At 48.6% G+C, this 55,783-nt stretch carries 51 protein-coding genes, 1 pseudogene and 1 riboswitch; of the genes and pseudogenes, 34 read left to right on the top strand and 18 right to left on the bottom strand.

The window, feature by feature from the left end; genetic code table 11:
* Positions 1 to 879: 879 nt before the first annotated feature.
* Positions 880 to 2,886 (bottom strand): sensor domain-containing protein, encoded by a 2,007-nt coding sequence (locus tag J7E21_RS09945; RefSeq protein ID WP_215107148.1) that lies wholly within the window; start codon positions 2,884 to 2,886, stop codon positions 880 to 882.
* A 268-nt stretch (positions 2,887 to 3,154) separates the two neighbouring features.
* Here J7E21_RS09945 and J7E21_RS09940 point away from each other — a divergent pair, with 268 nt between their 5' ends.
* From J7E21_RS09940 to J7E21_RS09910, 7 genes and pseudogenes are all read left to right on the top strand, one after another.
* Positions 3,155 to 4,069, top strand: coding sequence for a DMT family transporter (locus tag J7E21_RS09940; protein WP_215107146.1), 915 nt, complete (start codon positions 3,155 to 3,157; stop codon positions 4,067 to 4,069).
* 177 nt (positions 4,070 to 4,246) lie between these two features.
* Positions 4,247 to 5,974, top strand: a complete 1,728-nt coding sequence (locus J7E21_RS09935; RefSeq protein ID WP_215107145.1) for an ABC transporter ATP-binding protein — start codon at positions 4,247 to 4,249, stop codon at positions 5,972 to 5,974.
* Complete coding sequence (locus tag J7E21_RS09930) at positions 5,967 to 7,790, top strand: ABC transporter ATP-binding protein (RefSeq protein WP_215107156.1); 1,824 nt, start codon at positions 5,967 to 5,969, stop codon at positions 7,788 to 7,790. The genes J7E21_RS09935 and J7E21_RS09930 overlap by 8 nt, the downstream gene beginning before the upstream one ends.
* A gap of 135 nt (positions 7,791 to 7,925) precedes the next feature.
* Positions 7,926 to 8,774, top strand: a complete 849-nt coding sequence (locus J7E21_RS09925; protein ID WP_215107143.1) for a GNAT family N-acetyltransferase — start codon at positions 7,926 to 7,928, stop codon at positions 8,772 to 8,774.
* Positions 8,775 to 8,977: 203 nt separating this feature from the next.
* A pseudogene (locus J7E21_RS09920) lies at positions 8,978 to 9,088 on the top strand (tryptophan 2,3-dioxygenase family protein); the annotation flags it as partial.
* Positions 9,089 to 9,104: 16 nt separating this feature from the next.
* On the top strand, positions 9,105 to 9,815 hold the full coding sequence (locus J7E21_RS09915) for a glycerophosphodiester phosphodiesterase family protein (protein ID WP_215107140.1): 711 nt from the start codon (positions 9,105 to 9,107) through the stop codon (positions 9,813 to 9,815).
* Positions 9,812 to 9,982 carry a hypothetical protein gene (locus J7E21_RS09910; protein ID WP_215107138.1) on the top strand — a complete coding sequence of 57 codons (171 nt, stop codon included), beginning with the start codon at positions 9,812 to 9,814 and terminating at the stop codon, positions 9,980 to 9,982. The genes J7E21_RS09915 and J7E21_RS09910 overlap by 4 nt, the downstream gene beginning before the upstream one ends.
* A 66-nt stretch (positions 9,983 to 10,048) precedes the next feature.
* On the opposite strand, the gene J7E21_RS09905 is transcribed toward J7E21_RS09910, so the two are convergent.
* From J7E21_RS09905 to J7E21_RS09890, 4 genes are all read right to left on the bottom strand, one after another.
* Positions 10,049 to 11,068: a DUF2804 domain-containing protein gene (locus tag J7E21_RS09905; protein ID WP_215107136.1), complete on the bottom strand. Its 1,020-nt coding sequence runs from the start codon at positions 11,066 to 11,068 to the stop codon at positions 10,049 to 10,051.
* 96 nt (positions 11,069 to 11,164) lie between these two features.
* On the bottom strand, positions 11,165 to 12,028 hold the full coding sequence (locus tag J7E21_RS09900; protein WP_215107134.1) for a DegV family protein: 864 nt from the start codon (positions 12,026 to 12,028) through the stop codon (positions 11,165 to 11,167).
* A gap of 103 nt (positions 12,029 to 12,131) precedes the next feature.
* Positions 12,132 to 12,707: a glycerol-3-phosphate acyltransferase gene (locus tag J7E21_RS09895; protein WP_215107132.1), complete on the bottom strand. Its 576-nt coding sequence runs from the start codon at positions 12,705 to 12,707 to the stop codon at positions 12,132 to 12,134.
* A gap of 75 nt (positions 12,708 to 12,782) precedes the next feature.
* Positions 12,783 to 14,159, bottom strand: coding sequence for a dipeptidase (locus J7E21_RS09890; protein WP_215107130.1), 1,377 nt, complete (start codon positions 14,157 to 14,159; stop codon positions 12,783 to 12,785).
* A gap of 150 nt (positions 14,160 to 14,309) precedes the next feature.
* On the opposite strand from J7E21_RS09890, the gene J7E21_RS09885 reads away from it, so the two are divergent.
* The 3 genes from J7E21_RS09885 to J7E21_RS09875 all read left to right on the top strand — a co-directional run bounded on the left by J7E21_RS09885 (position 14,310) and on the right by J7E21_RS09875 (position 17,813).
* Positions 14,310 to 15,563, top strand: coding sequence for a hemolysin family protein (locus tag J7E21_RS09885; protein ID WP_215107128.1), 1,254 nt, complete (start codon positions 14,310 to 14,312; stop codon positions 15,561 to 15,563).
* A gap of 156 nt (positions 15,564 to 15,719) precedes the next feature.
* On the top strand, positions 15,720 to 16,256 hold the full coding sequence (locus tag J7E21_RS09880; protein WP_215107126.1) for an RNA polymerase sigma factor: 537 nt from the start codon (positions 15,720 to 15,722) through the stop codon (positions 16,254 to 16,256).
* A 108-nt stretch (positions 16,257 to 16,364) separates the two neighbouring features.
* A complete protein-coding gene (locus J7E21_RS09875) occupies positions 16,365 to 17,813 on the top strand; it encodes a phospholipase D family protein (RefSeq protein ID WP_251047938.1) in 1,449 nt (482 codons plus the stop codon).
* A 1,208-nt stretch (positions 17,814 to 19,021) separates the two neighbouring features.
* On the opposite strand, the gene abc-f is transcribed toward J7E21_RS09875, so the two are convergent.
* Both abc-f and J7E21_RS09865 read right to left on the bottom strand, forming a co-directional pair.
* Complete coding sequence (abc-f, locus tag J7E21_RS09870) at positions 19,022 to 20,587, bottom strand: ribosomal protection-like ABC-F family protein (RefSeq protein ID WP_215107125.1); 1,566 nt, start codon at positions 20,585 to 20,587, stop codon at positions 19,022 to 19,024.
* Positions 20,588 to 20,624: 37 nt separating this feature from the next.
* The gene (locus J7E21_RS09865; protein WP_215107123.1) at positions 20,625 to 20,807 is read right to left on the bottom strand and encodes an SE1832 family protein; all 183 of its coding nucleotides are present in this window, start codon (positions 20,805 to 20,807) and stop codon (positions 20,625 to 20,627) included.
* A gap of 155 nt (positions 20,808 to 20,962) precedes the next feature.
* On the opposite strand from J7E21_RS09865, the gene J7E21_RS09860 reads away from it, so the two are divergent.
* From J7E21_RS09860 to J7E21_RS09815, 10 genes are all read left to right on the top strand, one after another.
* Positions 20,963 to 22,786, top strand: a complete 1,824-nt coding sequence (locus J7E21_RS09860) for a cation:proton antiporter (RefSeq protein ID WP_215107121.1) — start codon at positions 20,963 to 20,965, stop codon at positions 22,784 to 22,786.
* 156 nt (positions 22,787 to 22,942) lie between these two features.
* Positions 22,943 to 23,506 (top strand): NADPH-dependent FMN reductase, encoded by a 564-nt coding sequence (locus J7E21_RS09855; RefSeq protein ID WP_215107152.1) that lies wholly within the window; start codon positions 22,943 to 22,945, stop codon positions 23,504 to 23,506.
* A 143-nt stretch (positions 23,507 to 23,649) separates the two neighbouring features.
* A complete protein-coding gene (locus J7E21_RS09850; RefSeq protein ID WP_215107119.1) occupies positions 23,650 to 25,809 on the top strand; it encodes a DNA topoisomerase III in 2,160 nt (719 codons plus the stop codon).
* A gap of 14 nt (positions 25,810 to 25,823) precedes the next feature.
* Positions 25,824 to 26,312, top strand: coding sequence for a Cys-tRNA(Pro) deacylase (gene ybaK / locus J7E21_RS09845; protein WP_215107117.1), 489 nt, complete (start codon positions 25,824 to 25,826; stop codon positions 26,310 to 26,312).
* Between the two features lie 56 nt (positions 26,313 to 26,368).
* Complete coding sequence (locus J7E21_RS09840) at positions 26,369 to 27,013, top strand: YczE/YyaS/YitT family protein (RefSeq protein WP_215107115.1); 645 nt, start codon at positions 26,369 to 26,371, stop codon at positions 27,011 to 27,013.
* A 162-nt stretch (positions 27,014 to 27,175) separates the two neighbouring features.
* Positions 27,176 to 27,811, top strand: coding sequence for a class I SAM-dependent methyltransferase (locus J7E21_RS09835; RefSeq protein ID WP_215107113.1), 636 nt, complete (start codon positions 27,176 to 27,178; stop codon positions 27,809 to 27,811).
* 13 nt (positions 27,812 to 27,824) lie between these two features.
* Positions 27,825 to 28,298, top strand: coding sequence for an S-ribosylhomocysteine lyase (locus J7E21_RS09830; protein ID WP_215107111.1), 474 nt, complete (start codon positions 27,825 to 27,827; stop codon positions 28,296 to 28,298).
* 11 nt (positions 28,299 to 28,309) lie between these two features.
* A complete protein-coding gene (locus J7E21_RS09825; RefSeq protein ID WP_215107109.1) occupies positions 28,310 to 29,248 on the top strand; it encodes a PLP-dependent cysteine synthase family protein in 939 nt (312 codons plus the stop codon).
* Positions 29,245 to 30,378: a bifunctional cystathionine gamma-lyase/homocysteine desulfhydrase gene (locus J7E21_RS09820; protein ID WP_215107107.1), complete on the top strand. Its 1,134-nt coding sequence runs from the start codon at positions 29,245 to 29,247 to the stop codon at positions 30,376 to 30,378. The genes J7E21_RS09825 and J7E21_RS09820 overlap by 4 nt, the downstream gene beginning before the upstream one ends.
* A 97-nt stretch (positions 30,379 to 30,475) precedes the next feature.
* On the top strand, positions 30,476 to 31,666 hold the full coding sequence (locus tag J7E21_RS09815; protein ID WP_215107104.1) for a glycine C-acetyltransferase: 1,191 nt from the start codon (positions 30,476 to 30,478) through the stop codon (positions 31,664 to 31,666).
* An 877-nt stretch (positions 31,667 to 32,543) separates the two neighbouring features.
* On the opposite strand, the gene J7E21_RS09810 is transcribed toward J7E21_RS09815, so the two are convergent.
* Complete coding sequence (locus tag J7E21_RS09810; protein WP_215107102.1) at positions 32,544 to 33,743, bottom strand: M20 metallopeptidase family protein; 1,200 nt, start codon at positions 33,741 to 33,743, stop codon at positions 32,544 to 32,546.
* Positions 33,744 to 33,892: 149 nt separating this feature from the next.
* On the opposite strand from J7E21_RS09810, the gene J7E21_RS09805 reads away from it, so the two are divergent.
* On the top strand, positions 33,893 to 35,017 hold the full coding sequence (locus tag J7E21_RS09805) for a mandelate racemase/muconate lactonizing enzyme family protein (protein WP_215107100.1): 1,125 nt from the start codon (positions 33,893 to 33,895) through the stop codon (positions 35,015 to 35,017).
* Between the two features lie 3 nt (positions 35,018 to 35,020).
* Positions 35,021 to 36,421, top strand: coding sequence for a YfcC family protein (locus J7E21_RS09800; protein WP_215107150.1), 1,401 nt, complete (start codon positions 35,021 to 35,023; stop codon positions 36,419 to 36,421).
* Between the two features lie 44 nt (positions 36,422 to 36,465).
* Here J7E21_RS09800 and J7E21_RS09795 read toward each other — a convergent pair whose 3' ends face one another.
* From J7E21_RS09795 to J7E21_RS09785, 3 genes are read right to left on the bottom strand one after another with little or no spacing between them, the layout of a single operon-like run.
* Positions 36,466 to 37,215 (bottom strand): amino acid ABC transporter ATP-binding protein, encoded by a 750-nt coding sequence (locus tag J7E21_RS09795; RefSeq protein ID WP_215107098.1) that lies wholly within the window; start codon positions 37,213 to 37,215, stop codon positions 36,466 to 36,468.
* 32 nt (positions 37,216 to 37,247) lie between these two features.
* Positions 37,248 to 37,949: an amino acid ABC transporter permease gene (locus J7E21_RS09790; RefSeq protein ID WP_215107096.1), complete on the bottom strand. Its 702-nt coding sequence runs from the start codon at positions 37,947 to 37,949 to the stop codon at positions 37,248 to 37,250.
* Complete coding sequence (locus J7E21_RS09785; protein ID WP_215107094.1) at positions 37,936 to 38,754, bottom strand: amino acid ABC transporter substrate-binding protein; 819 nt, start codon at positions 38,752 to 38,754, stop codon at positions 37,936 to 37,938. The genes J7E21_RS09790 and J7E21_RS09785 overlap by 14 nt, the downstream gene beginning before the upstream one ends.
* Before the next feature lie 239 nt (positions 38,755 to 38,993).
* Here J7E21_RS09785 and J7E21_RS09780 point away from each other — a divergent pair, with 239 nt between their 5' ends.
* Positions 38,994 to 39,938, top strand: coding sequence for an L-threonine 3-dehydrogenase (locus J7E21_RS09780; protein ID WP_215107092.1), 945 nt, complete (start codon positions 38,994 to 38,996; stop codon positions 39,936 to 39,938).
* Positions 39,939 to 40,034: 96 nt separating this feature from the next.
* Here the strand turns inward: J7E21_RS09780 and J7E21_RS09775 are convergent, their stop codons facing one another.
* The 5 genes from J7E21_RS09775 to J7E21_RS09755 form a co-directional block, all read right to left on the bottom strand.
* A complete protein-coding gene (locus tag J7E21_RS09775; protein WP_215107090.1) occupies positions 40,035 to 41,387 on the bottom strand; it encodes a YjiH family protein in 1,353 nt (450 codons plus the stop codon).
* 397 nt (positions 41,388 to 41,784) lie between these two features.
* Positions 41,785 to 42,474, bottom strand: coding sequence for a bacillithiol biosynthesis deacetylase BshB2 (gene bshB2, locus J7E21_RS09770; RefSeq protein WP_215107088.1), 690 nt, complete (start codon positions 42,472 to 42,474; stop codon positions 41,785 to 41,787).
* Between the two features lie 12 nt (positions 42,475 to 42,486).
* Positions 42,487 to 42,837 (bottom strand): YojF family protein, encoded by a 351-nt coding sequence (locus J7E21_RS09765; RefSeq protein ID WP_215107086.1) that lies wholly within the window; start codon positions 42,835 to 42,837, stop codon positions 42,487 to 42,489.
* A 159-nt stretch (positions 42,838 to 42,996) separates the two neighbouring features.
* Complete coding sequence (gene pdxK, locus J7E21_RS09760; protein ID WP_215107084.1) at positions 42,997 to 43,830, bottom strand: pyridoxine/pyridoxal/pyridoxamine kinase; 834 nt, start codon at positions 43,828 to 43,830, stop codon at positions 42,997 to 42,999.
* A gap of 60 nt (positions 43,831 to 43,890) precedes the next feature.
* Positions 43,891 to 44,145: a hypothetical protein gene (locus J7E21_RS09755; protein ID WP_215107082.1), complete on the bottom strand. Its 255-nt coding sequence runs from the start codon at positions 44,143 to 44,145 to the stop codon at positions 43,891 to 43,893.
* Positions 44,146 to 44,346: 201 nt separating this feature from the next.
* On the opposite strand from J7E21_RS09755, the gene J7E21_RS09750 reads away from it, so the two are divergent.
* From J7E21_RS09750 to J7E21_RS09740, 3 genes are all read left to right on the top strand, one after another.
* Positions 44,347 to 45,021, top strand: coding sequence for a uracil-DNA glycosylase (locus J7E21_RS09750; RefSeq protein WP_215107080.1), 675 nt, complete (start codon positions 44,347 to 44,349; stop codon positions 45,019 to 45,021).
* Positions 45,022 to 45,082: 61 nt separating this feature from the next.
* Positions 45,083 to 45,346, top strand: coding sequence for a YwdI family protein (locus J7E21_RS09745; protein ID WP_215107078.1), 264 nt, complete (start codon positions 45,083 to 45,085; stop codon positions 45,344 to 45,346).
* Positions 45,347 to 45,366: 20 nt separating this feature from the next.
* Positions 45,367 to 45,744, top strand: a complete 378-nt coding sequence (locus J7E21_RS09740; RefSeq protein WP_215107076.1) for a DUF423 domain-containing protein — start codon at positions 45,367 to 45,369, stop codon at positions 45,742 to 45,744.
* A gap of 61 nt (positions 45,745 to 45,805) precedes the next feature.
* On the opposite strand, the gene hemQ is transcribed toward J7E21_RS09740, so the two are convergent.
* Complete coding sequence (gene hemQ, locus J7E21_RS09735) at positions 45,806 to 46,555, bottom strand: hydrogen peroxide-dependent heme synthase (protein WP_215107074.1); 750 nt, start codon at positions 46,553 to 46,555, stop codon at positions 45,806 to 45,808.
* A 173-nt stretch (positions 46,556 to 46,728) separates the two neighbouring features.
* Here hemQ and lipL point away from each other — a divergent pair, with 173 nt between their 5' ends.
* From lipL to J7E21_RS09720, 3 genes are read left to right on the top strand one after another with little or no spacing between them, the layout of a single operon-like run.
* On the top strand, positions 46,729 to 47,550 hold the full coding sequence (lipL, locus tag J7E21_RS09730; protein WP_215107073.1) for an octanoyl-[GcvH]:protein N-octanoyltransferase: 822 nt from the start codon (positions 46,729 to 46,731) through the stop codon (positions 47,548 to 47,550).
* A gap of 49 nt (positions 47,551 to 47,599) precedes the next feature.
* Entirely contained in the window at positions 47,600 to 48,904 is a 1,305-nt protein-coding gene (locus tag J7E21_RS09725) for an HD domain-containing protein (RefSeq protein WP_215107071.1), read from the top strand.
* Positions 48,905 to 49,411, top strand: coding sequence for a YwgA family protein (locus J7E21_RS09720; RefSeq protein WP_215107069.1), 507 nt, complete (start codon positions 48,905 to 48,907; stop codon positions 49,409 to 49,411). It abuts the gene before it with no gap.
* 741 nt (positions 49,412 to 50,152) lie between these two features.
* On the opposite strand, the gene J7E21_RS09715 is transcribed toward J7E21_RS09720, so the two are convergent.
* Complete coding sequence (locus J7E21_RS09715; RefSeq protein WP_058382915.1) at positions 50,153 to 50,338, bottom strand: 2-hydroxymuconate tautomerase; 186 nt, start codon at positions 50,336 to 50,338, stop codon at positions 50,153 to 50,155.
* A gap of 64 nt (positions 50,339 to 50,402) precedes the next feature.
* On the opposite strand from J7E21_RS09715, the gene J7E21_RS09710 reads away from it, so the two are divergent.
* From J7E21_RS09710 to argS, 5 genes are all read left to right on the top strand, one after another.
* Complete coding sequence (locus J7E21_RS09710; RefSeq protein ID WP_215107067.1) at positions 50,403 to 50,918, top strand: YwhD family protein; 516 nt, start codon at positions 50,403 to 50,405, stop codon at positions 50,916 to 50,918.
* A 415-nt stretch (positions 50,919 to 51,333) separates the two neighbouring features.
* Positions 51,334 to 52,167, top strand: coding sequence for a spermidine synthase (gene speE, locus J7E21_RS09705; RefSeq protein WP_215107065.1), 834 nt, complete (start codon positions 51,334 to 51,336; stop codon positions 52,165 to 52,167).
* A 1-nt stretch (position 52,168) separates the two neighbouring features.
* Complete coding sequence (gene speB, locus J7E21_RS09700) at positions 52,169 to 53,041, top strand: agmatinase (protein WP_215107063.1); 873 nt, start codon at positions 52,169 to 52,171, stop codon at positions 53,039 to 53,041.
* Between the two features lie 203 nt (positions 53,042 to 53,244).
* Positions 53,245 to 53,655 (top strand): YwiB family protein, encoded by a 411-nt coding sequence (locus J7E21_RS09695; protein WP_215107061.1) that lies wholly within the window; start codon positions 53,245 to 53,247, stop codon positions 53,653 to 53,655.
* Entirely contained in the window at positions 53,652 to 55,313 is a 1,662-nt protein-coding gene (argS, locus tag J7E21_RS09690; RefSeq protein WP_215107059.1) for an arginine--tRNA ligase, read from the top strand. Before J7E21_RS09695 ends, argS begins: the two co-directional genes overlap by 4 nt.
* Positions 55,314 to 55,357: 44 nt before the next feature.
* Positions 55,358 to 55,542: riboswitch (cobalamin riboswitch) on the top strand.
* The last annotated feature ends 241 nt before the right edge of the window (positions 55,543 to 55,783 follow it).

Genomic DNA, 55,783 nt, shown 5'->3' with positions numbered 1-55,783 from the left:
CCTGATTTGGTTTGTTGTGGTGACTACCATTATACAGGATTTGGGGAGGTGCTCTATTTTCTTGGCGTTACACACTTAGAGCCGCAAGGGCTCGGAATTATGAAATTAACTCAGTCAGCAATAGAAGACCTCTCACGGTTGCCAAAATCGATGCTGCACAATTCTTCCTGATAACTAGTGAGGGGAAAAGTTATTTTCACCGCTCACTGAACCAACTAAGTCAGTTTTCTGTTCACCTCGATCCCACTAAGGAAGCGATTTCCCCATCAGTGGACGAAACTTATAAAAGTAACTCAACTTTCACAGACTAGAGTCAGTGGAAAGGAAAAGCCGACTCGCGCAAACGGGTGAAGCGAAGTATTGAGACAGGTGGTCTTCCTGGCTCAATACGGGAGCTCAACCCAAAGCGAGGCGGCGGTTTTATTTGTGATGCTGGAACCAACAGCAACAAATCTCCGCATAGAAATCCCAGCTCATTTCTTTCCGATTCTGCTGTAAGGAAGCGATTTCCCCATCAGTGGACGAAACTTATAAAAGTAACTCAACTTTCACAGACTAGAGTCAGTGGAAAAGAAAAGCCGACTCGCGCAAACGGGTGAAGCGAAGTATTGAGACAGGTGGTCTTCCTGGCTCAATACGGGAGCTCAACCTAAAGCGAGGCAGCGAATCCATTCGTGATGCTAAAACAAGTAACGGTATATTTCTGCATACCAATTCCAAATCATTTCCACCGCCCTGCTAAGGAAGTGATTTCCCCACAAGTAGATGATCCCTGCAGAAGAACACACAAGTTCCAGCTATAATCTCATTTAATAAATTTGCTATCCACACAAGAAAACCCCCAGACCGCGGAACTTCCGCAATCTGAGGGTTTTGTTATTATTTCAGCCATTTCTCTAGTTCTTCGGAGTTCATCGGGCGGCTGATGATATAGCCTTGGATGCTGTCGCAATCCATCGCCCGCAGCAATTCAAGCTGTTCGTTCGTTTCGACGCCTTCAGCGGTGACTTGGAAGTCGAGCGATTGGCCGAATTGGATCATGCCTTTAATCATTTTTTGCATTTTCTCCTGCTTCGTGATCGATTGGATGATGGTTCTGTCGATTTTCAAAGAAGAGATCGGCAGAAGCAACATATAACGGAAAGAAGCATAGCCGGTACCGAAGTCATCAAGTGCAAACTGGACGCCTTGTTGGTGGAGGCGGTTCATCTGTTGCATGATCGGGCGTTCCGCTTCCGCTTCGAGTGCGAATTTTTCGGTGATTTCGATCACCAATGAATGCGGTTCGCAATTGTTCGCCTTCATTTGTTCGATCAAGGTGCTTGCCATATCCTTGTCGCGGAATTCACGGATCGACGAGTTGATACTGATGCGTAAATTGATGCCTTTCGCTTTCCAGTCTTTCAGCTGCGCACAAGCAGTCTCCAGGACAAAGCTCCCGATTTCATGGATCATGCCGTTTTCTTCAGCAATCGGAATGAGTTCGTCGGGTGTGACGACGCCGATTTCATCATCGTTCCAGCGGACGAGCGCTTCGACGCTTTCGACATTGCCGTTAGACAAATTGATTTGCGGCTGGTAAAGCAATTGCAAGTTTTTCCGGTCCAGTGCGTGGACGAGGCGTTTTTCAATGAGCGCTTTCCGGTTGAGGCGCTCGTGGTCGTCTGCCGTCAATGTGGAAATGGCGCTGCCGCCGCGGTCTTTGATTTTCTTGATCGTTGCGTAGGACGCTTTGATCAAATGAACGAAGCTTTGCTGGTCTTCCGGATATTTGGTGATGGCGCCGCTGACTGTCAGTGGAACCGCTGTGCCGCCGATATAAATCGGGTGCTGCTGCAAATACGGCAGGAAGCCTTCGATAAACCAGTTCGGCAGTGGCGTGACGAGAGCGAACTCATGAAGCCCTGCCCGCGTAATCAGCGAATCCGAGAAGTACATGCGCAAACGTTTTGTGAATTCGATGAGCAGCCCGTTTTCGGTGTCGGTATCCGAAACGTCGCGCAAAGTGTAGAAGCGGTCGATATCCAGGAACAAGAAAGAGAAATGCCGGCCTTCACGGATGTGTTCGTTGACGGCCTGCTCAAGGCGGTGGCGGTTTTCAAGTCCTGTGATTGGGTCAATAAAAGCGATTTCTTCGAGATGCTTCTGGGCGTGTTTCGTATCCGTGATGTCTTTTTCCAGAAAGATATAATATATATCCTCCTCAGATAATTGCATCGGAATCGCAGTCAAGTCCACCCAGTAGGTTTCGCCGTCTTTTGTTACTTTTTTGGCTTCGCCGTTCCAGATTTTCCCTTCTTTCAAGCTTTCCAAAATCGAATCGACGAATTCCACGTCTTCTTCACCGTCATGGAACATTTGCCAGACGGGTTTGCCCAGCACCCGTTTTGGCGTCCATTTGCTGAGTTTCAAAAAAAGCGGATTTGCATAGGTGACGAGAAACTCTTTGTCGAAATAAAGCATCATGAACGAATCATCGAGCCCATTGCGCAGATGGTTCAACTCTCTAGAAGCCGATTCGGCGTGTATGCTGTTATCCGTTTCATAGATGGTCATGAGGAAGCGTTCATCATGAGATGTGAACGCTTTCGTAACGATCGTCGAATGGGTTTGGCCTCCGCTGCCAAGACCGATTTCCATGTTTTCAAACCGGATCGGATTATTGCTTTCTAGAAGTGTTTCCCATGGCTGCTTATGCAATGCGGCTTGTTCGGGATTCATATAAGTAAAGGGCTGGCCTTTAGCGGTTTCTGTATTTAGTTGAAAGATGCGTTCTGCATGCCCATTGAACCAAGTGATGAGACCTTCCTGATCAAAGATGATAATAGGGAAGGGAATATGGTTGTATGCAAGGGTTTGTGCCAAAAAATCCTGCTTTTCACTCATGAACTGACACTCCTTAACCGTTTTGTACTTTCATTATAAAGAATAAAAGGTCTTTCGTCACCACTTTACAAAAATATAATACGGGAAATTTATCATAGAAATGACACTACCCATTTTTTGCTACTCATGAGAGAATAGGCATGATTCAATTGAAAATAGAGGAAAACGTCCGATATGTCCCGGTTTTATGGGGGCTGGACTAAAAATAAAGCCGAAACAGGCCAATTCGTCATGGATTGGTTTTTTCAAATAGAAGGGAGTGCAGGGGATGGAGCGGTTAAAAGGAATTGCCATGATACTTGTAGGTGCGATGCTGTGGGGAGCGACGGGTCCGCTCATGGAGTGGACGCTTGACGTCTATCCGATTTCGGTGTCGTTTCTTCTGACCATTCGGCTCATTGTCGCCGGCATTGTACTGCTGTTGTTTTTAAAAATGAAGAAAGTTCGAGTGACGGCCATCTTCCGGCAAAAAATCTGGACGAAGCCTTTGCTGATTTTCTCGGTACTCGGAATGCTCGGTGTGCAATACAGTTTTGTCGCGGCCATCGACGCGAGCAATGCGGTATTCGCCACCTTGATGCAGTTTTTGGCGCCGATTTACGTAATCGCGTTCATTTCGCTGCGCATGCGCAAATGGCCGCCAGCATATCAGGTGCTCGGCATGCTCGGAACACTTGCCGGCTTGTTTTTATTATTGACGAATGGGCGGCTGGACTCACTCGTCATCAGCGGAGAAGCCTTGTTCTGGGGAGTTTTGGTCGGGTTAGCCTTTACGTTTTATACGCTGTATCCAGCAAGGCTGATGCAGGAATGGGGCGTGTTACTGGTTGTCGGCTGGTCGATGCTGTTTGGCGGAATCTTCTTGGGGCTAGTGAATCCGATTTTTCTGTCGGATGAATGGGGGCTTTTGAAAGATCCGACAGTTCTCCTCGCGATCCTGGCGATTATCCTAGTCGGGACGATGGCGTTTGTATTGTTTTTGAGTAGCATGCGTTTTATTTCACCTGTGGAAACGAGCATTCTTTCGGCAATGGAACCATTGACGGCGATGGTGATCTCCCTCATTTGGTTCGGGCATTTTTTGACGCCATTGCAACTTGGGGGAGCCTTTTTAATGCTGGTGTTCGTCACTTGGCTGTCGTTTGCCGGCAATGGAAAACCTGCAAACGAAGTATCTGGATAAGAGTATATGGTAGGTGCATGCGGCTTTTGGCTGCATGCTTTTCTTTGGTTAAGGCGCTTGAAAAACTTGCTTTTAATCCTGACAAACACGGAGAAAATTCTACCTGATATCTGAAAATTATGGCATACTAAATTTACCAAAAGATTCGAGTTTCGAAATGTTCAGGAGGCTATCCCTGTGAAAACTGTATTTTCCTACACGAAACCATATACGTTCCTTATTGTTATCGCCTTGTTTTTGATGCTGTTGGAACTGGCCGTCGAGCTGTTGCAGCCGCTCGTGATCGCCAGCATTATCGATGACGGCATTGTAGCAGGCGACCAAGATACCATTATTCGTTTAGGCGTTATTTTGTTGGGCTTGTCGTTCATCGCCTTTCTCTCGGGCGTCGCCAATTCGTATTTCGCCTCTCATATTTCGCATAGCTTTTCGTTTGATGTCCGGCGCGAGGTGTATAGACGCGTCCAGTCGTTTTCGCTGGCGATGTTCAATAAATTTCCGGCATCCGGGCTCATTACACGGCTGACGAGTGATGTCCAGCTGATCCAGCAAGTGCTTTATATGAGTTTGCGCATCATGCTTCGTGCGCCGCTGCTAGTCATCGGCAGCTTGATCATGGCATTTGTCGTCAACGCGCAGCTCGCTCTTTACCTGATCATCGTGTTTCCGTTGCTGTTGGCGTTTTTGTATTTTATGGTGCGAAAAGGCGTCGTTTATTTCAGTTTCGTCCAGCAAAGGCTTGACCGCGTCAACCGTATGGTCCAGGAAAACCTTCAAGCGGTTCGGCTGATCAAGGCGTATTTGCGCGGCAAATACGAAGCGAACCGCTTTTCGGAAGTCGCAGGGGCTTTGAAGACCGATACGGTGAAAGCATTCCGTATTATGGAAATCATTCTGCCGATTCTCCTGTTCGGCATGAACGTGTCGCTGCTCGCGGTCGTCTGGTTCGGCGCTTTTGAGATCCAAAGCGGAGATGCGCAGATCGGGGAACTAGTCGCCATCATCAACTATGCGATGCGCATGACCGGGGCGTTCTCAATGTTCTCCTTTATTATCATGGTGTTTGCGCGTGCCAAAGCATCATCAGAACGCATCGAAGAAGTTCTGCTCGCGGACGATGGCAATGCAGAAGCCGCGCATGGTGCAATTACACCACTAGAAGAAGGGGTTGTAAGTTTTGCCGATGTCTCCTTCACATACCCAGGAACTTCACAGCAAGTACTAGACAACATCAGCTTCAGCTTGGCGCCGCATGAGAAGCTGGCCATCATGGGTGCGACGGGCTCCGGCAAGACCTCTTTATTACAGTTGATCCCGCGGTTTTATGAAGCATCAAGTGGCAGCGTGTCGGTCCATGGGCGCGATGTGCGCGACTGGGATTTGCAGGAGCTGCGCAAGACGATCGGCCTCGTGCCTCAGCAATCGATGCTCTTTACTGGAAGCATTTCCGATAATTTGTCGTGGGGCAAAGAGCAGGCAGAACTTCCGGAACTTCAGGGAGCGGCGGAAAAAGCCCAAATCGATGAGACGGTGAGACGTTTCCCGAAAGGCTATGAAACACGCGTTGGCCAAAAAGGCGTCAATTTATCCGGCGGCCAAAAGCAACGTTTGTCGATAGCTCGCGCGTTAGTCCGTAAGCCGTCGATACTGATTCTTGATGACAGTACGAGCGCGCTTGATGTGAAAACCGAAGGCGCCCTGTGGGAAGAACTGGACAAAGAACAGGCAACGACGCTTATAGTGACGCAAAAAGTCCGTACGGCAATGCGCGCGGACCGTATTCTGCTACTGGAGGACGGAATGATTTCGGCTTACGGCACACATAAACAATTGCTCGAGAAATCCTCGCTGTACCGCGAGATTGCGCTGTCCCAGCAAGAAGAGGAGATGGATGAATATGTTTAATGCGATTCGCCGCCCATTCGGCTATGAGCCGGTATTGACGAAGGAGGATTTGAAAAAATCTCCTGAAAAGAAGAATGAACGCGCAAAAAACTGGAAGTCCACCTTGCTGCGCATCTGGAAACTGGTGGACGAGCAGCGCATGCTGTTGCTCATCGTCTTAGCTCTCGTCTTCGTCAGTTCGGCGATGGCGCTATTGGGACCGTTTTTGATCGGCTATATCATCGATACGTATATCGTCCCTCAGTCATTTAATGGAATGGGGTTGATCATCGGCTGGCTGGTCATGGTCTATGTGCTTCACTCGATATCCTTGTATTTGCAGAATTATTGGATGGTCGGCATAGCCCAGCAAGTCATTTACCAAATGCGCGCCGGCCTGTTCGGCCATCTGCAGCGCTTGCCGGTGTCATTTTTCGACAAACGCCAGCACGGCGAATTGATGAGTCGCGTGACCAATGATATCGAAAACGTTTCTTCGACATTGAACACCTCGTTCATTCAAGTGTTTTCCAGTATCCTGACGCTGGTCGGTACGGCGGTGGTCATGCTGATGTTGAGCCCGATCCTGACAGTGCTAACCTTCATCATCATTCCGCTCATGTATTGGTCGATTCGCTGGATTACCAAGCGCACCGGACGTCTTTATAAAGAACAGCAAAAAGCGGTCGGTGAATTGAACGGTATGATCGAAGAAACGATTTCAGGCCAAAAAATCGTCAAAGCCTTTTCCCAGGAAGAGCGCGTCATGAATGAATTTCTTGTGAAAAGCGAACGACTTCGCCGGACCGGCTTTTGGGCGTGGACCTATGCCGGATTTATTCCGAAAGTGATGAACTTCCTGAATAATGGCAGTTTCGCGCTTGTAGCGGGCGTCGGCGGTTTGCTCGCCTTGAACGGCTCGGTGACAATCGGCGTCATCGTCATCTTTACAGAGTATTCCCGCCAGTTTACGCGCCCATTGAACGACCTGGCCAACCAGTTCAATACAGTGTTATCTGCTATTGCAGGGGCTGAGCGTGTGTTTGCAATCATGGACGAGGCTGAAGAAGCGGACGATACGAAAAAGAACGCCGACAAAAGGCTCGACGGCAAAGTGGAGTTCGACCGGGTTTCCTTCAAGTATGAAGGAGCTGAAGAAGAATGGACAATCCGCGATTTGAGCTTCACAGTCAAAACGGGTGAGACCGCGGCATTCGTCGGTGCAACCGGTGCCGGAAAGACGACCGTCATGCAACTGTTGGCCCGTTTCTACGACGTTAATGAAGGCCAGATCCGCATTGATGGCACACCGATTGGAGACATGCCGCGTGAAACTTTACGCAAACAAATCGCTTTCGTCCTGCAGGATCCGTTCCTCTTTGAAGCATCGGTCAGCGACAATATCCGCTACGGCAAACTCGATGCGACGGATGCGCAAGTGGTGGAAGCGGCGAAAAAAGCGAACGCACACGACTTTATTATGAAATTGCCGGAAGGCTACCATACGATTCTGTCCGGCGATGGTTCGATGATCAGCCAAGGGCAAAAACAATTGCTGTCGATTGCCCGGGCGCTGATCGCCGATCCGGTCATCTTATTGCTTGATGAAGCGACCAGTTCGATCGATACGGTGACAGAACTGAAAATCCAGGAAGCGCTCGAGCGCCTGATGGAGGGCCGCACCAGCTTTGTCATCGCCCACCGGTTGAATACAGTGCGAAAAGCCGACTCGGTGTATGTCATGGAACTCGGCAAGTTGGTCGAATCGGGGAGCCAGGAAGCACTGCTCCAAAAAGGCGGTTTATACGCCAATATGCTGGCAGATGCCAAACTATAATGAAGCAGAAGACGAGGTTTTTCCTCGCCTTCTGTTTTTTTGGACTTTAAAAAGCTTGACTTAAATTTTCGGATTCAGGTAGCGGCACTTGCATCGGGCGGTTATGATAAGAAGAAAAAGGAAGGCGGGATGAATATGGAATTATCCCTGTCGATTGCTTCGTTTCCGTTGGATGCGGAGACTGCAAGGGAAATGGAACGGCTCATTAGCGGCGAGCCGGAACAATGCCGCGGGCTCTTGCACGATGAGCTTTGGCAAAAAGCTTATGCTAGTGGATTCGCGGTTCTCGCTTATACGGAACTCGGCGAATTGGTGGCGTGTGCGGCCGCAGCCGATTTAGTCGGCTTGCATCATTATGAATGGTCGGCGTTTGTCTCCCTAGACTATCGGCGGCTTGGGCTTGCGACCGCACTGGCTGACGGCATCCAGCATTCACTCGCACAGCGCGGGATGGAGAGTGAGTTGGCCGCATTTTTAGAAAATGTCGAGTCGGATGCCTGGCTGTCAAGTCTTGGCTACGGCTGTGCATTCCAGGAGCTGCAGTTCGAAGCAGAACCTCTTGAATCCTATGAACTTGCTGGTCCAATTGAGATCATTCGCTTTGCCGAGGAGCATTTGGACGTGTTGTCGCAGCTGATGCGTCAAACGTTCGACGAATCGGTTTTGCCGGTGCTCGAGCATAATTTAGAAGATCCGGAGCGGCATGTCTATTTAATGCGAACAGAAGGTAAACTCGTTGCCACCGCGACTTTAAGTACGGAAGACCAGGAGCTTTGGCTGACGGCGCTGGCGGTCGCCCCGGACGCTCAGCGATCGGGCTATGGCCAAGCGTTTCTGCTCTGGGCGCGGCATTTGGCTCATCAGAAAAAGTTGGAACGTGTGCTAATCGAAGTGGAAACTGAAAATGAGGCATGGCCAGTCTACGAAAAAGCCGGATTTAAAAACCGGGCAACGATTTCGTATTGGCAGCGGCAGGAAATATAAAAACTGTCCATGTGCACGATGCACAATGGACAGTCCAGATTACAATATTATTCGTTAGTATGTTCGTAATCTTTATCGGTGCCATCCGGATAAGTCACTTCGACTTCAATTTTCTGATATCCGGCATCGATACCGAACGCTTCGACGACTTGGCTAATGACTTCATCATCCCCGGAAAGGTCGACGCCATCAATTTTGTTTTCATACTCGGCTTCAAACAGGGGGCCGGCGGATCGTCTGGCGTCAATTATTTAAAAAAAGTGCTGGATCAGTATTTCTTCCCAGAACTTTGGCAGATCCGCACAGACGTCTAAAGGCAGGAGGCATACAATGAAGATTTTTGCGCACCGCGGAAGCTCCGGCACGCATCCGGAAAACACCTTGCCTGCTTTTCAAAAAGCGGCGGCACTGCCGATTTTTGGCGTGGAGCTTGACGTGCATTTATCGAAAGACGGGGAACTGGTCGTCATCCACGATGAAAAAGTGAACCGGACCACGGATGGACAAGGCTATGTGAAAGATTTGGCACTTGCAGAAGTGAAAGAGCTGGATGCCGGCAGCTGGAAAGATGAAAAATGGTCTGGTGTAAACATCCCGACATTAGAAGAAGTGTTTGGAGTTTTTGAGGAGACAGGCCATGTTCTGAATATTGAGCTGAAAACGGATGTCTTTCCATATGATGGGGCAGTCAAAAAAGTAGTAGATCTAGCAGCAGCATGGGATATGAAAAGCCGGATTGTCATTTCATCGTTCAATCATCCCGATGTCCAACAAGCTCTCCATACGTGCCATGTCCCGGGCGCGATTTTAGCTTCCAATATCCTTGTCGGCATGGCGGAATATGCAAAGACCGTTGGAACGAATAGGCTTCACCTTTCGCTTCCTTATGCGCTTCGCCACGGAGCTGAATTGATTGGAAAAGGTTGTGAAGTCTACGTGTATACGGTCAATCGCCTGGACTATGCCGAGCAATTGCAAGCAATCGGCGTTCACGGTATTTTCACCGACTTTCCGGAAAAAATGTACGGGGAATTGATATGAAGCCATTTGCTTTAATTCTTTGGTTTGTAGGAGTTTTGATTCTCGGCTTTAGTGGTTTGAGTCACTGGCAGTTTATTGTCGGGTTGTTTTTGTTTCCAATATTTTTTATCGGAAAGCCCTGGCATTCGCATTTGAAGAAACCAGCGAAACACATCGAGCAAAAATAGAAAACCGCCTCATCCCTGTCTACACGACATGGGTGAGGCGGTTTTTGGATGGAGTGATCAGTTGATTCACCATTTTGCATAATGTTCTTCGATCGATCCGAGCAATTGGTGGATCTTTAATTTCTTGCCGTCAGCGTAGCGGACGTATCCATTGTAATAGCCGAATAGTTGATGGACTTCGGATTTCACGAGCCGCGCACCCGATATGGAGACGCGCTCATAAAAAGGTGAAAATGTCAGTTTGACGTCATCAGTAAGCTTCGTATGAATCAACCACGGTTTTTTGAAGTCTTTCGAATCGTAGCGGAAAAGCACATCTTCACTGATTTTGGTCATGCGTCCATTGACGAAAAAGGCGTTTTCCGTCATGCCGGTGCCGTCGGTCCACTTGCCGCCGAAATTCAAGCCGATCACTTTTCCGAGCGAACGTTGAGACGCCATTGCCCAGTTCCAGACCGCTTCACGTGGCCACACACCGCGTCCGTAATCGAGCACAGTAAAGCTATCGAGTTCATCAAAATTATAGCGTTGCGATCCGATTTTCACCATGCCTGAAGTCGGCAGTGCATGGTGTTTGGCCGTGAACTGGAAAGTCTGGCGGTTCCAAGGAATCACGACATTGAGGGAGTCCATATCGCTCGGGTGGTTGATGACAATAGAAGCCTGCAAGTTTTCGCCGTCGAACTCTGGAATGTCAACGGACATACGGGTTGTGCCATCTTCGTAAATGGATTGGATCGTCAGCGCCTCACTGCGGAATAAGGATGTATCCAATACGCTTTCGGACAAGCGCAAATGCCGGGAATAAGGCACCATGATAGTTTTTTCGAAAAAGCGCTGCGTTTCGTAATTGAGGAAATAGACAAAACAGACAGCGGCATAATCCAAATGGCAAATGGTAGCGGAAAAAACGATTTCATCACCGAAGACGCACCAATAATTCCATTTTTTCTTACGCATGAAATTGCCTTTCAAGTTGCATTCAATTAAAGGTTTCTTGGCGTAACCGATTGCGTTTGGATTCAAGTGGCCCTTGGCATCACATAATTTAACGTGGTCTGTAAGTTCCCGCTCAATATGTTGCATAGAATCCACCTCACTGTCTTCATATGCTCTTATTGTATCAGAAATCCCCAGATTTTCCCTTAAAAAAGCCGGAAGATGGGCCGAAAGACTTTTTTCTTATGCGTGCTGCGGCGGTTTTCTCCACATGAATGCTAGTGTTCCTTCTCCCGCGTGGACTGCCAGGGATGAACTGAGGTTGCCGATCAGCACCTGAGCTTCAGGCGCGAACTTTAAAATTTCCGTTTTCAATTCTTCCGCCTGTTCAGGAATATGGCCGTGCATCACCTGGAAATGGCTGATGCCGTATTCCTCATGATCTTTTTTGGCGCGTTCGAGTAAATAAGAAAGCGCTTTCTTGTGGGAACGGACTTTGTCGATTGGTTCGAGCTCGCCTTTCCCGGTAAGTTGGACAATTGGCTTGATTTTCAAGACACTGCCGATATAATATTGCGCACCGCTCATCCGGCCGCCTTTATACAATTGACTCAAATTGCCGATTAGGATGAAATTGCGGAAATCGGCTGTTTCCTGCTCGAGGCGCTCTGCGATTTCTGCTGCTGCCAGATCTTGCCCCTGCAACGCAAGACCTCGTTCCACCAGACCAGAAAGGCCGTAAGACAGCGCTAAAGAATCGACCGTATACACTTTAAAGTCTGTCATTTCAGCTCCTGTCATAGAGGAAGCGATCGTACCGCTCAGTTTAGCTGAAGCATGGACTGCGATAGCGCATTCGTACTCTTCTTTCAGCTTTTCATAGAGCTCTGCAAATTTTCCGGCAGAGGGCTGGGAAGTTTTCGGGAAATCTTTTGAGCTTTTCATGCGTGCATACAACTCATCGTTGGTGAGATCGACCCCATCATCTACAAATTCCTCTGATCCGAAATGGATATTCAGCGGCACAATATAAACATCGGGATGTGCTTTAAACTCTTCTGTAACGTATCCTGTCGTGTCCATAATCCATGCTATTGGCTTTTTCATGTAAAAACTCCTATCTATTAAGTATTTTGAATAATAAAACTATAACATGGATAATATTTACGTCATAGCATTATTGGGCGGCAATGAATAATAAAGAGCCTAATCAAGGCTTATTTGAAGGGAAACGGTTTTCAAAAGACACTCGAATATCGCTTTTATGGCGAATCACAATAATAATAATAGCGAGAAACAATGGCCAAACGACCGATTGCACCTGTAACGCAAACGACACGGCAAAGAACACGCTAAATCCAGCCAACATCGATAACGTGGTGCTTTTCAGCCAAGGATAAAAAGCGAAAGACATCACAAGCATCGCCAAAAACAAATCCGGCGTCAGCCAAAATGCCACCCCGGCAAAAGTCGAGATGCCTTTTCCACCCCGGCCTTTTTGCCAGACCGGGAACATATGGCCGACCACTGCAAGGAGACCTGCGGTAGCAATCGAGAGCAGGGAGAAATCTAGCCAAAGCCCCGCCCATACGACGAGTGAGCCTTTCAGGAAGTCGCCCAAAAAGACCAGCAAAAAAGCCCGCTTTCCGATAACGGAAAAAGCGTTCCGCGCTCCTGGATTGCCGCTGCCCGAAGTAGTCAAGTCGACGCCTGTCCACTTGCCTACCAAAAGAGCCGTCAACACGGTGCCGAGCAAATAAGAACATATCCAATACAAAATAACCATCGTATCCCTCCAACAAGTAAATGCTTCCGCTAGAAAAGTAATGGCCTCCCCGATGCGGGAAGGCCATGATCCATTTTAGGCAAGCGTTGATGCTTCAAATAAGTAATCGCTGATGACGCGGAGTCCTTTATCGAAATTCTCCAAATGAAAATGCTCATTCGGTGCATGGAAATTCTCGGAAGCGAGGCCAAAGCCCATCAGAACAACCGGGAATCCAAGAATTTCATCGAAGGCCGCGACAATCGGGATGGAACCGCCCATGCGTGTAAATGCTGTCGGCACTTGGTAAATCTTTTCATACGAACGGCCGGCTGCCTGGATGGCCGGATGGTCGTAAGGGGTCAGGAATGGCTTGCCTTTGTCGAATTCGGTGATGTCGACCGTGACACCCACGGGTTTATGCGCTTCGACGTGGGTTTTTAGCTTAGCGATGATGTCGTCCGGGTCCTGGTCCGGCACAAGACGGCACGTAATTTTGGAACTGGCTTCAGCCGGCAGTACGGTTTTGATGCCTTCTCCGGAAAAGCCGCCGGTGATGCCGTTGATTTCGAGTGTCGGGCGGATCCAAGTGCGTTCGACGAAAGAGTAACCTTTTTCCCCAAAGTCTTCTGTAATGCCGAGCGCAGCTTTTTCCTTTTCCAAATCAAAGGCGAGTGCGGCAAATTCTGCACGCTCTTCGTCCGATACAGCGCGCACATCGTCATAAAAACCGTCGACTTGAATGACGCCTTCTTTGTCGCGGAACGACTCGAGGATTTCCACGATGGCATGAAGCGGATTCTGGACCGCGCCGCCATAAAGGCCAGAGTGCAGATCGCCTTTTGGCCCTTTAACATCGATTTGGACGCCGGCAAGCCCGCGCAGTCCGTAACATACAGCAGGGAGACCGGGTCCTTGCATGCCGGTGTCGGAAATGACGATGATATCCGCAGCAAGCTTGTCTTTATTGTCTTCGACGTATTTCGGCAAGCTCGGGCTGCCGATTTCCTCTTCGCCTTCTAAAATGAACTTCATATTGACCGGCAGTTCACCGTTCAACTGGAGCAAAGCTTCGACTGCTTTCATGTGCATGAACACTTGGCCTTTGTCGTCGCTCGCGCCGCGTGCATACAGTTTATTGTCGCGCACGTGCGGGTCGAATGGCGGTGTTTCCCATAAGTGGAGCGGGTCGACCGGCTGGACATCGTAATGTCCGTAGACGAGGATTGTCGGTTTGCCCTCGGCATGGAGCCAGTCGGCATAAACGACCGGATGGCCTTCCGTTTCATCGATGCTGACATTTTCAAGGCCTGTTTTGGTCAATGACTTAATAAGCCATTCTGCGCCTTTTTGCATATCGGCTTTATGCTCGGAAAGGGAGCTGACAGAAGGAATGCGTAAAAAGTTTTTCAATTCTTCTAGATGATCCTGGCGGTGATCTTTGAAGTACTTATCGATTTGAGTGGCGTTCATAAAATCCCTGCTTTCCAGTATTTTTAGTATGTGGAAATTATAGCATAGCCAAGTTGTCCTTTTCGACAAGAGGAAAAATGCTGTGGTATTATTGATGGTACGGAAACAGTTCGGAAAAATTTTTTAAGTATATCACTGGAGGAAGTAAATTTGTTTATCGCATTGGCATTATTTCTGATCATGTCGTTTTTCCTGTCGGGAAGCGAAACGGCTCTTACGGCAGTAAATAGGATGAAGGTCCATCTTCGCGCGGAGCAGGGGGATATCAAAGCCCAAAAGCTCGAAAAATTAATCGCGAAGCCGGACCGGATGATCACGACTATTTTGATCGGTAATAATATATCCAATATCATGCTGCCGACACTCGTAACCACCATCGCTATCACAGAAGGATGGGAAGTCGGATTGGCAACGGCCATTTTAACAATTATCCTCATTATCTTCGGGGAAGTGTTGCCGAAGACCATCGCTGCGACTTTCGCTGACAAAGTTGCTTATATCGTTGCGCCGATTATCGCGGTGCTCGTTGTTTTGTTCAAGCCACTCACATGGCTGCTCGCGCAATTCACGAACATCTTCATCCGCATCATTTCAAAAGGCAGCGTGAAAGAAGCGACCATGACGAAAGAAGAGCTGCGGACAATGGTTGATATCGCGTCCACTGAAGGAACTTTCGAAGCGGACGAATCAGAGCGCATCAAAGGAGTGCTCGATTTTCCACATAAAGACGTTTCGGATGTCATGTCGACTCACCGGACAGATACGGTCGGGATTTCCATCGAGTGGACTTATGAAGAAGTACGCGACTTGATCTTGGACTCCTCCTATACTCGCTATCCGGTTTACGAAGAGAGCATGGACAATGTTGTCGGTTTGTTCTATTCGAAAAAATTGATCGAATGGTCGATGAACCCGAATTTGACGCTGGTGGAATTGATGGATGATAACCCATTGTTTGTCGTGCAGTCGGTCAGCGTCGAGAAAGTATTCAAATTGATGATGGCCAAGAAAAAGCACATGGCCGTCATTTTGGATGAGTATGGCGGAACCCTTGGGATTGTCACGCATGAAGACATTATCGAAGAAATGATCGGCCAGGATATCGAAGACGAAACGGACGCGGAAGATGATGAACTCGTATTTGAAATGACCGAGACACAATTGACTTGCCACGGCCGTCTCGAAATCGAAGATGTCAATGAAATGTTCGAAGTCGAAGTGCCGGAAGATCATGATACGATTGCTGGATTTGTCATGCAGCAGCTCGGCCATGTTCCTGAAGTTGGCGAAGAGTTTACTTACGGTAATTTGCACGTGGCAGTCAACGAAATGGACAGAAACCGGATCGAACGTTTGACGATGTCGAAAATTGCTGAAGCAGAAGAACAGCAAGCAAAGCAGTAAGGTCCCATAAATCCGATAGAAAAACCGGCTCAGCGTCAATGAGCCGGTTTTTCGTTTCTTACAACATTGTAAGGAGACTGAAAGAGGAAACGATAGAGCGTAAGTTAAATCTCAGGCACAATAAGGGCATAAGATCAACGGACGGAGGAAACACCGATGGAAGAGCTGTATGCCGAATACAACCGATATATCTATCATTTATGTTTGAAATTGACTCGCAATAAAGCAGAAGCTGAAGATTTAATGCAGGAAGTATGGCTGAAAGTGGTCCGTTACGAATCATCAATCGCCGAAGTCGACCATGCCAAAGCCTGGTTGACGACCATTTGCATGAACACATTCCGTGACCGCTACCGCAAAAATGTACGCCGCAGCAAACATATCGCCAATCAGCCGGAAGGATTGGATGTCTCGCTTCTCGACTTGATTCCAACAGATGAGACAGGAACTGCCGAGCTTTTGGAAAAGCAAGATGTCTCTATCATGATCCGCCACAAAATTTCTGAGTTGGATGCGATTTACCGCACGACCATTGTTTATTTCTACGTTCATCAATACTCGCTTGTGGAAATTGCAGAAGCGATGAAAGTGTCGATCGGCACCGTTAAATCCCGCTTGCACCGAGGCAAGCAACGATTAAAAGATATGCTCATAGAAGATGTGCGGACACGTGAATATGTCGTCGTTGTATAGAAGTGATTTCCGAAATCAGCCGATCGATGGCTGATTTTTTTGTGGAATAATAACTTATATTTTTCTGCTGCTCTTGTGATTATAATGAAGCAAAGGGGCGAGGATAAAATGAGCGAAATTCGAAAATACAGCAAGCGTCGGCGCGTTATTATGGGAGTTATTGGAGTATTCGCAGCCATGTATATTATTGTTATTGCTTGGCAAACATTCAAACCATTGCCCGAAGGTGTTTCGTATGCCGGGGATTTGCATGCTGCTGAACAAGTAGAAATGATTTATGACCTAAGCTATGCACAAGACAAAGAAGGAACAGAGCTTGAGCATGAACTACAGATTTTTGATGAAATTCACAGTTTGATAGAGGATGCAGACGAGTTTTTAGTACTCGATCTGTTTTTATTTGATAATTATAACGATACAGAGACGTCTTATCCGGCAATTGCTGAACGGTTAACCGATCATTTGATCGAAAAAAAGCAGGAAAACCCTGATTTTCTGATTTATTTTATTACCGATCCTATAAATATCGGCTATGGCTCTTATGAGAGTATGTTTTTGGAAGTATTAGAAGCGGAAGGTGTCGAAGTGATTGTTACGGATCTCGACAAATTGCGCGATTCGATGCCTCTCTATTCGGGGCTGTACCGGGTGATTTTTCAGTGGTTCGATAATGAAGGAGATGGCTGGATTCCAAACGGCATGTCAAGCGATGCACCTGACATGACGCTTGCTTCCTATATGAAGCTGATGAACATCAAAGCAAATCACCGAAAAACCGTGATTTCGGAAAAAGAAGCGATTGTCAGTTCCGCTAATCCGCATAATGCGAGCGGTTTGCATGCCAATATGGCATTCCGCGTCAGCGGTCCGGTGCTCGATGATATGCTTGAAGCCGAAGAAGCGGTTTCGAAACTATCTGGCGGTCCGGATTTGCCGAGAGCTGGCATGCCTGAACAAACCGGCGATTATGAAGTGCAGTATGTGACCGAGAGGCAAGTATTGAAAGAGTTGTTGAAACATATCGAAAGTACCGAAAAAGGCGATCGTGTCCACATGGCAATGTTCTATATATCTGAGACAGATGTAATCAACAGTTTGGTGGAGGCGGCGAATCGTGGTGTCGAAGTGCAGCTCATCCTCGATCCGAACGAAAATGCATTCGGCAATGAAAAGACTGGTTTGCCGAACCGGCCGGTAGTGCATGGAATGATAAATGATGCAGAAGAGTCTTTGGAAGTGCGCTGGTACAACCCAGTAGTCGGGCAGTTCCATACGAAAACAGTGATGATCCGTGGGGAAGAGCAGTCGGTCGTGATGGGCGGGTCGGCGAATTTGACAGAGCGAACGCTGATGGATTACAACCTGGAAGCGGATATCCTGATCAAAGCACCGACGGACAGTGAGTTGGTCGGCGAGTTGGATGACTATTTTGAGCGGCTTTGGAACAATGAAGACGCGCTCTATACGTTGGATGTGGAAGAGTATCAGGATGACTTCACGTTCTGGCAGCGCGGCATCTACAATTTTCAGAAGCTATTCAAGCTGACGACTTATTAAACGTTAGAAAAAAAGGCCTTCTATTAAGAAGTTTGATGTATTTTTTATGTCTAAATTGTTGTTAGTTTAGGAGACTGCGCACTGTCTCTAGGTTTATAGTGGTAATAGTTTCTTTGTCTTTTGATAGATAGGTGGTAAGAAAAGAAATCCCATACTTTTCATGTTTAAGTTGCTTGTGCTATGAGACTGCGCTCCAACCGGGGGGCGTCGAGCCAATGTGCCGCAAAGTGCGCGCCGCATTTGTCTCGCCAGTCCCGCGCGGTTCCTCCGGCGTCAGCCCCTTCCGCTTGAGCTCTAGGTTTAGAGAGGTAAGCAGGGGCATCGCGTTTTCGATACTGCAAGCAGAAATCAGTTGCGGATTTTGATTTGCTAGAAGAGTTGGGTATAAAAAGTGAGGGTAGAGCTTGCGCTCCAGGGCCATCCGTGTCTCGCCAGTCCCGCGCGGTCCCTCCGGCGTCAGCCCCTTCCGCTCCAGCTCTAGGTTTAGAGTAGCTATATATGTTGAACTAAAGAAATATCAGTGAATTACCACTACTACTTGACCATTAACAATTTGCGAACAAACAGATATGTAGCAAAACTACGGAGAAAACCGTGCTGCTCCCACAGTGCGACGCATCTGCCGTGCAGATGTGGGAGGCACAAGGGTTTCGAAGCGGCTGAGGAGGCTTGGCGCTCGCCCGCAGGAAATGAATAAGCGTAGGGAAGCTGAGCAAAGCTTTTCTCGGAGTGGTTTTGCGGAATATCTACAGTGGAAATTTATTAGTTCAACTTATATAGCAAGTAATGTAAGACATCTCTCTGTTGGCAAAAATGATGCTGCACAATTCTTCTCGATAACTAGTGAGGGGGAAAGGTGTTTTCCAGCACGCACTAAACTAGCTAAGTTTGTTTGCTAGTGCGGACGAATAATTAAGAAGTAAAAAAATTTTCACACACTCAATTCCATGAAATATAAAAGCCGTCTCGCTTAGGGTTGAGCTTTCGTATTGAGCCAGGAAGACCACCTGTCTCACTACTTCGCTTCACCCGTGAGCGCGAGACGGCGGATATCTTGATGAAACTGAAAACGAACCGTTCAACCTTGCCGCACACGAATTCCCGATTTCTTCAGTCGCTAGTCTAGTTAGGCTGTTGAAATCATTAAACAAGAAAAACCCACTCCACACGCTGATGGAACTTTGCGTGGGGAGTGGGTTTTTATATGCTTACTCTTGATCTTGTTTGCCGGCTTCGATCCAGTCTTCGACATTCCACACTTTCGTGGCGAGACCTTCATAGAAGTCCGGTTCGTGGCTGACGAGGACGATGGTGCCTTTATAGGCTTGCATCGCGCGCTTGAGTTCAGCTTTCGCATCGATGTCCAAGTGGTTCGTCGGTTCATCGAAAATGAGCCAATTGCTTTCCTCGAGCATCAGTTTGCACAAGCGAACTTTCGCTTGTTCGCCACCGCTCAATTGGGTCATCGGGCGGTCGATGTGTTCGCTCTTCAGGCCGGTGCGGGCGAGTGCGCCGCGCACTTGGCCTTGATCCATCGATGGATAGGCATCCCAGATCTCATCAATCGGACGGTGGGTCGGTGCTTTGACTTCCTGTTCGAAATAACTTGGCGTCAAGTACTCACCGCGGATGACATCGCCGTCAAGCGGCTTGATTTTTCCGAGCATCGTTTTGAGCAATGTCGATTTCCCGACGCCGTTCATGCCGACAAGTGCAATTTTCTCGCCGCGCTCGATCATAAACGATAACGGCGGCAATAATGGCTTGTCGTAGCCGATGTGCAGTGCTTCAGCTTCAACGACATAGCGGCTCGGGCTGCGCGTTTCCTTGAAGGCGAACTGCGGTTTGGCCGCCATTTCAGGTTTTTCGATGCGGTCCAGACGGTCCAATTGCTTTTGGCGGGATTTTGCACGACCTGTTGTCGAGGCGCGTGCTTTATTTTTGGCAATAAAGGTTTCGGTTTTTTTGATCATGTCTTCTTGTTTTTCATACGCATCAAGGTGCTGCTTTTTGCTTAATTCCGCAAGCTCAATGAATTTTTCGTAAGTTGCCGTGTAACGGTTCAAGCGTGAAAATTCCATATGGAAAATGACATCTGTGACCGAGCTCATGAATTCGGTATCGTGTGAGATCAGTAAAAAGGCGTGTGGGTAGTTTTTCAAATAGTTGACGAGCCATTGGATATGCTCTTCGTCCAAATAGTTGGTCGGCTCATCGAGTAATAAAACTTTTGGTTTTTCAAGCAAAAGTTTAGCAAGAAGCAGCTTGGTCCGCTGTCCGCCTGAAAGGGATTCGACGCTGCGCTCAAGACCGATGGCGTTGAGGCCAAGGCCGCGAGCGATATCTTCGATTTTAACATCAAGCGTATAGAAGTCGCCGGCATCAAGTGCATCCTGTGCTTCAGCCATTTGCTCAAGCAATTCTTCGAGTTGCTCCGGGTCGGCTTCCCCCATTTTCATGGCGATGTCGTTCAATTCCTGTTCCTTTTCATAAAGTGGCAAAAAGGCATCCTGCAAAGTTTCCCGGATGCTGCGTCCCGGTGTCAATTGTGTGTGTTGGTCCAAGTATCCATAATGGGTTCTTGGCTGCCATTCGACTTTGCCGGCATCATGGATTTGTTTGCCGGTTAAAATGTTCATCAGCGTTGATTTTCCGACGCCGTTTGCTCCGACCAATCCAACATGTTCCCCTTCGACTAAACGAAATGAAATGTCATTGAATAAAGTGCGATCCCCGAACGTGTGGCTCAGGTTTTCTACTGTTAATAAGCTCATGTATGTGTTCCTCCACTTTCCATAAAAAAAATCGCGGTTAAAGTTCCGCGAGTTTTTGGTTTAATTCCGCAAGACGCTGTTCCAATTTTTCAAGCCGTTCTTCGGCTTTGTGAATCATTTTAGTATGACCGGTCGATTCCAGTTTTTCAATATCACCTTGATGGCGCATGTAATCGTCCTTTAATTCAGTAATGGCGTATTCGACTTCTTGCTTGTTCAATCCAATCACCCTAGTTTTCTCTGTATTGTAACACATTCTCGTGAAATTTAAATTGAAACGCTCGGGTTTTCGCTTTCAATGCCCGCTATTGCTCCTATATAATAGCAAAAAAAGGAAGGAAGTGAGATGCCATCGATAGTTTATTATTTGATCTCATGCTTATTATTTTTCTCGGCGTACTATCGCAATGGATCGCTTGGCGTCTCAGGCTTCCAGCGATTGTATTAATGTCGATTGCAGGGTTATTGGTCGGACCGATATTCGGCATCATCACCCCCGAAGAAAGTTTTGGTGATCTTTTCGGGCCGCTTGTATCACTTGCTGTCGCAATCATCCTATTCGAAGGAAGTTTAAACCTCAATTTAAAAGAGATTCGCGGATTCAATAAGCCGGTTTGGCGGATTGTGACATTCGGGGCATTTCTTGCTTGGATTGGGGGGGCACTTGCGGCCCATTATGTGGCTGGCTTATCCTGGGGCGTTTCGTTTGTAATCGGTGGCCTGTTCATCGTTACAGGGCCGACTGTTATTTTGCCATTGCTCCGGCAGGCGAAATTAAAAGCGCGTCCCGCTGCACTGTTGAAATGGGAAGGGATTATCGTTGATCCGTTCGGTGCTTTGCTCGCTTTGTTTGCCTTCCAATTTGTTTTATTTGCGCAAGGCGATGTAACTGCTGCGGCATTCGGCTTATTCTTTTTAGCATCGATTTTTGCAACGGCGCTCGGGGCTGGGGCCGGTCTTGGTCTTGGCTGGATGTTTGAGCGAGGGCAAATTCCGGAATTTTTGAAATCGCCGATGGTTTTTGGCGTAGTGCTTCTGACTTTTGTAATATCAGACATCGTCATGCACGAAACGGGATTACTTGCGGTGACCGCGATGGGTATGGTCATGGCGAATATGAATATCGCGTCAATTAATGATATGAGGCACTTTAAAGAAAATATTTCCGTTTTGCTGATTTCGAGCGTCTTTTTGATGCTCACAGCATCACTCAGCATGGAAGTGCTTCTTGAAATCTTCAATTGGTCTATCATTTCATTTGTTTTGGTTATGCTCTTTATCGTCCGGCCGATCTCCATTTGGCTATCAACAATCGGGACCGAACTCAGCTGGCAGGAAAAGGCGTTGGTCGGCTGGATTGCTCCGAGGGGCATTGTCGCACTTACGGTTTCTGGATATTTCGCCAATGTCTTGCTCGGTGCCGGATTCGAAGACGCAGAGCTTCTGACAGCCTTGACATTTGCACTGGTATTCTCAACAGTCGTTGCCCATGGCTTTACCATTACATGGGCCGGGCGCAAATTGGGACTAGCTTCCGCGCAGGAGCCTGGAGTGATTATTATTGGCGCTAGCCGATTTACAACGGTACTGGCGAAAGCTCTTCATGATATGGGCAAAAATGTCTTGCTGGTCGATGCTTCTTGGGGACGTTTAAATAATGCCCGACAATTAGGAATCAATACCTATGTCGGTAATATTTTATCCGAGCATACTGAATATGAAGTGGAGCTAACACCTTATGAAAAAATGATTGTTGCTTCGGAAACAGATTCTTTTAATGCGCTTGTCGTCAATAATTTCGTGCCTGAAATGGGGCGTAACAATTTGTACCAGACGGCAATCCATGAAGGAGACCCAGCCGACTTCCATGCATCATTAAGTGGCCGAATCCTCTTCACTGAAGATTGGAACATCCATGCACTTGATGAAAAAACAGAACAGGGATACGCCATCCGTTCCACGAAATTAACAGACCGATTCACCTATGAGGAATACAATAAAAAGTGGTCAGCTAATACTATTCCGCTGTTCATTGAAAATGCACAAGGAAACATCGAATTCTTCAGTTCCGATAAAGTACTGGAACCGAAACAAGGTGATACAATCGTCAGCTTTACAGGTCCAGAGCGTGATTCCGACCGGATTCAGGAGCGTTTGGAAATCAAGCGCAACAAGAAAGGGCCTCAGACTAAAGAATGAAATATTTCCACAATAAGCCCTATCGATACGCACGGGCAAACTGTCTTTGCTATGATAAACAATAGCTGCGGCGCATATCGCGCTGTACTCATAGAAAATAATAGTTAAGGGCAGACAAACTGCCTGGCGATACGTATTCGAGGAGGATTCAGGATGATGAAGATTTTATTGGTGGATGGAACAATCATCGGGCGCAAGACCGGCGTCGTATTGGAACAGGTCAAAATCTATCTGGAGCAATCGAACCCGGAGATGGAATTGAGCATTTTGAGCATGAGTGATTATGAGCATCAATTCGTCGATGGCCGCCCAACAGCGGAATACAACGATAGCATGCGCGAAATGGTGCGCAGGTTTGAAGAGGCGGATGGTTATATTATCGCTTCCCCAATTTTTCAGGGATCGATTCCAGGCGTTTTGAAAAACGCATTCGATATGCTGCACCCGCGCACAATGCGCTATAAGCCGGTATCAATCGTTGCAAACGGCGGCACAAATCAGCATCATTTGGTTATTGAGAACCAGTTGAAGCCGATTCTCGATTATTTCCGCTGCTTGGTGACACCGAATTACGTCTATACGCATACGAGTCATTTCGACGACATGAATGCAATCATCAACGAAGACGTACACAAACGTCTGCGCGAACTCGCCCGCGTGTTCGTCCAATACGCGGAAATGAGCACGCACTTGTCGAAAGAAGCACTCGATAAACCATGAAAAAAACCTCCTCCGGGAGGTTTTTTTCATGGTATTGCATAATGAAGCCGGTTGTTCAAAGAGAGAAGAACGTGAGAGTGTCCTCTGCACAAGAGCGGGGAGAAGATGATATACTAGACGCTGTAGAAAAGGGGTTTTAGCTTATGAAATCAGTAGTTCTTGCAGAAAAACCATCCGTTGCGCGCGATATTGCGCGAGTGCTCGGATGCTCACAAAAAGGAAACGGCTTTCTAGAAGGAAAACAATATATCGTCACCTGGGCACTCGGCCATTTGGTGACGCACGCACAGCCGGAGCAATACAATAACGACTTTAAAGAATGGAAGATGGAAAATTTGCCCATTATTCCAGAGCCGTTCAAGCTCGTGCCGATCAAGCAAACGATGAAGCAATACAATGCGGTTAAAGCACAGCTCACTCGTGGAGACGTGAATGAAGTCATCATCGCGACCGATGCCGGGCGGGAAGGGGAACTGGTCGCCCGCTGGATTTTGGAGCAAGCGAAAATCAACAAACCAATCAAGCGGCTATGGATTTCCTCTGTTACCGATAAAGCGATTCAAGACGGCTTCCACAACTTAAAAGACGGCAAGGCGTATGAAAATCTGTACCAGGCAGCGGTTGCCCGTGCCGAAGCCGACTGGGTCGTCGGCATCAATGCGACGCGCGCGTTGACGGTGAAGCATAATGCCCAATTGTCGACAGGACGCGTGCAGACGCCGACGCTTGCGATGATTGCGGCGCGCGAAAACGACATCCGCAACTTCCAGCCGAAATCGTACTACGGGCTTCAAGCAATCAGCGATAAAGCAGCATTCACATGGACAGATGGCAAATCTTCGCAGTGTTTCGATAAAGAAAAAATCGATCAATTATTCGCCAAGCTCGACGAGGCAAATAAAGGGAACGTGACGGACGTCAAAGTGACACCGAAAAAACAGCCGGCCCCTCCCTTGTTTGATTTGACCGAATTGCAAAAAGAAGCGTATAAGCGCTATAGCTGGTCAGCAAAAGAAACGCTCAACACTTTGCAGAATCTCTATGAGCGCTACAAAATCGTTACGTATCCGCGTACCGATTCCAAGCATTTGACGAGCGATATGAAAAGCACGCTGAAAGATCACATCAAAGCGGTGCAGGTCGGTGAATACCGTTCGCTCGCGAATACGGCATTAAAGAGTGCGGGAGTTCCTCAAAAAGGCGTCATCGATGACGCTAAAGTTTCCGATCATCACGCCATCATCCCGACGGAAGAAACGCCGCCGCTTCATGATCTCAGCGACAAGGAATACAAGCTTTACGATATGATCGTCCGCCGCTTTCTTGCGGTATTTCTGCCGCAGCACGAGTATGACCGGACGACCGTAAGCCTCGATGTGTCCGGCGAGACGTTCCAGGCAAAAGGCAATACAATCCGCGAAGAAGGTTGGAAACGCGTATACAAAGATGATGACGAAGCAGGCGATTCGACCTTGCCGGCATTCGAGCGAGGGCAGACGGTTGAGTTGAAAGGCATCACGCTGACGGAAGGCAAAACCAAACCGCCTGCTTTTTTCAATGAAGGAACACTGCTCGGCGCGATGGAAAATCCGTCTCAATTCATGGCGGGCGAATCGAAAGCGCTCATCCAGACGCTCGGCGAAACAGGCGGCCTCGGCACTGTCGCGACGCGAGCGGACGTTATCGATAAATTGTTCAATAGCTTCCTGATTGAGAAAAAGGGCAAAGACTTGACGGTCACATCCAAAGGGCGCCAATTATTGCAACTCGCTCCGGAAGATCTGAAATCGCCGAAACTGACGGCCGATTGGGAAACGCAATTGACGAAAATCGCCAAAGGCCAGCTGAAGAAAGAGCAATTCATGAAAGAAATGATTGCCTTTTCGGAAAAATCGGTTGCTGAAATCAAATCTAGCGACCAAAAATTCAAGCACGATAACATCACCGGCAAAATGTGCCCGGATTGCGGCAAGCCGCTTCTTGAAGTGAACGGCAAACGCGGCAAGATGCACGTCTGTCAGGACCGCGAATGCGGATTCAAGAAAAATGTTTCCATGCAGACGAATGCCCGCTGCCCGAACTGCCATAAGCGCATGGACATGGTCGGAGACGGCGACAACAAAATGTTCGTCTGCAAATGCGGACACCGGGAAAAACTTTCGGCATTTGAAAAACGCAAAAAATCAAGCCAGTCAAAAGCGAATAAAAAAGACGTCAATCAATTTATGAATAAACAGGACGAGCCGCCGCAAAATACGGCAATGGCTGACGCCTTGAAAAAATTGCTCGAACAAAAAGACTGACAGGAGGTTGCAAGGTGGCGAAAAAAGCAGCAAAGACCAATGCCGCCCGCATACTCGACCGGGAAAAAATCGACTATGAGCCGATCCACTACAGCACGGACGACGGAAAAGTGGACGGTGTTTCCGTTGCCGCAAAAATCGATTATCCGGTTCAAGCCGTCTACAAAACACTTGTAGCAGCGGGTTCTTCTAAAAATCATTATGTATTTCTAGTGCCTGTCGCAGAAGAATTGGATTTAAAACTGGCCGCCAAAGCGTGCGGCGAAAAGAAAATCGACTTAGTGCCGGTCAAAGAGATTTTGCCACTGACCGGTTATGTGCGCGGCGGCTGTTCGCCGATCGGCATGAAAAAGCCGTTTTCGACATTTATCGCCAGCGATGCAGCCTCCCTTGAAGAAATGATCGTCTCCGCCGGAAAAATCGGCGCCCAATTAAAGCTTTCGCCACAAGACTTGCTTCATGTGACAGGGGGGCAATGGGTGGAGTTGACGATGCAATCGTGAACCATCCCTTTTCGTTTTAAGCAGCGGAAAGGATAGACAAGAAAGAAGGATAAATAATGAACGTAGCTTTGTATTATCGATGGCTGTTTTTTCTCATCGGAATGATGTTTCTAGGTCTTGGCATTTCCATGACTATTAAAGGCGACCGCCTCGGCATCGGGCCGTGGGATGTATTGCATGTCGGATTGTATCAGAATTTCGGATTGACGATTGGTTCATGGTCGATTATAGCGGGCTTTACGCTGATCAGCCTCACATCTCTTGTACGCCGCAGATGGCCGCAATTCGGAACGTGGCTGAATATGCTGCTGATCGGTTTGTTTATTGATTTATTCAATTTCCTCATTCCGGATATCCATTCGCTGATCGGCCACATCCTCATTTTTACAGCGGGGATCTTTGTCATGGGCTATGGTGTCGGCATGTACGTCTCACCGAAAATGGGGGCCGGTCCTCGGGATGACCTGATGCTGATTTTGGTCCAAAAAACAGGGTTCAGCGTCAGCACGATCCGCACCGCGATTGAAATGACAGTTGCGGTGCTCGGCTGGATGCTCGGTGGACCGGTCGGTATCGGCACCGTAGTGATCGCACTGCTGGTCGGGCGAATCGTTCAAAAGTCGCTCGTGCAAAGCGAAACCTTATTGAAGTGGCTGATATTAAAGCATCAAGATGACTTGCCGTCTATTTTGAAAATATAAAGGAACAAGGCCCGGCGCTTGCTGGGTCTTTTCTTATGCGGAAAAAATCAAGTCGTCGAAAACCGTGGCAGTTGAACTGGAGAAATGCATATGTTATAAATAATACCAAGTAAAACTATTGGTTTTATGTATAATAACATCTAAGAGAGCGGGAGTTCAACTATGGGAAGAGAATTTGTCGGGATTTTTGATGAATGGGTGCATACCTACGATGAGTCAGTGAGCGGGAAAGATCCGGAATATGAAGCAGTTTTTAAAAACTACCAGGAGATTCTGTTGGCTGTCGCGAAGAAAGCAACAGGACCAGTCGTGGAATTCGGCGTCGGCACAGGCAATCTGACTGCAGCGCTCCTCCAGGAAGGGCTCGCAGTGACAGGCATTGAGCCGAACAACTCCATGCGCAACGTAGCGGGACAAAAGTTTCCCGAGCTCCATATAATGGACGGCGACTTTTTGGCGTTCGAGTTGCCGGTAAAGCCGCACAGTTTTGTTAGCAGTTATGCGTTCCATCATTTGACGGATGAAGAAAAAGCACAGGCGATCCAGCAGTACGCTTCGATTTTGCCGCCGTCAGGAAAAGTCGTGTTCGCCGATACCGTTTTCGAATCAGACGAAGCTAAACTTGGCCGAATCGTTTTCGAAGAAGCAGAAGGCCACGCTAACCTCGTCGAAGATTTAAAGCGCGAGCATTACACGACCGTGCCCGTATTTGAAATGATTTTTCAGGAACATGGGTTTGATGTCACATTCACACGTTTAAATGAGTACGTATTCTTAATCGATGCGACCAAACGATGAGAGGGAGATTTCAATGAAAAAAATGAATGTAGAAAGCTTTAACTTGGATCATACGAAAGTTGCAGCACCATATGTCCGCCTTGCCGGTGAGAAAGTCGGCGCAAACGGGGACACCATCAAAAAATACGATATCCGCTTCAAGCAACCGAACAAAGAACATATGGACATGCCGGGCCTTCACTCGCTCGAACATATGATGGCGGAGCATAGCCGCAACCATTCGGATCAAATTATCGACATCGGGCCGATGGGCTGCCAGACCGGTTTTTATTTATCTGTTATCAACCACGATGATTACGATGACATATTGCGGATTCTGGAATCGACTTTGCAAGACGTCATCGAAGCCGATGAAGTGCCGGCATGCAACGAAGTGCAATGCGGCTGGGCAGCAAGCCATAGCTTAGAAGGCGCACATGAACTGGCGCGCGAAATGCTTGCGAAAAAAGATGAGTGGCGCCAAGTATTCAAAGAAGAAACTGCATAAGGGGAATCAACATGAAATACGCAACAGAGATCCAGCAATTGATCGGCCATACGCCGGTGCTTGAACTGACACATAGCGACATCCCGAACGGCTGCCGGATATTCGCCAAATTGGAGTTTTTCAATCCGGGCGGCAGCGTCAAAGACCGGCTCGGTGTAGCCTTGATTGCGGATGCGGAACAGCGCGGCCTGCTCAAGCCAGGCGGCACGATTGTCGAACCGACTGCCGGCAATACAGGCATCGGCCTGGCGATTGCGGCAATCGGCAAAGGCTATCGCTTGAAATTGGTCGTCCCGCAAAAATTCAGCATGGAAAAACAAACACTCATGCGCGCACTCGGAGCGGAAGTGATCAACACCCCGACGGCTGATGGAATAAAAGGCGCAATCAAAAAAGCGGCAGAAATTGCCGAGCAGCAAAGGGCTTTCATGCCGGCGCAGTTCGCAAATTCTGCCAATCCGGAAACTTACGTCCAGACGCTTGGTCCGGAGATGTGGGACCAACTGGACGGAAACATCGATATCTTTGTCGCAGGCGCAGGGTCAGGCGGTACGTTTATGGGAACATCCCGCTTTTTGAAAACGCAAAATCCGAAAATCAAAACGGTTATCGTGGAACCGGAAGGCTCAATACTTAACGGCGGCGTGTCTGGACCACACAAGACAGAAGGAATCGGCATGGAATTGATTCCGCCTTTTATGGACACGCAGTACTTCGACGCCATCCACACGATTACCGATAAAGCGGCGTTTGCAGCAGTGCGTGAACTTGCGGAAAAAGAAGGGCTTCTTGTCGGCAGTTCATCGGGTGCGGCATTTGTCGCAGCGATGAAAGAAGCGGAGAACGCCCCATTCGGCAGCTGCATAGCTACGGTCTTTGCAGATTCGAGCGAGCGTTATTTGAGCCAAGACATTTATGGTGCTCTTTTGGAGGAGGAACAACAACAATGAAACCGAAAACAAGATTGATCCATGGCGGCATATTTGGAGACGAAGCGACAGGCGCCGTTTCGACACCGATTTATCAAGTGAGCACGTATAAACAGGAAGCCGTCGGCAAGTTCAAAGGCTATGAATATTCACGCACCGGCAATCCGACGCGCCATGCGCTTGAAGAATTGATTGCAGATGTCGAATACGGCCATGCCGGCTTTGCTTTTAGTTCCGGGATGGCAGCGATTTCTTCTGTCATGATGATGTTTTCAGCAGGAGATCATGTCATTTTGACGGACGATGTCTACGGAGGCACATACCGCGTCATAAACAAAGTGCTGAACCGCTTCGGACTCGAATTTACATTCGTTGATACGGGCGACTTGGAACAAGTAAAAGGCGCTCTACAGGACAACACGAAAGCGGTCTTTATTGAAACGCCGACAAATCCGCTTTTGAAAGTGACGGATATCGAAAAAGTGGCAGCTTTCGCTAAGCAAAATGACCTTCTGACGATTGTCGACAATACATTTATGACCCCTTATTTCCAGAATCCGATCTCTCTAGGGGCTGATATCGTCTTGCATAGCGCGACGAAATATATAGGGGGCCATAGTGATGTCGTGGCGGGGCTTGTAGTGGTCAATACACCAGAGCTCGCAGAAGAACTGCATTTCGTCCAAAATTCAATCGGCGCAATTCTCGGGCCGCAGGATTCATGGCTGTTGATGCGCGGATTGAAAACGCTCGGAATCCGCATGGACGAAACAAATGCTAATGCCCAGAAAATAGCGGAATTCCTGGACCAGCATGAGGCGGTCGAAAGGGTCCTTTACCCAGGACTCGATAGCCATCCAGGAAAAGCGTTGATGGAAAAACAAGCGCACGGCTTCGGCGGCATGATCTCATTTGACGTCGGCAGCAAAGAAAAAGCTGGCGCATTACTTTCAAAACTGAAATATTTCACCTTGGCGGAAAGTTTAGGTGCGGTGGAAAGCCTCATTTCCGTTCCAGCGCAAATGACGCACGCTTCGATTCCAGAAGAACGCCGTGCAGAGCTTGGCATTACAGAAGGCTTGGTCCGAATCTCTGTCGGCATTGAAGACGTGGAAGATTTGATTGAAGATTTACAAGCAGCCTTGGAATAAGGGTTAGGAAAAGCGGGCCTAGGCCCGCTTTTTCTTTTGGAAAAAATGGCGATATGATAAGATGGAGACAGAACTTGTTTTTGAAAGGAAGAGGACTTTGTCAAAAAAATTAGATGCATTTTTGGAAGAAAATTTAACTGAACTGAAAGAGCAAGGTCTATATAATGAAATCGATCCGGTGGAAGGTCCGAACGGAGCAGTCATCAAAATCGGTGGCCAGGACTTGATCAACTTATCGTCAAACAACTACCTTGGGCTTGCGACAGACGAGGATTTGAAAAAAGTGGCGATTGAAGCGATCAAAGAGTACGGTGTAGGCTCGGGTGCGGTTCGTACAATCAACGGGACGCTTGACCTTCACGTGACTTTGGAAGAAAAACTGGCTGAGTTCAAAGGAACTGAAGCGGCGATTTCATTCCAATCCGGCTTCAACTGCAATATGGCGGCGATTTCTGCAGTCATGGACAAAAACGATGCGATTCTGTCTGATCAATTGAACCACGCATCAATCATCGACGGCTGCCGCTTGTCGAAAGCGAAAATCATCGCGTTCAAGCATTCCGATATGGAAGACTTGCGCCTAAAAGCGAAAGAAGCGACGGAGTCAGGTCTTTACAATAAAGTGATGATCATCACAGACGGCGTCTTCTCGATGGACGGCGATATTGCGAAGCTTCCGGAAATCGTTGAAATCGCAAAAGAATTCGACTTGATTACGTATGTCGATGACGCGCATGGTTCAGGCGTTACCGGCAAAGGGAAAGGCACTGTGAAGCATTTCGGTTTAGAAAAAGAAGTCGATATGCAGATGGGGACTCTTTCCAAAGCGGTCGGCGTTGTCGGCGGTTATGTAGCAGGTAAGAAACAACTGATCGACTGGTTGCGCGTGCGCTCCCGTCCGTTCTTGTTCTCTACGGCTGTGACACCTGGGGATGTTGCGGCGACGACTGCTGCAGTCCAAAAAATCATCGATTCGACTGAACTTCACGATAAGTTATGGGATAATGGCGATTATTTGAAGAAAGGCTTGAAAGAACTTGGCTTTGATATCGGCGCATCCGAAACACCGATCACGCCGTGCATCATCGGTGATGAGAAGCTGACTCAGCAATTCTCGAAGCGTTTGTTTGATGAAGGTGTCTATGCGAAATCGATTGTCTTCCCGACGGTTCCACGCGGCACAGGACGTGTGCGCAATATGCCGACAGCAGCGCATACGAAAGAAATGCTCGACGAAGCGATTGAGACTTACGCTAAAGTAGGAAAAGAATTAAACATCATCAAATAATACGAAACCCGCACGGCTCACTGAGCTGTGCGGGTTTTTCTATGGTTTTTAGAAATATCAGTAAATGTGTAAGGGGTGGAGACTGCGCTCCAAGCGGACGCTTTCCGGAGGGCTCGCATTGAGCCGCTTCGTCACTGGCACCAAAACCGTCCTGCTCAACTCTCACGAAGTTCGAGCTTCGCAAACGAATGAGTTCAGCAATGCCTCACTCATTCGCTTGCAGGGTCTCAATTGTCTCGCTAATCCTCCCCGGAGTCGCCGCTTTCTGCTTCATCTCAAGATTTATAGTGGAAATGAAATTTATCACTTTTCAAAGCAGCAAGTTAGCAATAATATTACTTTGTTATTTTCTATTTCTATTTCACTGAAAGTTTTTCACATCCGCAAAAGTGAAGTTGGTTTCCAGTGTTTGCTAGCTAGACAAGTGGTTCTAGAATTCTACCCTCACAACACGAACTAAGCGAACTAACCAAAGGCGGACGAAAGATATAGAACTGGACACACTTCGCCTGCCTGAACCAAAGGAATCTAACAGCCATCGCGCATTTAAGGGTGAGCCGAAGCAATGAGACAGCGGTTTTTGCTGGCTCATTGCGGGAGGCCAACCCAAAGCGAGGTGGCGAATTCCGGTATGATGCTAAACAAAAAAACCGAGCAGAATCACACATCAAGTCAAACTCCTGCATCACAACACGAACTAAGCGAACTATCCAAAGGCGAACGAATCATATGAAACTAAACACATCTCAGCCACCTTATTCAAAGGGATCTACCAACCACTGCGCGTAGAAGGATGATTCTCCTACCTGTTAAACTCCAGAACGCATTTCCAACTAAAAAAATCCCCGCATAAGCTATGAGCTATGCGGGGAATCGCTTATTGTGCAGAATCGGTTTCTGCTTGCTGTGCGTTGAAATAGATGGCAGCAAACACTTTGGCTGTTGTGTTCATCGCTTGTTCGTTAAAGTCGAAGTTTTCATGGTGATGCGGATAAACGAGTGCGTCGTCTTCCATTTTCGCGCCGATAAAAAAGAAAGCGCCAGGTTTTGCTTGCGTATAATAAGAAAAATCTTCCACCGGCATGATTGGAGCGATGTCGATAACATTTTCTTCGCCTACGACAGGACGGGACGCATTGCGAATGATTTCCGCCGCTTCCGGGTGATTCCACAACGAGTCATAACCGGTTTCGACGATCACTTCAGCACGTGCGCCCATTGCTAGAGCAACGTTTTCTGCGATAGCGCGTACGCGTTCACTGGCAAGCTTGCGTAGTTCCGGATCGAATACTCGAATCGTTCCTTCCATGACTGCTTTGCTCGGGATGACGTTATCGGCATCGCCCGCGTGGAATTTGCCGATGGACACGACAAGTTGTTTTAGCGGATCGGCATCGCGGCTGACGACCGATTGCAAGGCGACCATAATGTGGCTCGCCGCTAAAATCGGGTCGGTGCCGGTATGCGGCTCAGCACCGTGGGTACCAGAACCGTAGACATTGATTTTGATTGCGTCTTCCGAAGCTTGCAAATAGCCGTCGCGGAGATAGACTTTGCCGGCGTCCATTTTGCTTTGGAGATGGGCACCGAAAACAAGATCGACACCGTCCAAGCAACCGTCTTCAATCATCGCGCGTGCACCGCCCGGGGACAGCTCCTCACCGAATTGGTGGATCAGGACGATGGTTCCCGGCAGTTCGTCTTTAATCGCCATCATCGCTTTGGCGAAACCGAGCAGTCCGGCAGTATGGCCGTCATGGCCGCAAGCGTGCATAACGCCTGGAATTGTTGATTTATACGGAACATCCTTTTGGTCGTCGATCGGCAAGGCGTCAAAGTCTGCACGGAAAGCGATCGTCTTGCCGGGCTTGCCTCCGCGTATCGTTCCGACGACACCACGTCCACCAACACCGCGGCGGACTTCGACGCCCAGTTCTTCTAGGCGATCAGCGATATAGGCTGGTGTTTCCACTTCCTGATGCGAGAGTTCAGGGTGCATATGCAGATAACGCCGAATTTCCACCATTTCTTCTTGCATGGAATCAATCAACGCATCGGTTTGTTTTATTAAGGTCATGATATTTTGCTCCTTTGTCATACGGAAATTTAAAAAAAGTCACTGACGCCATTATACGCCGTCTTTATTTGTGCATCAAAATTATTACTCTATTGGAAAAGAATTTATAGTATAATCATACAATACTATTTATAATTGGAGGTTTCCTTATGAAAATCACTCAAGCACGATTGTACGCAGTGCGCTTTCCGTTGCATGAACCGTTTATAATTTCTTATGCAACTTATCCGGATATGCCGTCATTGATTCTCGAACTCGAGACAGATAATGGATTGGTCGGCTACGGGGAAGCAGTGCCGGATGAGCACGTGACGGGCGAATATTTCACGGCGAGCTATGAAGTGCTGAAGGAATTGTTCCTCCCAGCAGTGATCGGCATGAATCCATTCGATATCGAAGCGATCCATCATAAAATGGATGGCATGTTGGCAGGCAACCCTGCTTCGAAAGCGGCGGTCGATATCGCTTGCTACGATTTGATGGGAAAAGCAGCGGGGCAGCCGGTTTACAACTTGCTCGGCGGACAGGCGAAGGACCAATTGTCATATCCGCGTGTTCTGAGTATTGAAGCGCCGCATATTATGGCAGAAAAAGCGAAAAAAGCAGTCGAAGCGGGCTATGGTTCATTGAAATTGAAGGTGGGGCAAGGCACTGCACAGCTCGATGTGGAGCGGATCTTGGCGGTTCGTGCAGAAGTGGGGGATGCTGTGCCGATCCGCGTGGATGTCAATCAAGGATGGCACTCCGTTGGAACAGCAGTGACGGCAATCCGCCAACTTGAAACTGCAGGGCTTAGTTGGGTCGAGCAGCCGATCCGCATGGGTGATATCCGCGGCCTTGCCGAAGTACGGCAGAAAACGGCTGTGCCGATCATGGCGGATGAGACGATTCAGTCGATGGAAGATCTGCTTGAAATTATCCGCCTCGATGCAGCAGATGTCATCAATATCAAATTGATGAAATGCGGTGGGATTTTCCACGCGGTACAAATGGCGAAAACGGCTGAAGCGGCAGGTATGCTGTGCCAGATCGGCTCGATGGTGGAATCATCTGTCGCTTCGAGTGCAGGCTATCATGCGGCCATGTCGCGGCGCAATATTGAAAGTACGGAACTTACAGGGCCATTATTGTTCAGCGAAGAAATCGGTGATTTGAAATATGAACATCCGCACGTCATTTTGAGTGGCAAGCCAGGGCTCGGGATTGAAGTTGACCGGAACAAGCTGGAGAAATTGACCGTCACATCTTGTGTTGTCGGAACAACTGAAGCATGACGACTGCAAAACCACAAAAAGGGAAAAAAAGGCGGAGATAGAATTCCGCATACATATGCTATTTTATTTTTGATTATGATTGCGGCGATGGTCGCGTCGTATTTAATTCCAGCAGGGCAGTACGAGCGTGAAGAAGTGGACGGCCGCACAATCGTCATTGACAATTCCTTTGCTGAAGTAGATCAAAGCCCGGTCGGGTTTTTTGAATTGTTCAAAGCGATTCCAACCGGGATGTCGGAAGCTTCGAATATCATTTTCTATATATTCCTAGTCGGTGGTGCATTCGGAATCATCCGGGCGACGGGTGCGATCGAGTCCGGAATCGCCAAAGCGGTCGACAAACTGGAGAAGCGTGAAAAACTGCTCATTCCAATTATCATGATTTTGTTTTCGATTTTAGGTGCTACCATCGGGATGGCGGAAGAGGTTATCATTTTCGTTCCGATCGGGATTGCGGTGGCACGGGCGATTGGTTTTGACGCGATGACAGGTACCGCGATGGTTTCTCTTGGTGCGGCGTCCGGCTTTATCGGCGGCATGCTCAATCCGTTCACTGTCGGGGTAGCACAAGGCATTGCAGAACTGCAGGTCTTCTCAGGAGTCGGCTTCCGTTTCGGCGCTTATATTTTCTTCCTGAGCTTTGCGATTTGGTACGTCATGCGCTATGCGGCGAAAGTGAAAAAAGACCCGACGCAAAGCGTCATCTACGAAATCGAGAAACGTGCGACGAAATCGTCGACAAAAGACCAAGCGGAGTTACTCGGTGCGTTCAACTGGCGTCACGGGATGGTGTTCTTATTCCTCGCAATCGGTCTCGGTGTCAACGTATACGGCGTATTCGAATGGGACTGGTTTTTGACGGAACTGGCAGCGTCCTTTGTCATCATCGGTTTTGCAGCCGGACTCATCGGCAATTTGGGCGTCAACCGAATGTTCGATGCGTTTGTCGACGGCATGAAACTGGTCGTCTTCGGGGCATTAATCGTCGGTTTTGCCCGCGCGATTTTGGTCATTATGGAGCAGGTCGTTATCATGGATACGATGATCCACGGCTTGGCGAGTGTCATTAGCGGCTTGCCGAATGCATTGACCGTCATCGGCATGTTCTTTACGCAAGTCGTCATCAACTTCTTCATCCCTTCCGGAAGCGGGCAGGCGGCAACTACGATGCCAATCATGACGCCTTTGTCGGATCTTCTGGCAATCGAGCGCCAAGTGGCCGTTCTTGCGTATCAATACGGAGATGGTATCACCAACTCCATCATTCCGACGTCTGCGGCATTGATGGGTTACTTGGCGGTTGCCGGTATCCCTTACGAGAAATGGGTGAAATTTGTCTGGAAGCTCGTCTTGGGTTGGCTCGTCATTGCACTTGTCGTAGCGGTCTCAATCGGCGTTTCATAAAACAACATAAAAAATCCCCAGCGCTAGTTGCGCTGGGGATTTTTCTAGATTGTGTCCGTGTTTTGGATCAAGTTCAAAAAGCGCTGTGTCCGTGGTTCCTGTGGACGGTTAAAGACAGCATCAGGAGTGCCGCGTTCGACGATACGTCCGCTGTCCATGAACAGTACCTCATCTGCGGCACCTTTTGCGAAACGCATTTCATGGGTCACGACGACCATCGTCATGCCTTCAGACGCCAGGTCTTTCATGACTTGCAGCACTTCGCCGACTAGTTCTGGGTCGAGCGCTGAAGTCGGCTCATCGAACAGCATCACTTTCGGCTCAAGTGCAAGTGCACGGGCGATGCCGACGCGCTGTTGCTGGCCGCCTGACAATTGATAAGGGTAGGCATCGGCTTTATCCGACAGCCCGACTTTTTCGAGCAGCGCCTGTGCTTTTTGCTCGGCTTGCTTTTTGTCTTTTTTCTGCACCGTCACAGGACCTTCCGTGATGTTTTCGAGCACGGTCATATGAGGGAACAGATTATAATGCTGGAACACCATGGCGGATTGTTTGCGGAACGCCATGATCTGTTTTTTCGACATCGGCTTCGAGAAGTCGGCGACGAGACCGCCGATTTCAACCGTCCCGGCGCTCGGTTTTTCAAGAATATTAAGGCAGCGGAGAAACGTCGTTTTCCCGGAACCGGAAGGGCCGATGACGACGATGGTCTGTCCTTTTTCGATGTTCACATCAATGCCTTTGAGCACTTCCAACTCGCCAAAGCTTTTATGCAAATTTGTAATTGAAATCATAATAAACTCCTATCTATGGGTCGGTCTATGGTTTAGCGGGAAACGTAGCGGTCAAAGCGGTTCTCCAATTGCCCTTGGACGAGTGACAGCGAGAAGCAGATGACCCAATAAATCACAGCTGCTTGGCCGTAAAGCAGCAAGAACTCATAATTGGTCGCTGCAATTTGCTGGGCCACTCGGAACATTTCTGTCACCAAAATCAAAGCTGCAAGGGAAGTGTCTTTGACTAGGCTGATAAATGTATTCGACAAAGGCGGCACGGAAACGCGCGAAGCCTGCGGCAAAATGACACGGCGCAAAGCTTGGGAATAGGACATGCCGATCGTATTGGCTGCTTCCCATTGCCCTTTTGGAATCGATAAAATAGCTGCGCGGATGACTTCCGATGCGTATGCGCCGACATTCAATGAGAATCCGATAACGGCAGCCGGAAACGGGTCGATGGTGACGCCGACTGTCGGCAAACCATAGAACAGGATAAACAATTGAACGAGCAGCGGTGTGCCCCGGATGATCGAGACATACACGCGCGCAATCCATTGCAGGATCCGAACGGTGGAAATGCGGGCAAGCGCGGTCAGCACCGCAAGGAATAGTCCGAGGATAAAAGAAATGACCGAAAGCGGCAAGGTGAATTGCACAGCCGCTTCGATCAAAGGCAAGAAAGAGGACTGAGCGATATCGCCCAGCCGTTCCATCCGTTCAGGGTTTGAAAAAATGCTATTCAAGTACATTTTCACCGAACCACTTATTGGAGATTTCTTCGTATGTGCCGTCTTCGATCATCTCAGCAAGTGCCTGATTAGCGGACTCGACGAGCGTGTCATTGCCTTTTCTGAACAATAAAGCGCTTTGTGCGGCATCGCCTGATTCATCGACGACTTTAATGCCAGCTTCCGGGCGCTGCTTTTGGAAATCAAGGACAGTCAGATTATCATTGATTGTCGCCTCGACGCGCCCGGAGTCCAATAGCTCGATTGCCTGGTTAAAGCCTTCGACACCTTCAAGTTCTGCGCCGTAAGAAGTGGCCATTTCCGCGTAATTACTCGTCAATGACTGAGCCGATAGTTTTCCTTCCAAATCATTGAAACTTTGGATTTCTTTATTGTCTTCCGCTACAACCAGAACGGCTGTAGAGGTAATGTATGGATCTGAGAAATCATAGCTTTCTTTGCGCTCGTCGTTAATGCCCACCTGATTGGCGACCATATCAAAGCGTTCCGCATCTAGTCCGGCAAACATAGCGTCCCATTGCGTTTCCAAGAATTCGGCTTCGACGCCGAGGCGTTCCGCAATTTCCCTGGCAATTTCAACGTCAAAGCCGGTCAGCTCTCCGGTATCGTCATGGAATGTGAAAGGCGGGTAAGTTCCTTCCGTTCCAACAACCAAGGTCCCTTCTTCCTGGATTTCAGCGAGCAAATCCGTTTCGCCTTCTATGCTGCTTCCTGAGTCTGTGTTGTCCGAATTACCGGAAGATCCGCAAGCTGCAAGAAATAGTGCAACTGCACCGATCGGCAAAAAAGCCCAATGTTTTTTCATTGATTGTTCCCCATTTCATCAAAATTTAGCCTTAACGGCGTTGTTCATCTATTTAATCATATTAAAGCTTATCTGTATAGTAGGTTTAATTGACGATTTAAAATAAGCAAAACCCATTGTTTTTTTAAAGAGAACAATTTATAATGACTCTAACGAAAAGCTTGATGTGCAAGTATTTATAGTTAATGAGTTGTCCTTTTGGAAAGGACAAATGTTTTATAGAAGAGGAGTGCTTGAAGATGGAACGAATTATGGTAACAGGAGCTTTAGGGCAGATCGGTTCGGAACTAGTAGGGAAATTGCGTGAAACTTACGGCACAGACAACGTATTGGCGACTGATATTCGCCCGTCCATTAATCAGGACGGACCTTTTGAGATTTTGGATGTGACGGATGCAGAACGCATGCTTAACTTAGCGAAAAATTTTAACGCAGACACGATGATCCACATGGCCGCAATATTGTCTGCCACTGCAGAAGAAAAGCCGCTTCTAGCATGGAATTTGAACATGGGCGGATTGGTCAATGCACTCGAAGCTGCCCGTGAACTCGGTATGCAATTTTTCACGCCGAGCTCGATCGGTGCATTTGGCCCTTCAACACCGAAAACCGATACGCCGCAAGATACGTTGCAGCGCCCGACGACGATGTATGGCGTCAATAAAGTGGCAGGCGAATTGCTGTGCGACTATTACTTCACCAAATTCGGCGTTGACACGCGCGGCCTTCGGTTCCCTGGATTGATTTCGAATGTAGCACCTCCAGGCGGCGGAACGACAGATTATGCCGTTGATATTTATTACCAGGCGATCGAAAGAGGCAGCTATACGTCCTATATCGCGGAAGGAACCCGCATGGACATGATGTATATGCCGGATGCCTTGCAGGCGATCATCGATTTGATGGAAGCGGATGCTGATAAGCTCGTTCACCGCAATGCCTTTAATGTGACTGCGATGAGTTTCGAACCGGAAGAAATCGCTGCATCGATCCGCAAGCACCTTTCAGACTTCAAGCTTAGCTATGATGTAGACCCGGTGCGCCAAGCAATTGCCGCCAGCTGGCCGGATAATATCGACGCAAGCGCCGCAAGACAAGAATGGGGTTTTAAAACCGCTTACGATTTAGACAAGATGACTGGCGATATGCTCAAAACCTTAAAGAAAAAACTTCAACAAGCCTAAAAAAACCAGACATTGCCAACCGGCTGTGTCTGGTTTTTTAGCTGTTCAATGATAAAGGCGCTTTCCCTTCAACTTGGAAAGCGCCTGTTGTCTGGATTAGAACAATAAATGAGCAACGCCGACGACAATTGGCAAAGCGATGATTGTACGCAATAGGAAAACGATAACCAAGTCGAAAATATTGACTGGGATTTTTGAGCCGAGTAATAAGCCCCCGACTTCGGACATATAAATCAATTGTGTTACAGACATGGTTGCGACAACAAAGCGAGTCATTTCAGATTCGATGCCTGCTCCGAGGATGGCCGGCAAAAACATATCTGCAAAGCCGACAACCATCAATTGGGCAGCTTCTGCAGCTTCTGGAACGCCGAGAAGAGTCAAGTACGGTACAAACGGTGCGCCGAGAAAGACGAAAGTCTGCGTGTATTCAGCAAGGATAAGTGCAATCGTACCGAATGCCATAACGACCGGCGCGACGCCGATCCACATATCCAGCACGTTTTTCATCCCATCTGTGAAGAATTTCGAAACAGAGCGGTTGCGATCTGCTTTTTCAAGTGCTTTTTCAATCCCGTGGGATGCAAGAGTATGGCCATTCGGAACATCTTCTGAAACGGATTCCTGTGGCGAACCATCCATGAACTCTGTCTTTTTCTGCGCCAGCGGATAAATGCGCGGCATGATGAGTGCGAGAATTACACCTGCCAGAATGACCGTTCCGTAATAGGGAAGGAAGTAAGCGCCAAGCCCGATTTCTTCGATGACAACAATGGCGAATGTGATCGACACGACAGAAAATGTCGTTCCGATGATTGCAGCTTCACGCTGCGTGTATTTATTGTCTTCGTATTGCTTGCTTGTGAGAAGCACGCCGATCGTTCCATCACCGACCCAAGAAGCGAGCGCATCAATGGAAGAACGGCCAGGTAAACGGAACAGCGGGCGCATGATTTTTGCCATCATCGTTCCGAAGAACTCGAGCAGGCCGAAGTTCATGAGAAGCGGCAAGAACAGGCCTGCAAATAGGAAGATGGTGAACAAGAACGACAGCAAGCCATCGCCTGATAATAACAGGCCGCCTGTGTATTCATTCCAGATCGGTTCCGGGCCGACTTGGAACAACACCATAATAGCAAAGACCGCAGCGAGTACGCGTGTCAATGTCCAGAACAAGTGGACGTTAAATAACTTCTCGAAAAATGGAACGGTATCGGAAGTGTTTTCTTTTTTTCCGATAAACAGCAGTGATCCGATTGCGGCAATCAGCAAGACAGCCAGCACCACCCACGGTACGAATGATGCAATGGCGTCTGCCAACAAGCCTGCCAGTACGGCGATGGTGACTTTCCAGCCATCTGCAGTCGGGATTGGAATAAGGAACAACAAAATCCCGAGAATAGACGGGAGTAAAAACAACAGCCACGTAGAAGATGAAAACTTTTTCACGATAGTATTCCCCTTTTTCTTTTAGTGTATGAATAAACGCAATTGATACTAATTATACAACACTTCCCGATTGAAACCGCTGTCATTAGTAATGTTTATATTATCTGAAAACAGCTGAAAATAACAGTCTTTTTGTGAAAGAAAATCTTATTGCTGGATATGGATAATATCGATGTGAAGAGAAGGCGGGGGTTGCCCGCCAGCCTTCTTGGAATAAACTATTAATGTTGGAGATTCCGCTACAGGTGGATGCTTGCCGAGGAGCGAGAATCGAGCCTCCACATCGCGCGAAAACAGCTTTTTACTAATTTTTCGCAACTATTTTTAGGTATCAGGAGAAATAGACACAAAAAAACCCGCGGCACGTGTCCTGTGGACGTATGCTGCGGGTTTGATATTAGAATGTTTGTTCGAAATCCTGGTCCCAGCGGTAATTGTAGAACCGCTCGAGTGTCAGCCAGTTTTCGGTTTCGGTGTCGCCGTTTTGCAGTTTGTGCTCCATTTCCTCGAGCATCCAGGCGGTTTGGGAAATATGGGCTTTCATGGAGTTCATTTTCTGTTCGCGAACGTCTGTAATATCGTAGACGATGTCCGGTTCGCCGAGCACGTCGAGCGTGTTGTTGGCGAACGCGACGCAATGGAGTTTGGGGCGGTCTTCCATGCGGCGGATGGCGCGGACGACGGCACGCGCTGTTGCTTCGTGGTCCGGGTGCACGGCAAAGTCAGGATAGAAGGTGATGACAAGAGACGGGTTCGTTTCTTTGATCAGCGTTTCCATCAGGCCGACCATTTTTTCATCGTCTTCGAATTCGAGCGTTTTGTCACGCAGCCCCATCATGCGAAGGTCCGTCAAGCCCATCGCTGTAGCTGAGGCGAGGAGTTCTTTCTTGCGGATGGCCGGTAACGATTCCCGCGTTGCAAACGGCGGATTGCCGAGGTTGCGTCCCATTTCGCCGAGCGTCAAGCAAGCGTATGTAACGGGTGTTCCTTGTTTGATATGAGTCGTGATCGTTCCAGACACTCCGAACGCTTCGTCGTCGGGATGAGGGAAGATGACCAGGACATGGCGTTCTTTCGGTATGGTCATAATAGTTCCTCCTTAATAGCTGAACGGTGTTTCGCTGAGCTGCAGCGCGACCGCTAATTTTCCGGTTCCGTCGTGGCCAGCGAGCAGCAGGCGCCCGAGTTCATCGATTTCGTAATGGGTGATGCCTTGTGCATAAACCCAGCCTTGCGGAAGTTTCAATCCGACACGGTGTGGGCTGTCGCCGACGACTTTTCCGAGCTCGAAATTGATGACGACATTGCGGATGAATGCGCCGGCATTGAAAAAGCCTTCATTGAAATGGCTCGCATAGCTGCCGTTTGTTGTTTCCAAGTGAAGGTAGACATCCTTGCCGGCGAACGAGTCGATCGCCGCTTGGAGTTGGTTGACTTCTACTAATTCCATGATGTTCCTCCTAAATAAATCGGTATTGTATCAGTATAGGGAATTCCGCTTATGAATGCGATTAGGATGCTTCGGTCTTTTTACGGTTCGCAATTTTGCGCGTTCAAATAAAAAAGGCAGAGAAAAATTCCTGCTTTTTCTCTGCCTTTTTTCAGTTCATCATAGTTCTACAACATCGACTGCAGCTTTTTGGAATTTGTTCGCAGCCCCGTGCATGACCGGACCGACATATTCATTAAGTTTCCAGCCGTGGGCGATTGCTGTGGAGACGAAGATTTTTGCGTTGTAAACCGCGTCTTTTACAGACTGGCCATTCGCCAGATTCGCTGTGATGGCCGCAGCAAACGTGCAGCCTGCACCGTGGTTATATGTCGTATCAGTTTTTTCAGCCGTCAGCAAATAATGCTTTTCGCCGTCGTACAGAAGATCGGCCGCTTTTTCGTGCTTTAATTGCTTGCCGCCTTTGATGACGACGAATTTTGCACCGTGCGCATGGATTTTTTCAGCCGCTTTTTGCAGGTCTTCCACCGTCTGAAGTGTTCCGAGGCCGGACAATTGCCCTGCTTCTACCAGGTTCGGCGTGACCACTTTTGCATTCGGCAGCAAATACTTGATCATCGCGTCGACGTTTTCCGGGAACAATACTTCGTCTTCGCCTTTACATGCCATGACGGGATCGATGACCACATCCTTGATTCCGGATTCTTCGATTGCACGGCCAGCCATTTCAATAATGTCGACTGTCGGCAGCATGCCTGTTTTCAAGGCGTCGATGCCTGTCGAAAAAGCCGTCTTCAATTGAGCATCAAGCGTATCAAGCGCAATCGGGTGGATGCCGTGGCTCCAGTGATTGTCCGGGTCCATCGTGACGATGACCGTCAACGCGTTCATCCCATAAGTGCCGTGTTCTTGAAACGTCTTCAGGTCGGCTTGGATGCCAGCGCCGCCGGAAGTATCGGATCCTGCGATGGTGAGTGTCTTTTTGAGTGTCATAAGTCAGTCTCCTTTGAGCTATTTAGTCATTGAGCTAATTTTATAGAAAAATTGCGTCATTTACAACGGTTTGGGTTTATGGGGCCAAATCAAGGCAAGAAATGTCACAGCACAAGCTGCAAAAAACAGCAGCGTGAAACCGCCGATGAGCCAATGGCCGGAAGTCGTAAGGCCAACCGCCATCACCAATGTTAAAATGGATACAATTACGATGACGCCGATCAAACAACCCATTCCGGCGCGCTTTGCACTTTCGGGGGCGCTATCGCCTTTCGTTTTGGATATGTCGGACATCTTTTGCCGCCAGTCTGCCATTCACTATCGCTCCTTTTTTCCATCGTACCATGAGGGTAAGGTGAAATGAAGGCTGTCAAATGCAAAATAGTATTCATATGTGCCGGCGATACAGATTAGCGGGATTAGAGCGGTAATTGGATTTGGTCGCTAAAAAGGAAGACTACAGCGAACTAGAACGGGTAATTTGAAAAGATGAGAGTTTTAAAAGGAGTGGACGATATGCCGAAACAACTTTTCAGCAACGACTGGCAAGAAGTCATCGGGGGAGAATTTGAGAAACCATATTACCAACAACTGCGGGAATTTCTCAAACGGGAATATGCGGAAGAGACCATTTACCCGGCGAAGAAAAACATATGGAATGCCTTCGAACATACGGCGTATGGAGACGTCAAAGCGGTCATTCTCGGGCAAGATCCATATCACGGGCCGGACCAGGCGCACGGCTTGAGTTTTTCTGTTCAGCCAGGCATCGCGCATCCGCCAAGCTTGCGCAATATTTTCAAGGAACTGGAGAGCGATATGGGCTGTCAGAAACCGGTGGACGGCACGTTGGCGAAATGGTCGGACCAGGGCGTACTTATGCTCAACACAGCCCTGACGGTGCGGCAAGGCCAAGCGCATTCGCACCAGGGCAAAGGCTGGGAACAGTTTACGGACGAAGTGATCCGCAAGTTATCGGAGCGCGAAGAGCCGGTCATTTTCATCCTGTGGGGGCGCCCAGCGCAAACGAAGAAACGCTTGATCGACACAGCGCGCCATGACATCATCGAAGCGCCGCATCCGAGTCCCTTGAGTGCGCACCGCGGATTTTTCGGCAGTGCGCCGTTCTCAAAAGTGAACAAGCTGTTACAATCACGCGGGCAAGCGCCGATTGATTTCTGCCTGGACTGACGTATGCTAGGTGCGCGTGGTAAACTGGACAGTGATAATAGGTGAGAGGGGGGCCATAAACATGGGCATCGAAGCGACACGCATTTTAGACGAAATCGATAAGCACACGGCCCGCGCGCGCGAAGGCGAACCTGAAAAAATCAGGGAATCCCTTGCCGCTATCCGTGCGTTATGCGATTTGCTGCTTGAAGACGGAACACAAGCGCCGAAAAAGCCGCGTGCCATGCCACTTTCGGCGGAGCCGGTGAACCGGCCGCAAACGGTTCCTTCAGCGACAAGGCTGAAGGAAGAAGACGCAAACGGCGATTCGCTATTTGAATTTTAAATGGAATGAGGACGACACAAATGAAATTTTTCTTGATAGCGGGAGCGGTTAACGGACTGCTTTCCGTCGCACTCGGGGCTTTCGGGGCGCATATGCTCGAAGGCCGCGTAGCGGATAAATACTTGGAGACGTGGCAGACTGCCGTGCAATACCAAATGTTCCATTCGATCGGCTTGATCGCCGTCGCCATTTTGATGAGTTCAGCACTCATCGGCCCGCTCGGCTCACTTAGCTGGGCCGGATATTTGATGCTTGCAGGGATCGTGATTTTCTCCGGAAGCCTGTATGTCCTCAGCTTGACGGGAATCGGCATTCTCGGGGCGATCACACCGATCGGCGGCGTCGCTTTTATTGCCGGCTGGGTCATGGTGATTATAGCTGCGATGAAAGCACTGTGAATTTTGTTTTGGCAATAAGAAAAGCCGCTCCCTCATTTTAAGGGAGCGGCTTTTCTGATGATTATACTTCGAGGAATTTCGTCGTTTTTTCTTTGTCGAGAATGGTGCCGACATAGAACGAACCGAATTCGCCGTAGCGAGCGGATACTTCATCAAAACGCATTTCGTAGACGAGCTTTTTGAACTGGAGAACGTCTTCTGCAAATAGCGTAACGCCCCATTCATAATCGTCGAATCCGACTGAACCGGAAATGATCTGTTTGACTTTACCGGCGTAGCTGCGGCCGATTTTGCCGTGTGACAGCATCAAATCCTTTCGCTGCTGCATCGGCAGCATGTACCAGTTGTCGTCGCCTTCGCGGCGTTTGTCCATCGGGTAGAAGCAGATGTACTGGGAACGCTGAAGCTCCGGGTAAAGGCGCGAGCGGACATGCGGGTTCTGGTATGGATCTTCGTTGCTTTCGCCTGATAGGTAGTTCGACAATTCCACGACAGAAACGTAAGAATACGTCGGAATCGTGTAAGCAATCAAAGTCAATTTATTGTATTCGGTTTCGAGCTCGCGCAATTCGTCCATCGTTTCACGCAAAAGCATGAGCATGATATCGGCTTTTTGGCCGATAATGGAGTACAGGGCATGAGCACCGGTTTTATTTTCATCGGCTTGGTTGACTTTATCCATGAAGGCGTTGAATTCTTCGGTCGCGAAATTGCGCTCTTCATCGGTCAACATTTTCCACGCGACCCAGTCCATGGAACGGAAATCGTGGAGCACGTACCAGCCGTCTAATGTGATTGCTGCTTCATTCATCAGTAGAACACTCCTTTTATATGAATCTCTCCCCAATAGTTTATCATAAGCGGCAGTTAAGTTCCTATCCGAATGCGGTATGTCACCAATTTGCCATTGTCCTCCTGGCTTTTCAGTCTGCTGCGAAAAAGGTAAACTGAAGGGAGCAATGAGCAAAAGAGGAGAATGAATTCATGGCTTTATTTATAGAAGATGAAAATTGGCGGTTTTGGGATCAATCGCTGAGCGCACGCAAACGCTCAGCGCTCGAGTCGTTTGCGGCGGACGACACGCTATGCGAACTGGTCGGCTCGCAAAAAAGCCCGCCAACGGTCAGGACTTGGGTCCACGATGATACGATCGTCCTTGGCATACAGGACCACCGCTTGCCGCATATCGACGACGCGATGGCGGTACTTGAAGACCAAGGTTACCGGGTGATTGTCCGGAATTCCGGAGGGCTCGCCGTGGTGCTCGATTCCGGTGTGCTGAACATTTCCATCGTGTTATCGGAAAAAGAAGGCGCCATCGACATTCCACAAGGGTACGACATGATGCTTGAACTCGTTGAAGCTTTATTCCCAGAAGCCAAAATCGATGCTTACGAAATCGTCGGCTCGTATTGCCCGGGATCGTATGATTTGAGCATCGGCGGGAAGAAGTTCGCCGGGATTTCCCAGCGCCGCATACGCCGCGGCATCGCGGTACAAGTGTACCTGTGTATCGAAGGAAGCGGGGCACAGCGCGCAGAAGTGATCGGTGAGTTTTATGAAGCAGGGAAACAGGGCGAAGAAACGAAATTCGGCTATCCCGACATCCAGCCTGAAGTGATGGCTTCACTCAGCGAACTGCTCGGCCGGGACATCACCGTTCCGGAAGTGGTGCTCGATTTGCATGCACTGCTCGGATCGCCTGCCCTAATGCCGCTTAAGAACGATGAGTTCGAATTGTATTCGTTCTATTTGAAACGGGTTCTTGAGCGCAATGAAAAAATGCTCGAACGGACCCTTGAATGATCGTTCGATTAGTGTAGAATAACCAATACTGATTCGAGGAGGAGTGCCTGTGAGCTACGCGACACAGAAGTTAGTTGAAGAGAAAGTGTTCAAAGATCCGGTTCACCGGTATATCCATGTGCGCGACCAGGTGATTTGGGATCTCATCAATTCAAAAGAGTTCCAGCGTTTGCGCCGCATCAAACAATTGGGCACGTCTTATCTAGTCTTTCACGGTGCAGAGCATAGTCGCTTCAGCCATTCACTCGGCGTCTACGAAATCGTCCGGCGCATTTCGGACGATGTATTCCACGGCCGCCCAGAATGGGATGAAAGCGAACGTTTGACGGTATTATGTGCGGCGCTCTTGCACGACCTCGGGCACGGACCGTTTTCCCATTCGTTCGAGAAAGTGTTCAATGTGGACCACGAGGAGTTCACTAAGGCGATTTTGACTGGGGACACAGAAGTGAATGGGATTTTGAAAAAAGTGTCCGCGGATTTCCCTGCGCATGTCGCAGAAGTCATCGCGAAAACCTATTCCAACAAACAAGTCGTGTCGCTCATTTCAAGCCAGATCGATGCGGACCGCATGGATTACCTGCAGCGCGATGCTTATTACACGGGCGTTTCCTACGGCCATTTTGATATGGAGCGCATTTTGCGTGTCATGCGGCCGCTCGCCGACCAGGTCGTCATCAAATCGAGCGGCATGCACGCAGTGGAAGACTACATCATGAGCCGCTACCAGATGTACTGGCAAGTATATTTCCACCCCGTCGCCAGAAGCGCAGAAGTCATTTTGCGGAAAATCTTGCAGCGCGCTAAAGAGTTGAGCGAGAGCGGTTATAAATTCAAACAACCGCCGACGCATTTTCTCGCCTTTTTCGACCGAAGCTTCACGCTCGCCGATTATTTGGCGCTCGATGAAGGGGTCTTGATGACCTATTTTCAATTATGGATGAACGAACGCGATCCGATTCTGGCGGATTTATGCGACCGCTTCGTCAACCGCCGTTTGTTCCAGTATGTCGATTTCGACCCAGGGAAAGACTATAAAAAACTTGGGGAACTCGCTGCATTATTCGAGCAGGCAGGAATCAATCCAGAGTATTATTTGATCGCCGATTCGACGTCCGATTTGCCGTATGATTTCTACCGGCCGGGCGAAGAGGAAGAGCGCTTGCCGATCCAATTACTGATGCCAAACGGCGACGTCAAGGAATTATCGCGACTGTCTCAAGTTGTCGATGCCATTTCCGGCAAACGCCGAACCGATTATAAATTGTATTTTCCAGCGGAACTGCTCATCGACGGCAAGAAAAAAGCCATCAAGCAGCAAATCCTGGAAATGCTTAGAGAAGGAGGGGTATAGTTGCTCCAAGAACATGCGAAAATCGTCGACTTTATCGCGACGGCCGAAGGAGTAACCGGTCGCAAGAAACTGCAGAAAATGATCTATATCATGAAAAAATTGAACGTGCCGTTTCAGGAGAAATATGAATTCCACATTTACGGGCCGTACTCAGAAGAACTGGCGGCGCGCATCGATGAGCTTTGCGATATGGGCTTTTTATCCGAAGCACTCGAAGACAAAGGCTCCTACGTCCAGTATAAATACGCCGTTACGGATGAAGGCATGGAATTCCGCAATGCTCTAGGCTCTTCCTTTTTACAGCATCCACAAGCGGCAGCGCTCCTGAACGGAAAAAGCGCCCGCTTCCTGGAATTGACAGCGACGCTCCTGTATTTCGACCACTTGGAGAGAAACGAACAAATCGCCAAACTCCACAGCGTCAAAGGGAAATTGAATTTCACACAAGCCGAAACCGAAGAAGCGCTTCGTTTTTTGGAAGAGCTCGAGCAATTGAAGCATTCTTAAAGTGAAGTGAAATTTCGGGTGATTGAAAGTGCATTTATATAATTTGTTTTTATTGGCTTATTTAGGACTTTTTTTGAGGTATAGCGAGAAGGCAAATTCTTTTCTCATGAAAAGATCCGCAGCCTCGCTTGGGATTGAGCTGACGTGAACTGGAGGAAATGAGCTGGAATTTGGAATTGGTCTGTGGAAATGTGTATGCGTTTGATGGATCATCACTTTGGAATTCGCCGCCCTGCTCTGGGTTGGCCTCTTGCAGTGAGCCAGAAATTCGCTGTCTCCCTGCATCGGCTCACCCGTGACGCGAGGCGGCTGTGATATTTCATTAACTCGATTATGTAAAATCAGATCTGCTTCTCGAATGTGGATCCGCTGGTTGGGAAATCGCTTCCTTATAAAAGCAAGAGGTAAAATGTTCAAAACCTCACTCCCTTCAGTACGAAGGGCTAGATTGAGGGATTCGTTTTCAGGAGTCTCTGCTACTGTGTAGACTGAGTTACAGAGTTGAAATAATTATTCCCCGCTATAAATATAGAAATGGAGTGGAAATCGGCGACTCCTGCGGGAATAGCATGAGCCGAAGACACTGGACTGAGCGGAGCGAGGGAAGCGGCTGAGGCCATGTCCGCGGAAAGCGTCCGATTGGAGCGCAATCTCCAACCAATCTCATTTCCTACCTCAGGAGCACAAGCAACACACATATTTCCCAACAAAATAAAAAAACTCCCCTCGGGGAGTTTTTGTTTACTCGTCGTTCAACAGCTTGCCGTTGACAGCGTACTCGCTTTTCTTCAGGTCTTCTAGGAATACGAAAACTTTTTCCGGCGGGGCATCTATTGTCTCTGAAACAGCCGCCGTCACTTTCTCGACGAGTGCGCGTTTTTGCTCATCTGTGCGACCTTCAAGCATTTTGACAGTTACGTATGGCATAATGGATACAGCTCCTTTTCATTGGATGTTAGGATTATCATATCAGAATGGAGGAATTGTACAAATGGCAAATGAAGAAAAGCCCAAAAAGAAATTGGGATTCACCATTATAAAAGACGATCCGACGGACGGCCACAAAGGATACGGCATCGGTTCCTTGTCACTTGAAAACGTTTCGCCGCTCATCATCGACGTCGAAGAACAAGACGCAGTGCTCGATATCGGCGCGATGCACGCCAGAAGCCAAGTCGAAAAGGGCATCAAATTCACAACCAACCGAGAAGATTCCGCAGGCGGAAAAAACTATTGGCTCGTCTGGATCACCATCGATTTCAACCCGGCCGGCCCTTATTATGCCGGTGTCACAGCGTGTGAAATGGTCGTCAACCGTGAAAAGCGCCGCGGCTATAAAATGTTGGCAGACCATGTCAACTTGATGGACAAATCGATGAAACGCAAAATCATCGTCGACCATATGGATGCTCCGTCGAAAAAAGTGCTCGCCGATTATTTGAAAACCCACAACCCGGAAATGTGGGAGCATAGCACTGAACAACTGCATAATGGCTTATCAAAATAAGTTTTGATAATTGAACGAAATGTGAAAGATGAAAAACGGTCCTTCCGGCGGTTGAAGTTGATCCGGAAAAAAAGTAAACTGAGAGTACAGCTTGTCATGTAGAAAGCTAGGACACCTGATAGCGGGCAAGTGTTGTGAGCCATTGCGACAAACCCAAGCCCAATGCCTCATGTCACTTCCTCCGCGCCCATCAGGCAAAAAGGTTTTCTGTGCAGGGAATCGATTCCCTTTGCAGAAAGCCTTTTTCTATGCACACAAGCAGGCCTTCTTACCGGAACTAACCGCAACCGGGATGCATACCGGCCTTGAAATCGGGCAAACAACAGTGGCGGAAAAGAGTATTGCACTTTTGGTGAAAACACTTATACTTTGTAAAGTGATTTGAATATCAATTATTAAAGGAGTTTGATTATACATGGCAGGATTCTGGTATACCGAAAAACAAACCGAAAACTTCGGAATTACAATGAAAATCAATAAAACGCTTCATACTGAGCAAACGGATTTCCAATATTTGGAGATGGCTGAAACCGCAGAATGGGGCAATATGCTTTTCCTTGACGGCATGGTCATGACCTCTGAAAAAGACGAATTCGTCTACCACGAAATGGTCGCACACGTACCATTATTCACTCACCCGAACCCAGAGAACGTGCTGGTTGTCGGAGGCGGCGACGGAGGCGTAATCCGTGAAATCCTGAAACACCCTTCGGTCAAAAAAGCGACGCTTGTCGACATTGACGGCAAAGTGATCGAGTACTCGAAAAAATTCTTGCCTTCCATCGCATCGGGTCTTGAAGACGCACGTGTCGAATTGATCGTCGGAGATGGTTTCATGCACATTGCAGAATCCGAAAACGAGTACGACGTCATCATGGTCGATTCCACAGAACCTGTCGGACCGGCAGTGAACTTGTTCTCGAAAGGCTTTTACGCAGGGATCTCCAGAGCATTAAAAGAAGACGGCATTTTCGTCGCACAATCGGACAATCCATGGTTTAAAGCGGACTTGATCGAACAAGTACAAAAAGACGTGAAAGAAATTTTCCCAATCACGAGTTTGTATTTGGCGAACATCCCGACTTACCCGAGCGGCTTGTGGGCGTTCACGATCGGATCGAAAAAATACAACCCGCTAGAAGTGCCAGCGGAGCGTTTCCATGACATCGAAACGAAGTACTACACGAAAGAATTGCACAGCGCTGCATTCGTGTTGCCGAAATTCGTGAAAGACCTGGTGGGTAAATAAGATGCGCTTTGACGAGACGTATTCAGGAAAAGTATTCATCAAAAGCCATCCGAACTACGAAGAATCGAAAGCGGTTCTTTACGGCATGCCGATGGACTGGACCGTCAGCTACCGTCCAGGATCGCGTTTCGGACCGAACAAAATCCGTGAAGTATCAATCGGGCTTGAAGAATACAGCCTGTATTTGGACCGTGAACTCGGGGACGTGCTATTCTTCGACGCGGGCGATATTCCGTTGCCATTCGGCAATCCAGAAAAATCCCTTGTTGAAATCGAGACTTACGTGCACACGCTATTAGCCGACGGGAAAATTCCGATGGGCATGGGCGGCGAGCATTTGGTGTCGCTACCGGTCATGAAAGCGGTCGCCAGCAAATATGACGACCTCGCGATCATTCATTTTGACGCGCATACCGATCTTCGCGAAAACTACGAAGGCGAGGAATATTCCCACTCCACACCGATCCGTAAAATCGCGGATCAGATCGGACCGAAGAATGTCTATTCGTTCGGCATCCGTTCGGGCATGAAAGAAGAGTTCGATTGGGCGAAAGAACAAGGCCTGCATCTTTATAAATTCGAAGTGCTCGAGCCGTTGAAACAAGTGTTGCCGACACTCGACGGGCGCCCGGTTTACATCACGGTTGATATGGACGTGCTCGATCCGGCGCATGCGCCGGGTACAGGCACGGTCGATGCAGGCGGCATCACTTCGCGTGAGCTACTCGCATCGATCCATGCCATCGCGGCATCCGGCGTCAACGTTGTCGGTTTCGACCTTGTCGAACTCGCGCCAGTGTATGATCATTCCGACCAAACCGCCAACACAGCAAGCAAACTCATCCGCGAAATGATTCTCGGCTGGGTGAAATAGTTTCAAGGGCTGCCCAAAACGCTTGATGTCGTTTTGCGGCGGCTTTTTTTTCGTTTAAAGGCAAAAGAAGCAGGCGGTTTACAGAATGAGGGAGGCACTGCTGGAGAAAACCGAGGTGTATTCACCGACATAACATTGAAAAAGCGCAAGCAGTCGGGCTATAATGAAAAGGTTATTAACAAAACGGAAAGGCGGATGCAGAAATGAAAAAAACGGTAAAAATCAAATTGACGACGACCATCCGCCAACCGGGGTCGGAAGAGCAAGTGATGGAGCTTCGAGCAGAGGGCGTGTTGACAGAGAAAGGCGGCCGCCGCTATTTGCAATACGAGGAGCGCCAAGATGAACTCGACATCCGGACTACGGTCAAACTCGGTGAACAAGAAGCCGTCGTCATGAGGAGCGGAGGCTTGCAGATGCGCCTGCCGTTCTTGCTCGACAAAGAACAAACCGGCAATTTGCGCAACGGGGAAGGCTCTTTCATGCTGACGACAAAAGCGCATGAATTGGCCGTCACGGACAGCCGCTTCCATGTGCGCTATGATTTGGCGCTCGGAAATGATTACGTCGGCGAATACGAAATGGAAATACAGTTTATGGAGGGAACCAAATGAACGCAGTAGAACAAGTGCAGCACTCGATTAAACAAGCAATCGCCGATGCGGTCCATAAAGCAGGGTTGACGGATGAACCGGTAAATGTCCAATTGGAATCACCGAAAGACAAAGCGAACGGCGACTATGCGACAAATGTCGCCATGCAATTGACGCGCCTCGCGAAAAAGCCGCCTCGTGCTATTGCAGAAGCCATTGTGGAAAACCTCGACACGCAGTCTGCAAATATAGAAAAGGTCGAGATTGCAGGACCAGGCTTTATCAATATCGTGATTAAAAAAGATTATTTGAATGATGTCGCCAAAACCGTACTTGAGCAAGGAACGGAATATGGCCGTTCAAACGCTGGCGGAGATCAGCGCGTCCAAGTCGAGTTTGTATCCGCGAACCCGACAGGCGACCTTCACTTAGGGCACGCCCGCGGCTCTTCTGTCGGTGACTCGATGTGCAATATTTTGGACCTTGCTGGCTATAAAGTGTCCCGTGAATACTATATCAACGATGCAGGCAACCAGATTAATAATTTGGTGCTATCGATCGAAGGGCGTTATTTTGAAGCGCTCGGCAAAGGTCCGAGCATGCCGGAAGACGGCTATCGCGGCCAGGACATCATCGATATCGCAACAGACCTCGTCAGCGAACACGGCGATAAATTCCTCCATATGACTGAGGAAGAACGTTATAAAGCATTCCGCGAACACGGCTTGAAAGTAGAACTTGCGAAACTGCAGAAAGATTTGGCGGATTTCCGCGTCAATTTCGACGTATGGTATTCGGAAACCTCCCTTTATGAAAACGGCAAAATCGATGCCGCTTTGAAAAAGCTGCGTGATAATGGCCATATTTACGAAGAAGCCGGCGCGACGTGGTTCCGCTCGACGACGTTCGGCGACGACAAAGACCGTGTGCTCATCAAAAACGATGGCACGTATACTTATTTGACACCGGATATTGCGTATCATGAAGACAAGCTCCAGCGCGGCTTCGATAAGCTCATCAATATTTGGGGCGCCGATCACCACGGCTACATCTCGCGCATGAAAGCGGCGATCGAAGCACTCGGCTATGACCGTGATACGCTTGAAGTGAGTATTATCCAAATGGTGCAATTATATAAAGACGGCGAAAAAATGAAGATGAGCAAACGCACCGGCAAAGCCGTAACGATGCGCGAATTGGTCGAACTCGTGGGCTTAGATGCGGTCCGTTATTTCTTCGCGATGCGTTCAGGCGATTCGCACATGGACTTTGATTTGGATTTGGCCGTTTCCCAGTCCAACGAAAATCCGGTTTATTATTCCCAGTACGCTCATGCGCGCATCTGCTCGATTTTGCGCCAGGCAGCTGAACAGAACTTTACCGCTTCAACCGAGCATTTGGAATTGCTGAAGGATGACAAGGAAATCGAAGTATTGAAGAAAATCGGCGATTTCCCGCAAGTCATCGCGGACGCTGCGAAACTCCGTGCGCCTCACCGCGTCACGGCGTATATCCATGAACTGGCGTCCAACTTCCACAGCTTCTACAACGCCAATAAAGTATTGGATGCATCCAATGAAGACTTGACGCGTGCACGCCTGGCGCTCATCGAAGCGGTCAAGACGACACTCGCCAACGCATTGAAAACCGTCGGCGTCCAAGCGCCGGAAAAAATGTAGAAGACAATTAGAACTTTCGGTGTATAATAGAGTCATCAAACAAACTGAATAGCAATCATGAAGGTGCTTATGTCTAAGAACATGAGTTAAAAGGGAAGCCGGTGCAATTCCGGCGCGGTCCCGCCACTGTATGTGAGAGTGAACTGCAACATGCCACTGGGAAAATCCCGGGAAGGCGCAGCTAGCATTGATCACGAGCCAGGAGACCTGCCTTCATGAGCACCGAACCGTAAGCTTGCGAGGACAAGCCGGACGCGCATTTTTTTGCGAACCCGTCCTATCCGTCCCCCGCAGTATCACTGCGGGGGACTTTTTGTATCGAAAAGTGGAAGCGCCTGCCCAGCTCCGACAGGCATAAGACGATCTGGCGAAGCGGCATGTTTTCAGCCGCACAGCCGGAGTGGCTTATGACCCGAGGAGCTAGGCGCTGGAACTAGACACCGAGAAAAGCGGAAGCGCCTGCCCAGCTC

It is taken from the genome of Planococcus sp. ISL-109 (assembly GCF_018613655.1).
Lineage (GTDB): Bacteria > Bacillota > Bacilli > Bacillales_A > Planococcaceae > Planococcus.
This window is presented reverse-complemented; position numbering and strand designations above follow the sequence as displayed.

Excerpts from the sequence above, each read along its gene's own strand:
- J7E21_RS09780 (WP_215107092.1), top strand. The coding sequence starts at position 38,994 with ATGGAACGAATTATGGTAACAGGAGCTTTAGGGCAGATCGGTTCGGAA.
- J7E21_RS09900 (WP_215107134.1), bottom strand. The coding sequence starts at position 12,028 with ATGAAAAAGCCAATAGCATGGATTATGGACACGACAGGATACGTTACA.
- speB (WP_215107063.1), top strand. The coding sequence starts at position 52,169 with ATGCGCTTTGACGAGACGTATTCAGGAAAAGTATTCATCAAAAGCCAT.
- J7E21_RS09695 (WP_215107061.1), top strand. The coding sequence starts at position 53,245 with ATGAAAAAAACGGTAAAAATCAAATTGACGACGACCATCCGCCAACCG.
- J7E21_RS09860 (WP_215107121.1), top strand. The coding sequence starts at position 20,963 with ATGCTTATTATTTTTCTCGGCGTACTATCGCAATGGATCGCTTGGCGT.
- J7E21_RS09810 (WP_215107102.1), bottom strand. The coding sequence starts at position 33,743 with ATGACCTTAATAAAACAAACCGATGCGTTGATTGATTCCATGCAAGAA.
- J7E21_RS09905 (WP_215107136.1), bottom strand. The coding sequence starts at position 11,068 with ATGCAACATATTGAGCGGGAACTTACAGACCACGTTAAATTATGTGAT.
- J7E21_RS09765 (WP_215107086.1), bottom strand. The coding sequence starts at position 42,837 with ATGGAATTAGTAGAAGTCAACCAACTCCAAGCGGCGATCGACTCGTTC.
- J7E21_RS09915 (WP_215107140.1), top strand. The coding sequence starts at position 9,105 with ATGAAGATTTTTGCGCACCGCGGAAGCTCCGGCACGCATCCGGAAAAC.
- J7E21_RS09840 (WP_215107115.1), top strand. The coding sequence starts at position 26,369 with ATGAACGTAGCTTTGTATTATCGATGGCTGTTTTTTCTCATCGGAATG.
- J7E21_RS09745 (WP_215107078.1), top strand. The coding sequence starts at position 45,083 with ATGGGCATCGAAGCGACACGCATTTTAGACGAAATCGATAAGCACACG.
- argS (WP_215107059.1), top strand. The coding sequence starts at position 53,652 with ATGAACGCAGTAGAACAAGTGCAGCACTCGATTAAACAAGCAATCGCC.
- J7E21_RS09830 (WP_215107111.1), top strand. The coding sequence starts at position 27,825 with ATGAAAAAAATGAATGTAGAAAGCTTTAACTTGGATCATACGAAAGTT.
- J7E21_RS09740 (WP_215107076.1), top strand. The coding sequence starts at position 45,367 with ATGAAATTTTTCTTGATAGCGGGAGCGGTTAACGGACTGCTTTCCGTC.
- J7E21_RS09710 (WP_215107067.1), top strand. The coding sequence starts at position 50,403 with ATGGCAAATGAAGAAAAGCCCAAAAAGAAATTGGGATTCACCATTATA.
- J7E21_RS09875 (WP_251047938.1), top strand. The coding sequence starts at position 16,365 with ATGAGCGAAATTCGAAAATACAGCAAGCGTCGGCGCGTTATTATGGGA.
- pdxK (WP_215107084.1), bottom strand. The coding sequence starts at position 43,830 with ATGACACTCAAAAAGACACTCACCATCGCAGGATCCGATACTTCCGGC.
- J7E21_RS09910 (WP_215107138.1), top strand. The coding sequence starts at position 9,812 with ATGAAGCCATTTGCTTTAATTCTTTGGTTTGTAGGAGTTTTGATTCTC.
- J7E21_RS09835 (WP_215107113.1), top strand. The coding sequence starts at position 27,176 with ATGGGAAGAGAATTTGTCGGGATTTTTGATGAATGGGTGCATACCTAC.
- J7E21_RS09855 (WP_215107152.1), top strand. The coding sequence starts at position 22,943 with ATGAAGATTTTATTGGTGGATGGAACAATCATCGGGCGCAAGACCGGC.
- J7E21_RS09930 (WP_215107156.1), top strand. The coding sequence starts at position 5,967 with ATGTTTAATGCGATTCGCCGCCCATTCGGCTATGAGCCGGTATTGACG.
- J7E21_RS09790 (WP_215107096.1), bottom strand. The coding sequence starts at position 37,949 with ATGTACTTGAATAGCATTTTTTCAAACCCTGAACGGATGGAACGGCTG.
- J7E21_RS09820 (WP_215107107.1), top strand. The coding sequence starts at position 29,245 with ATGAAACCGAAAACAAGATTGATCCATGGCGGCATATTTGGAGACGAA.
- J7E21_RS09895 (WP_215107132.1), bottom strand. The coding sequence starts at position 12,707 with ATGGTTATTTTGTATTGGATATGTTCTTATTTGCTCGGCACCGTGTTG.
- J7E21_RS09880 (WP_215107126.1), top strand. The coding sequence starts at position 15,720 with ATGGAAGAGCTGTATGCCGAATACAACCGATATATCTATCATTTATGT.
- hemQ (WP_215107074.1), bottom strand. The coding sequence starts at position 46,555 with ATGAATGAAGCAGCAATCACATTAGACGGCTGGTACGTGCTCCACGAT.
- J7E21_RS09945 (WP_215107148.1), bottom strand. The coding sequence starts at position 2,886 with ATGAGTGAAAAGCAGGATTTTTTGGCACAAACCCTTGCATACAACCAT.
- J7E21_RS09805 (WP_215107100.1), top strand. The coding sequence starts at position 33,893 with ATGAAAATCACTCAAGCACGATTGTACGCAGTGCGCTTTCCGTTGCAT.
- J7E21_RS09750 (WP_215107080.1), top strand. The coding sequence starts at position 44,347 with ATGCCGAAACAACTTTTCAGCAACGACTGGCAAGAAGTCATCGGGGGA.
- J7E21_RS09795 (WP_215107098.1), bottom strand. The coding sequence starts at position 37,215 with ATGATTTCAATTACAAATTTGCATAAAAGCTTTGGCGAGTTGGAAGTG.
- speE (WP_215107065.1), top strand. The coding sequence starts at position 51,334 with ATGGCAGGATTCTGGTATACCGAAAAACAAACCGAAAACTTCGGAATT.
- J7E21_RS09715 (WP_058382915.1), bottom strand. The coding sequence starts at position 50,338 with ATGCCATACGTAACTGTCAAAATGCTTGAAGGTCGCACAGATGAGCAA.
- bshB2 (WP_215107088.1), bottom strand. The coding sequence starts at position 42,474 with ATGACCATACCGAAAGAACGCCATGTCCTGGTCATCTTCCCTCATCCC.
- J7E21_RS09940 (WP_215107146.1), top strand. The coding sequence starts at position 3,155 with ATGGAGCGGTTAAAAGGAATTGCCATGATACTTGTAGGTGCGATGCTG.
- J7E21_RS09890 (WP_215107130.1), bottom strand. The coding sequence starts at position 14,159 with ATGAACGCCACTCAAATCGATAAGTACTTCAAAGATCACCGCCAGGAT.
- abc-f (WP_215107125.1), bottom strand. The coding sequence starts at position 20,587 with ATGAGCTTATTAACAGTAGAAAACCTGAGCCACACGTTCGGGGATCGC.
- J7E21_RS09825 (WP_215107109.1), top strand. The coding sequence starts at position 28,310 with ATGAAATACGCAACAGAGATCCAGCAATTGATCGGCCATACGCCGGTG.
- J7E21_RS09755 (WP_215107082.1), bottom strand. The coding sequence starts at position 44,145 with ATGGCAGACTGGCGGCAAAAGATGTCCGACATATCCAAAACGAAAGGC.
- J7E21_RS09785 (WP_215107094.1), bottom strand. The coding sequence starts at position 38,754 with ATGAAAAAACATTGGGCTTTTTTGCCGATCGGTGCAGTTGCACTATTT.
- J7E21_RS09925 (WP_215107143.1), top strand. The coding sequence starts at position 7,926 with ATGGAATTATCCCTGTCGATTGCTTCGTTTCCGTTGGATGCGGAGACT.
- J7E21_RS09850 (WP_215107119.1), top strand. The coding sequence starts at position 23,650 with ATGAAATCAGTAGTTCTTGCAGAAAAACCATCCGTTGCGCGCGATATT.
- lipL (WP_215107073.1), top strand. The coding sequence starts at position 46,729 with ATGGCTTTATTTATAGAAGATGAAAATTGGCGGTTTTGGGATCAATCG.